Below are 57,671 nucleotides of genomic sequence, written 5' to 3' on the forward strand. Positions count from 1 at the left end.
CTGCACTCGGTAGGGTGTGGGAGAGTAAGTCACCGCCGGAATACACGTCAGAAAAGAGGGTCGAGGCCCCACACCAGTAATGGTGTGGGGCCTCCCCACATTTAACAGCAGGGTTCTTGGTCGACGCGGGGGCCCGGCCCACCCAGGCACACCCCCCCCAGCCCAGCCCGACCCAGCCGGCCCAGCCCGGCCCGACCGGGCACTGCCGGCCGGACGGGGCACTGCCGGCCCGGCCGCGGCCCCGGGTGTTCTCCCTGCGGGGCGGTTCAACCCCTGCGGGCGAGCAGGCCCCGCATCGGCACGGTCCACACGTCCTCACCCGCGACACCCCACCGGGACAACAACGCGTTGCCCGCCAAGAACCCCGTCGTCGTCGCACGTTCCATCAAGGCCACCGGGTAGTCGCACCGTACCCAGTCGCCGGCCAGCACGAGACGGTCCATGGGCGTCTCCACGCCCGGACGCCCGGCCCAGTTCTCCGGCGTGATCAGGGCGCAGTCCTCCCGGAGGAGGAACTCCCGGTGGTGCACGCCGAGATCGGCGCACTCCGGGAAGACGCGGTGCAGCTCCTCCTCGAGGCGCCTCTCGAGTTCTGCGGCCTCGGGGGTGCCGGGCTGCACCCCGTCCTCACAGGCATAGGCGTGCACCTCCACCACGGACCCGTGGTGCTTGGCGGACCACTCTGCGGCCCCGGACTCGAAGCGTTCCAGGACGGAGACGTTGTCCACGGGGCCGAATCCGCTGGTTCCCACGAAGGCGGGCCGTTCGGCATCCACGAGGCCGTCGTACCAGAGCCGGAGCACGGCGAACGGGGGAGCGTTGCGGGTCTCGCCCACGGCGTCGCGCCACCGCGCGACGTCCGGTGACTGGGTGTGCGCCTGCAGACCGCCGATGAGCTCTCGTGCGGACCGGGGATCCGTGGCCAGGACCACGGCGTCGGAGGTGAGCGCGTCCTGCCCCACCTGGACGGTGGCGTGGTCGTCTGCGACCTCCACTGCCTCCACCGTGGCACCGCACCGGACGGTGACTCCCAGGTCCGCGAGGTGTCGTGCGAGGGGAGCCCAGATGGCGGCGTCGTAGTCGTCGGTGGGGACGTCGAAGATGAGGCCCTCCGCGGAGCCGATGAAGTAGGCGTGGAACATGGCCACGAGTTCCCCGGCCGCGAAGTCGTGGGGGGACGCAAAGAACGAGCGGGCGAAGACCTCGAGCGCGAGGTCCCGAGCGCCCTCGGGGAAGCGCAGCCGGTCGAGGAACATGGCCGCGGACTCCCCGTCGTAGGCGGAGAAGGTCTCGGGGAAGCGCACCTGCATCATCTCCAGGGCGGCCCTGGCGTTGACCTTGGCCAGGGTGCGGGGCGTGAACGCCGGGCTGCGCAGCACGAAGCCCAGGACGTTCCACGGCGGGGTTCTGGGGATGTGCGCGAAGGAGTCCCCGTGCCGGCCCTGGCGCAGCAGCGGGTAGTCGGTCACGGGGGTCAGCCGTTCCAGCGTGGGATCCGTGCGGCGCAGGAGCGAGCGCAGGTTGTAGTACTGCCGGAAGAACGCGTGGAAGCCGCGGCTCATGGTGCGGCCGTCGTCCAGCGGCCACGCGGCCACCCGGCCACCCAAGCGGTCCGTGGACTCCAGCAGGGTCACGCGCACGCCGCGTTCGGCCAGCACCGTGGCGGCCGCGATGCCAGCGATCCCGCCTCCGACCACGACGACGCTGCGCTCACCCTGGATCCGCTCCGCGCCGGTGGGCCCCGGGTGCCGCACGGCGCGGCGGTCTCGTCCGGGGTGGTTCTGTTCAGAAGTGCTCATCAGGGTGCGGCTTTCTCGTGGTGGGCGGGGACGGTGCGGGGGTGGGCGCGTCGTCGGCGGCGCTGCCGGTGCGGGTCCCCAGGCGGGGCTGGAGCGCGGCGGCGTCGTCGGGGGTGCGGGCGCGTGTCGTGCGTCCCGCTCGCCGGGCGGCCCGCGGAGCTCACTCCGCTGCTTCTGGGGATTCGCGGCGCTCCGCCCGGTGCCAGAGCATCATGGTCAGGGTCACCATGGCGAACCCGAAGCCGAAGTCCTCGATCGGGATGTCCCACGGGAAGCGGATGCCCGAGGAGGCCTCGGGGTTGTAGAGCACGATGGGGTCGGACAGCTTGGTGAGCCAGCCGTCCACGGGGATCTGGAAGGACTCGACGATCAGCATGGCCAGCCAGTAGGTGGCGGTGCGGAAGATCCCGGTGCGGGCCCACAGCAGCTCCAGGAGCACCACGGCGATGACGCCGAGGATGGTGAGAAGTGTGTACTCAGGCATCGGCGCGGCTCGCCTCCTGCGACTCACGGACCAGGCCGTCCGGCCACCGGAACCGCAGGGGCCCGGTCCCCCGCACGAGCCGGAGGATCTTGCCGACGGCCTCGTGGGTGAGCAGACCGCAGATGGGGATCACGATGAAGAACACGAGCTCCTCGAGCGGCAGGGCGCCCAGGTGGATGCCGGTGATGAACTCCGGGTTGTAGGTCCAGTGGTCACGGTAGATGCCCCACAGGTCCCGCGCCACGAACAGGACGACCACCGGCAGCATGACCTTGAGCAGACGCCGGGGGCGGCGGTAGACGCGGACCCCCACGATGAACTCGAGTGGCAGGGTGATCGCCACGCACAGCCCCATCAGCACGAGGTACTGGCCGTGATCCATTGCTGTCCTTCCCGTGCCGGGGCGCTCCGACTGCCCCCACCCTACCCGAGCACCTGCCACGCGGACTGGCCCCGGCTGGCTCCCGGACGGGCCCTGAAGCGGCCCGCGGACCGGGCCCCGCGGCGTCGTCCAGCGGGGCCGTAGACTGCCGTGCAGCGCAGGAGAGGGAGGCACAACGTGGTCGACGAGTCGGATGTCCGCCGGTCCCGAAAGGCCGGGGAGGCCGAGAACCCCCGGGTGGAGCACACGGGGTCCGTGTGGCGGATCCGGGGTCTCACGGCGGCTCGGCAGGTGCTGCAGGCGCGCCACGCGACCACCCAGGCCGGCTTCACCGCGGAGGCGATCCCCCAGGGGTTCTTCCGCCACCACCCCATCCTGGTCTCGGACGGCCCGCTGCACGACGAGCAGCGCAAGGAGGTCGCCCGGTTCTTCGCCCCCGCCGTGGTGGCGCGCCGCCACCTGCCGGACATCGAGTCCCGCGCCGCGGCCTTCGCCGCCGACGCCGCCCGCGCGGGTGGGACGTGCCTGCTGGACGAGCTGGCCCTGCGCTTCACCGTGGAGGTGACGCGGGGGATCGTGGGCATCGACAACTCCTCGCTGGACGGGATGTGCCGCCGCCTGGTGAGCTTCTTCAACCAGCCCCCGCTGGACGTGACCAAGCCGGACTACGGGCGCACCCGCGCGCAGTGGGCCCGTGCGGCGTTCAACGCCCTGGTGCCCATTGCCCGCTTCTACCTGGCGGACGTGCGCCCCGCCATCCGGGCCCGGCGCAGGAACCCGGGGGACGACGTGGTCAGCCACCTCCTGGCAGAGGGATACTCCACGGCGGACATCCTGGTGGAGTGCGTCACCTACGGCACCGCGGGGATGGTGACCACCCGCGAGTTCATCGTGATGGCCGCGTGGCACCTGCTGGAGAACGACGAGCTGCGCGCCCGCTACCTCGTGGCCGGTGAGAAGGAGCGCTTCGCCATCCTGCACGAGCTGCTGCGGCTGGAGCCGGTGGTGGGCCACCTCTACCGCCGCGTGCAGGAACCCGTGGAGATCACGGACGGTGGCAGCAGCTGGACCGTGCCGGCGGGGGACCTCGTGGACATCTGCGTGCGCCAGACCAACACCGATCCGCAGGCCGTGGGGGAGCACCCGGCCGAGGTGTGTCCCGGGCGGACGATGCCGCCCGGCGCGGACGCCACGGGCATGGCCTTCAGCGACGGGGCCCACAAGTGCCCGGGCCGGCCGCTGGCCATCACGGAGACGGACCGCTTCCTGCTGCGTCTGCTGGGCCACGGGCCCGTGCTGGTGCAGGCGCCCACGCTGGAGTGGGACAACCTCATCGAGGGGTACATCCTGCGTGGGATGCGCCTCCGGTTCCCGGCGGCGGGCGCGGCTGACACGGAGAACACGGAGGACTCGTGCCCGAGGTGACCGGGCGCGCACCCCGGCGGCGCGCGGGGCAGTCGCGGTGAGACGCCGTGCGCCCCTCGACGGCCCGGAGCCGGAGGCGGCGTGGGACGGCGCCCGGCTCGGGGCGCTGCTCGTGGTGGCGGCGGTCCTGGTGGTCGCCCTCACCGCCGTGCTGACGCTGTCCACGCCGGGCACCGCCTACGTCTGGTACGAGAACATGATCAGCGACCTCGGGGACGGCGAGTGCCGGGTGCGCGGGGGCCGGTGGATCTGCTCCCCCGGCCACCGGGTGTTCAACACCGGGATCGCGCTCGCCGGGGTGCTGCTCCTGGCAGCGGGTGCCTGTCTGTGGGGCCGGTGGGGCAGGGTGCTGGCGGGCGGCGTCGTCGTCATGGGCGCGGGTCTGGTGGCCACCGGCGTCTTTCCCGCGGGGAACAGGGCGGGCCTGCACCTCGCGGCCGTGGTGCTGGCGCTCGTGGTCCCGGCCCTGGGGTTCCTGGCCTCGGGGATCCGCCCGGGCACCCCGTGGCTGCGCCGCCGCCGGGGTGCCCGCGTGGTGCTGGCCAGCACCGCCCTGCTGTTCGCCGCCGTGAGCCGGCTGCCGGGCGGTGTGGTGCCGGCCGGTGCCGGAGAGCTCGTGATCGTGGGCGCCATGCTGCTTGCGCTGCTCCTCGAGGCGGGGTGCCTGCTCCTCCGGGAGCCCCGCGCGCAGGAGGTCAGCCGCTGAGCCGACGGAACCGGGGCCACAGTGTCTGCCAGTCCGCCTCGGGCCCCTCGCAGTGCAGCACGGGAACGTCCACGAGATCCGGGTGCACCACGGGCCCGGTGCGCGGCGAGGGCCCCGGTGTGCAGGTGGCGAAGGCGTCGCGCTGCGCGGTGGCGTGATCCCCCACCAGCACCACCCGCTGGGAGCGCGGCGGGCCGAGCTCCCACAGGCCGTTGTGCCCGGAGTGCAGTGCCTCCCGGTCCGCGGCGCTCCCGTACCGGTCCACGGCACCGGCCAGCGCGTAGCTGTCGACGACGACGTCCTCCCCGGCTCCCCGGGCGCGGCTCACCTCGCCCGCCAGCGCCGGCCACCCGAGCTGGTCCCGCGCGGTGGGGTTCACGGTGGCCTGCACGCCCACCCAGGGCTGGGTGGCGGGCAGGACCGGGAGGCAGATGAGACAGGCCACGGCGGCGTTGGCCGCGACCACGGTGCACCTCCTGGGCCGGCTCCACCGTCGCCGCACCCGCGGGCTCGTCCACCCCAGGGAGAGGGCAGGCAGCAGCGCACCCGCGGGGTAGTGCGGCTGGGAGGGGGAGACGAGCGTGAAGGCCACCACGAGCAGGACGGTGGGCAGCAGGAAGCGCGCGGCACGCTCACCGCCCCGCCAGGGGTCCAGCAGGCCGTCCAGCGCCACGCGCACGAAGGGCGGTCCCACGAACAGCACGAGCGCGGGCAGGAGCAGCAGCCGCACGGTGGTGCCGTGCTGCTCCACCAGCCCGGCGGAGACCTGGGACATGGGCATCCCGTGGCTCAGCTGCGCCCACAGTTGGGGTGCCGCGATCACCAGGAACAGGCCCGCACCGATCCAGGTCTCGGCCCGGGCCAGCAGCCACCGGCACGTCATGCACAGGGAGACGAACACCGCGGCGAGCAGCACCACGACGAGCAGCTTGTTCCAGCAGGCCGCACCCGCCACCACGCCCGCCCATATCAGCAGTCGCGGTCTGCCCTGCGCGGCGCGCAGCACCAGCAGGAGGGTGAGCTCCCACGCGAGCAGGTCGATGGCGCTGGTGGTGAAGATGTGGCCCATCAGCAGGGGGTAGACGGTGAACGCGTGGGCCCAGGCCGCGAGGCGCTGCGTCCACGGGCCGGCGCCGAGGGCACGGGGGAAGAGACTCGCCACGAGGGCACCCGCCGCGGCCGCGGCGATCGCGGGCAGCCGCTGCACCCAGAGGTCGTCGCTGACCCGCGCCGCGAGCCACGTGAGCCACACCGTGAGCGGCGGCTGGTCCACGTACCACCAGTCCAGCGGCAGGGCCCGGAAGTACAGCTCGTCCCAGTGCGGTCCGTAGCGCCCCGCGGTGAGGAGCAGCACCACCGCGACGGCGAGCATGGGGACCGCCGCGATCCGCAGGGGGGACAGGGCCGTGGGCACCGCGGTGGAGCCCGCTCCCCGAACGGCGTGCGCCACGCTCACCGGGCCGCCGCCGGGCTCAGCCAGTCCTCGATCTGCTGCACCGCCCGGCCGCAGCCGTCCTCCCCGCGCACCCGTTCGGCGAGCAGCTCGGCGCGCGCGGCGGTGACCGGGTCCAGCGCCTCCTCCAGGGCCCGGGCGAGGCCGGGCCCGGTGAGCGTGCGCCGCGGCAGCGGGCGGGGAGCCACGCCCAGGGCGTGCAGCCGGCTGCCCCAGTAGAACTGGTCCGCCACGTGGGGAACCACCACGGACGGCGTTCCCGCGCGCACCGCTGCGGCAGTGGTGCCCGCGCCCCCGTGGTGGACCACCGCGCGCACGCGGCGGAACAGGGCCTCGTGGGGCTGCTCTCCCACGCAGACCACGTTCGGGTGCACCTGCCCGCGCAGCTTCCCGAGCTGGGCGACGGCGCGGACGCCTGCGCGCTCGCAGGCATCCCCCACGTGCTCCAGCACGGCAGAGGGGTCCCCGCGCTGGTTGGAACCGAACCCGACGTAGACCCAGTCCCCGCGGGACAGCAGCTCCGCCACGGGACGGGACAGGGCGGCGTCGTCGGAGGCGGACCACCAGCCGGTGACCACTCCCCGCGGCGGGAGGGCGGGCAGCAGCTGGGGGCTGAAGGCGTAGAGCGTTCCGGCGGTGGCCGTGGTGAGGCCCACCGGGTGGCGCGCCGAGAGGTGGAGGCGGCCCCGGCGCCAGGTCCCGGCCACGCCGCCCAGGTACGGTTCGGCGCGGCGCAGGGCGCGCCGGGCCGCACGTCGTGCGGGGGCGGGGGCACGCCACGAGTAGGGCAGCAGGGGCATGGGCCCGGCGAGCCCCGGGTACTCGGGCCACATGTGGGCGCGCACCACCGGGACGTGACGCTGCAGGGCGGCGTGGACCGCGGCAATCGAGAACGTGGAGGCCACGAGCACATCCGCGTGCCGCAGCGCCTCCCGTGCGGGCGCGTAGCCGGAGTGCAGGAAGTCCGCGAACAGATCCCGTGAGCGGTTCAGGTCCCGGGGGTTCCAGCGCAGGGCGGCGCGTCCGGCGGGACCGGCCATCAGCGCTCGCGGGTCGCTCGGGACGGGGAGCACGCGCAGATCGGGAGGCAGGGAGTCCACGGCGGAGTCGTGGGTCACGAGGGTGACGCGGTGGCCCGCCGCGCTGAGCCGGGAGGCGAGGTGGGCGAACGGGACGACGTCCCCGCGGCTGCCGATCGCGGATACAGCGACCTCCACCCGATGCGCTCCTCGTCCGTCCCACTCCGTGCCCCGGGCGGCCGGCCCCATCCGGTGAGGATCTGGGGGAACGGCGGTCCGGTGGCTTGTGCCCCCATGGTAGTGGGTGGCGGGGGTGGCTGTTCGGACGCCGCCGCCGGGTGGTGCGGGCGGCGCGCGTGACGTTCGGACGACGCCGCCAGGTTGCGGGGCTGGCTGGGTGGTCGCTCGGACGACGACGCCGCCGCCGGGTCCGGTGGGCTCCTGAGGTCCGGCGGGTGCACGGCCCGTTTTCCGGCGCTCCCGTCCTCCGGCGCCCCACACTCCCACCCGCTCACGCGGCGCGTGCCACGCTGCTGGTGTCCCTGCTACCCCTGCTGTCCCCGCTGGCCGCCCCAGCGGCGGCGTCCAGCGCCTGCTCCAGGTCCGCCAGGTGGTCCGCGAGGTCCTCGATCCCCACGGACAGCCGCACCAGGTCCTCCGGCACCTCGTACGGGGTGCCCACCCGGGAGGCGTGGGTCATGCTTTGCGGCACGCACGCCAGGGACTCCACACCGCCCAGGCTCACCGACAGGCTGTAGAGCCGGGACGCGCGCACGAACTCGTGGGCCGCGGCCACACCTCCGGCCGGGCGGAACGAGACGATGCCCCCGAAACCGCCGTTGAGGGTCCGTGAGGCCAGCTCGTGCTGCGGGTGCTCCTCCAGGCCGGGGTAGTTCACCTCGGCCACGTCCTCCCGGGACCGCAGGAACCGGGCGACCTCCAGCGCGTTGACGCAGTGCCGCTCCACGCGCAGCGGCAGGGTCTTGAGACCGCGCGCGGCCAGGAACGCGTCGAACGGGCCGGCCACCGCACCGCACGCGAACTGCTGGAACGCCATCAGTTCGGCGAGTGGCTCACCCCGCCACGGGGCGTCGCCCACCACCACCGCACCGCCGAGGACGTCCGAGTGGCCCCCGATGTACTTGGTGGTGGAGTGCACCACCGCGTGGGCCCCCAGGGTCAGGGGATTCTGGAGGGCGGGTGTGGCGAAGGTGTTGTCCACGACGAGCAGGGCACCGGCGTCGCGGGCCACCACCGCCCACGCGGCAACGTCCGCCACTCTGAGCAGCGGGTTGGAGGGCGTCTCCAGCCACAGCACCCGGGTGACGCCCGGGCGGACGGTGGCCGCGGCGTCGTCGGCGGAGGCGGAGGGGACGACACTGTGCTCGATGCCCCACGAGGAGAGGACCTGGTCCACCAGGCGGAACGTGCCGCCGTAGACGTCCGACGCGAGCACCACGTGGTCCCCGGGAGCGAGGACCGCGCGGAGCAGGGCGTCCTCCGCGGCCATCCCGGAGGCGAACGCGAAGGCGCGCGTGCCGCGCTCCAGGGACGCGAGCTGCTCCTCGAAGCCGTTGCGCGTGGGGTTGGAACCCCGGCTGTACTCGTGGCCGCCGGTGCGGAACTCGTTGACCCCGTCCTGCACGAACGTGGAGGTCTGGTAGATGGGCGGGACCACGGCGCCGGTCACGGGGTCCGGCTGCTGGCCGTCGTGGACGGCGCGGGTGGCAAGTCCCGGCAGGGCGTCGGTGGGGCGGGTCATGGTGGGGCTCCTCGTCTGAACGGTGGTGGGCACTGCGGGCGGTGCTGCGTTCCGGCGGCGGACAGTGCGGGCCGCGGGGCACACCCGATGGTGGGTGCGCAGGAGACGCAGCTCTGAGGACGGCGTTCTGCGGGTCGCGCTCAGCGGCCGGCACTCAGCCGGCCGCGGCGGTCACAGGTTCTCGTGGGCGTGCGGGGGCTTGCGTGGCCGGGGCCTCAGCGGAGGGAACCGCCGCGGCGGGGGCGAGCCGCGCGAGCGCCCGCAGCAGGTCCGCCGTGAGCTCCGCCGGGTCCTCGAGCCCCACGGAGAGCCGCAGGGTCCGTTCGGTGATCCCGCTCGCCCGGAACTGCTCGGGGGTGAGCCGGCAGTGGGTCATGCCGGCCGGGTGGGCCACCAGAGTGCGGACGTCCCCGATGTTGGCCGCGAGCCGGATGAGCTGCAGCCCGTTCACCACGGTCTCCGCGTCCGCCGCGGTGCCGCGGACCTCGAAGGACAGCAGCCCGCCGCCCCCGCGGTAGCCGCCCTCCGCGTACAGCTCGTGCTGTCGCCCCTCGGCGAGGGACGGGTGGTGCACACGCTCCACCGCGGGGTGGTCCACAAGAACGGCCGCGAGTGCTGCGGCGGTGGCGGACTGGCGCAGCACCCGCACGTCCAGGGTGGCCGTGCCCTGCAGGATCTCGTGGGCGGCGGTGGCTCCCAGGCACGGGCCCAGGTCGTTGAGGTACTTGCAGCGGGCCACGCCCAGCACGGCCTTCTGCGCGCCGAAGACCTCCACCGGGGACCGCCCGCCCCAGCGGTGGTGGGCCTCGGTGAGCCAGGGCCAGCGGGCGGCGTCGTCCGCGGGGTCGAAACGGCCCGTGGCCACGAGCAGCCCGCCCAGGGGGCCGCCGTGCCCGGCGAGGTACTTGGTGGCCGAGTGCACCACGAAGTCCGCGCCGTGCTCCCCGGGCGTGCACAGCTGCGGGGTGGCCACGGTGTTGTCCACGAGCACCACCGCACCGTGGCGGTGGGCGATCCGCGCAATGGCCTCCAGCTCGGGCAGCTCGGTGAGTGGGTTCGCGATCGTCTCCAGGAAGAACACGCGGGTGCCGTCCCGCACCGCGTCCTCCCACTGCTGGGGAACGCGCGGGTCCGCGAACGTCACCTCCAGACCCGTGTCCGCGAGGCTGTCCGTGAGCAGGTCCACGGTCCCGCCGTAGATCCGCGAGGACACCACGGCGTGCGCGTCCCGCGCCGGTCCCGTGAGCGTCAGTAGCGCGAGCGCCACGGCCGCCTGGCCCGACGACGCCGCCACGGCACCCACCCCGCGCTCCCGCCGGGCGATCTCCGCCTCCAGCGCCGCCACGTTCGGGTTGCCCGTCCGTGCGTACGTGAACCCGCCGGCCCGCTGGGCGAACACCGCGCGGGCGTCCGCGAGGGTCTCGAACGCGTACGCCGCGCTGTGGTGGATGGGCTGGACGATCGGTGTCCCCAGCGGTGGGGGAGCCGTGGTGGTGCTCATGAGATTCTCCGTTCCTCGGTGGCCGTGCCGCCCGGTGGAGGCAGCGGCACGGCCACGCCGTGTGCTCTGGATCGCGGCCCGCTCGGGCCGTGCGGGCCGTCGGTGCCGTGGGGGTGCAACGCCGTGGGGTGCGGTGCTCAGCGCTCCGCGGCGAGGGCGGGCCGGGCGTCACGGGGCTGCGCGGCGGCGTCGTCCCGCGCGAGCTCCGCGCGCACCGTGACGGCCGCGGCGACCAGCCGGTCGAGGGCGGCCTCCGTCTCGGGCCACGCGCGGGTCTTGAGCCCGCAGTCCGGGTTGACCCACACGCGCCCCGCGCCGATGGCGTGCGCCGCGTGCCGCACGCGCTGGGCGACCTCCTCGAAGGTGGGAACGCGCGGGGAGTGGATGTCCCACACGCCGGGGCCCACGTCCCGCGGGAAGTCCGCGGCCGCGAGACCGGCCACGATGCCCGAGCCCGAGCGGGAGGCCTCCAGGGTGGTGACGTCCGCGTCCAGGCCCTCGATGGCGTCCAGCACGGTCTCGAACTCCGAGTAGCACAGGTGCGTGTGGATCTGGGTGGCGGTCCCGGCGGCGCCCGTGGCGAGCCGGAAGGAGCCCACGGACCAGTCCAGGTACGCGGGGCGGTCCGCCTCGCGCAGCGGCAGCAGCTCGCGCAGGGCGGGCTCGTCCACCTGGATCACGGCGGTCCCGGCGGCCTCCAGGTCCGCGATCTCGTCCCGCAGGGCCAGCGCCACCTGGTCCGCGACCTCGGCCGCGGGGACGTCGTCCCGCACGAAGGACCACGCGAGGATCGTGACCGGACCCGTGAGCATGCCTTTGACGGGCCGTTCCGTGAGCGACGCCGCATACCGCGTCCAGTCCACCGTGATGGATGCCGGCCGGGAGACGTCCCCGAACAGGATGGACGGGCGCGTGCACCGCGAACCGTAGGACTGCACCCAGCCGTGCTGCGTGGTGGCGAAGCCGTCCAGGGCCTCCGCGAAGTACTGCACCATGTCGTTGCGCTCGGGCTCACCGTGCACGAGCACGTCCAGGCCCAGCTCCTCCTGGGCGCGCACGGTCCGGGCGATCTCCTCGCGGATCGCCTCCGTGTAGGCGCCCTCGTCCAGGCGCCCCGCTCGGTGGGCGGCGCGGGTTGCGCGGATCTCGGCCGTCTGTGGGAAGGAGCCGATGGTCGTGGTGGGCAGCGGGGGCAGGTCCAGCCGCGCGTGCTGGGCCGCCCGGCGCTCCTCCGACGCCGCCCGCACCCGGTCCTCGGGCCGCACCGCAGCCGTGCGCTCGCGGACCTCCGCCCGGTGGGTGGCCGGGTGCGCGGCACGGGCGGCGCGGATCTCGGCGTCCTCGGCCAGGGGCTCCGCGATCGCGTCCCACCCGTGGGCCACGCCGCGGGCCAGGTCCGCCACCTCGGTGACCTTCTGGTCCGCGAACGCCACCCAGCGGCGCACCTCGGGGTCCAGCCCGGTCTCGCGGGCGGCGTCGTGCGGGACGTGCAGCAGCGGCGTCGCCGTGCCCACAGCCACCGGCCCGTGCGCCGCGGCGCGCAACCGGTCCAGGGTGTCCACGGCGCGGGCCAGGTCCGTGCGCCACACGGTGCGCCCGCCCACGACGCCGCCCACCACCGCACGTCCGCCCCACGCCTCGAGCGCGGCGGCCGAGGGCACGTCCCCGCGGTCGAGGTCCACGGCCAGGGCGTCCGCGTCCGTCCGGGCGAGGGCGAGCAGCGCGTCCTCCCCGGCCTCCCCGTAGCCCACGGTCACGAGCACCGCGGGCCGGTGCACGGGGTGGGTGAGCCGGGCGTAGGCGGCTTCAAGGGCCGTGACGATCTCCGCGCGGTCCACGGCCCAGCCGTCCGCGGCGAGCGCGGGCTCGTCCAGCTGCACCCACTGCACGCCAGCAGCCGCGAGCTCCGAGAGGATCGTGAGGTAGTGGCCCACCACGTCGTCGAGCCGGGCCAGCGGGTCGGCCGGGGCGTCGTCGGTGGTCTCGGGGCGGGACAGCAGCAGCAGCGTCACCGGGCCCACGAGCACGGGGCGGGTCCTGGTCCCGGTACGGCGCAGGGTGTCCCGGTAGCGGGACACGAGGCTCTCGGGGTGCGCGCTGAGGGGTGTGTCCGGCCCGATCTCGGGAACGTAGTAGTGGTAGTTCGTGTCGAACCACTTGGTCATCTCCAGCGGCTCCAGGTGGTCCGTGCCCCGGGACAGGGTGGTCACCAGCTCGATGCCGCGCGCGGTGTCCGGGGCGGCGGCACGGAAGCCGTCCGCGGCGAAGCGGGCCGGCACCGCACCCAGGGCGAGGGCGGTGTCCAGCACGTGGTCCACGGCGAAGCCCTCGCCGGGCACGGCGGCGTCGTCGGTCAGACCGAGCTGGGTGAGCCGCGTCGTCGTGCGCTCCCGCAGCTGCGCGAGGGTGTCCAGGACGGTGCTCGCGGGGTGCTCCCGCGGGTCCTTCCAGTAGGCCTCCAGGGCCCGTTTGAGATCGCGGTCCGGGCCGATCCGGGGATAGCCCAGGACGGTGGCGGTGGGGAACGCGGGGGTGTGCTGGGTGGTCATGGGAACTCCTTCGTCAGGGGTGTCAGGGGTTGTCTGGGGTGGAAGAGGGTGTGCGGAACCGCGCTCGCGGGCGGGTGCGCTCGCGAAACGGGTGGTGGGGTGTCTGAATGTCCGAGTGCCTGGGGGCCTGGGGGCCTGGGGGCGCGGCGCGCGGGTCCCCGGTTGGCTGCCGCCGGGGCTACGCCGCGGGCTACACCGCGGGACTGCGGCCGCGGTACTCCCGGGCGGCGTCCCGGACGCGCAGGTGCTCCAGGATGGTGAGTGCTGCCTCGGGCCGGTTGAACGTGTAGAGGTGGAACCCGGCGCAGCCCAGGTCCAGGAGGTCGTCGATGAGCGAGAGCGTGGCCGCGATGCCGCGGTGGCGCATGTCCTCGGGGGAGTCCGCGGCGAGGAAGTCCGTGAGGCGCCGCGGCACGGAGACGCCGGTGATCTCGGTCATCCGCCGCAGCCGCCGGGGGTCCGTGAGGGGCATCAGCCCGGCCACCACGGGGATGTGGATGCCCTCGGAGCGGGCCCGCTCCAGGAACCGGGCGTAGTCCTCGGGCTCGTAGAGCACCTGGGTGATCCCGTAGTCCGCGCCGGCCTCCTGCTTGTCCCACAGGGACGCGAGGTCCGCCTCGAAGTCACGCCCCCGCGCGGGTGAGGGGTAGCAGGCCACGGACACGGACAGCGGCCGGGTCCCGGGGCGGAACCCGTCCCCGAAACGACGCCGCTCCACGTCCCGCACGAGCCGCACGAGGTCCGAGGCGCGGTTCAATCCGCCCGGAGGGGTCACCCACTCGGCGCCGCCCAGCGGCGGGTCCCCGCGCAGGGCGAGGAGGTCGCGGACGCCGTCGTCCAGCAGCTGCTCCACGGCGCTCTCCAGGCCCGCGCGATCGGTGCCGCCGCACGTGAAGTGGGCCATGACCGGGGTGTTCGTGGTGCGGCGCAGGTGCCGCAGCGCCTCACGGGTGACGCCGGGGGCACCCGAGTGGCCGTGCGTGACGGAGAAGAAGTCCGGGCCGGCCTGGGCCATGGCGTCGATGCTGCGCCACACGGTGTTCGGGTCCGCGGTGGGACGTGGCGGGAACACCTCGAACGAGACGAGCGTGGAGCGGCGGGGCCGGCGCACGAGCCAGGACGTGCCCGTGGGAGGCTCCACCGGGTGGACGGGGGCGGTGCGGGCTGCTGCCAACGGTGCGGGCATACGAGAAAACCTCCGGCGGTAGGACGCCGGAGGTGTGAGATCCGAGCGCCGTACTTGCCGATCACGCGGTTGCGCGACGGCCGGATCGTCATCTGGGGCACCCCACTACAGCAGGAGGGTTGCCGTCCGGCCAGCCAGAGCTTTGCGCCGGAACTCATGATCCTTGATGTGCGAGCGACGGTAGCACGGGCCGCTGGTCTGTCAAAAGTCCGGGCGGCGGAGCGCCTTCGGCCTCAGCGGGGCGGATGCGCCGCCGAGCTGCCGCTGCGCGGGGCGTCCTCGGCGGCTGGTGCGGCCGAGGGGGCCTCCGGATCGAGCGGGTCCTCCGGGTAGCGGTCCTGGTGGAAGAGCCGCACCAGGGACAGCGTCACGGCGGTCAGGGTGAGGGAACCCGCCAGCAGCACCAGGAAGAAGGGCAGGACCGGGTACCTCACGGCCCAGTCGCTGGAGAAGTAGGAGCCGGCGTAGCCCACCGCGCCCAGGACACCGAGAACGGCGGCCAGGGCGTAGAGGAAGGTTTCGGGGCGGTGACGGTGCAGGAAGGGGGCCATGATGTCCTCGCAGCGGGTCAGCGCGGAACGGGTGTCACGAACGTGCGCCGACGCGTCCGGGTGCGCGGGCGCCGTCGTGCAATGGCGTGGGGCAGTGATGACGACATGCTAGCAACGCGGCGCATCGTGCCTGGTGAGGCGGGGGTCACGACGCGGCGGTGCGGCACCGTTGTCCATGCACACGCATGCCGTTGACGGGGGGCGGGACGCTGCGACGCGCCCCACCGCGACGGCTCTCCGAGACCTCCGCCGGCCCGTGCGCCTGTCGGAGCGCGGTGCTAGACAGGAGTCATGTCACACCTGGACCAGCTCCCCCGGGAGCTCGTGAGCGATCTTCACGTCCGCGCCGCCCACCCGCTCAGCGGCGGGGACAGTGCCAACGCCTTCCGCCTGGAGACCCCGGCGGGTCCTCTGTTCGCCAAGACCATGCCGCACGCCGCCGAGGGGGTCCTGCCGGTCGAGGCCGCGGGGCTGGAGGCGCTGCGCGCGGTGTGCCCCGAGGAGGTGCGGGTCCCGCGCGTGCGCCACGTGAGCGAGGACGCGCTCGTGCTGGAGTGGATCGACGAGGCCTCGGGCGGCCGTGACGCCGCCACGGAACGCAGCTTCGGCACCGGGCTGGCCCTGATCCACCGGGCCCGCGCGCCGCACGTGGGGTGGCTCTCCCCGGACCTCCCCGAGCGCATTGGATCGGCGCCCGTGGACCTCACCCCCACCGACGACTGGGCGGACTTCCTGCTGCGGCGCCGCATCGAGCCGCTGCTGCGCGAGGCGGTCGATGCCGGGAACCTGGACCCCGCGGCGTCGGGCCTGCTGGCGAGCCTCGCTCCGCGGGCCGCCGAGCTCGCGGGGCCGCCCGAGCCCCCGAGCCTGGTGCACGGAGACCTCTGGGCCGGGAACCGGGTGGTGGACCGCGCGGGCGCGAACTGGCTCATCGACCCCTCGGCGTTCTACGGCCACCGGGAGTACGACCTCGCCATGATGCAGCTCTTCGGCGGCTTCGGGCGGGACTGCTTTGCCGCCTACGACGAGACCTACCCCCTCGCCGACGGCTGGCACCAGCGTGTGCCGTGGTACCAGCTGCCGCCGCTGCTGATCCACGCCATCCGCTTCGGCGGGGGCTACGGCGGCTCCGTGATGAGGGCGCTGCGCCGGCTGGGCTGAGCGGCGGCGACGGCGCAGGCGCCCCGGCCGTCAGGTGCCGGACGTGCCGTGGAAACCGGTGGGGCCACCCTCCGGACATGCGCGGGTGCGCCGCCGGAGGTGGCACGCCGGACTGGGTGCACGGGGTTGGACAGCGTTCGCCCGTGTACCGCATGATGCTTACTAGATGATCTAACCATCGTGGACTCGAGGTGCGGCATGGACAGCAGCGGCGCGGAGCTCGTCAACGCCGGGCCCCACTCGCGTGCGCTGCGGCGGGTGATCACCCTGAACCAGGAGATCGGTTTCCAGGTGCGCCGCACCATGGGGCTGCGGGACACCGACTACACGGCCATGGCCCTGCTGCTGCGCCGCCCCATGGGCCCCACGGAGCTGGCCCGCGCGCTGCACATCACCACGGCCTCCGCCACTGCCATGGTGGACCGGCTGGTCCGCGCCGGGCACGTGGTCCGCGAGCCGCACGAGGAGGACCGCCGCCGCATGACGGTGCGTGCCGTGGACCGTTCCAGGGCGGAGGTGGCCGCCCACGTGGCCCCCATGGTGGCGATGGTCGAGGAGCAGCTCGCAGCCCTGGACGAGTCCGGCAGGCAGGCCGTCCTGCAGTTCCTCACGGGGACCGCGGCGCGCATGGAGGCCCACCTGGACGAGCTGCGGGAGCGCCCGGCGGAGAAGCCCGCTGAGACCCCCGCAGCTGGGCCCGCCGGTGCCATGGACACGGCGGCGCCCAGGCCGGGCGGGCGGCTCGGTGGCACCGGGGGGAGCCCGTGAGCGCGCCCGGACCGGACCCCTCCGCGATCCTCGCCGCTCCCCGCCCGTCCCGGGTGCGGGACACGTCCCCCGCGGCCTCCCTGCCGGTGGACGACGCCGCCTGGGTCCGGTTCCGCACCGCCGTCCAGCACGAGCTGGACGAGTTCTTCGCCGCCCCGGGCAACCGTGTTCCCGCCAGCCCGGGGTTCCCCGTGCTGTGGGAACGGGTGCGCGGGCAGCTGGCCGGCGGCAAGCTCATCCGGCCCCGCCTCACGCACATTGCCTGGTCCGCGTTCGCCGCCGCCGGTTCCGCCGGAGCAGCCGCACCTGGCCGCGCCGGCACACCGGCGCCCGGCCCGTCCGGAGCACCCGCCTCCGTTCCCGCGGGAGCACCCGCCTCTGTTCCTCCGGGGGCACCAGCGGCCGGCCCCGAAGGGTCCCCCGCGCACGAGCTGCCGGACCCGCAGTGCGTGCGGCTGGCGGCGTCGTTCGAGATGCTGCACGCCGCCCTGCTGGTGCACGACGACGTGGTGGACCGCGACTGGCGGCGACGCGGCCGGCCCACGGTGGGGGAGCTGTTCCGCCGGGACGCCGCCGCAGCGGGGGCACCTGAGCACGAGGCCGAGCACGCGGGGGAGTCCGCGGCGATCCTCGCCGGGGACCTGCTGCTCGCGGGCGCGCTGCGGCTGGCGACCACGTGCACCACCCACCCGGAGCGTTCGCGTGCCGTGGCGGACGTGGTCTTCGAGGCGGTGTCCGCGTCCGCAGCCGGGGAGCTGGACGACCTGCTGCTGTCCCTGCACCGGTTCGGGGCGGAGCACCCCGGGGTGCAGGACATCCTGGACATGGAGCGGCTGAAGACCGCCACGTATTCGTTCGAGGCGCCGCTGCGCGCGGGTGCGCTGCTCGCCGGGGCGCCCGCGGAGCAGGCCGAGCGCCTGGCCCGCGCGGGAGCGCTGCTCGGGGTGGGCTACCAGGTGGTGGACGACGTCCTGGGAACCTTCGGGGACCCCGAGGTGACGGGCAAGTCCGTGGACGCGGACCTCCGCTCGGGCAAGGCCACCGTGCTGACCGCCCACGGGATGCAGACCCCTGACGTCCGCCGGGTGCTCGAGGACCTCGCGGCGGGAACCACCACGGTGGCGGCCGCGCGGGCGGCCCTGACGGCGTCGGGCGCGCGGGAGGCGGGGGTGGCGCTCGCCACCGATCTCGTGGACCGGGCCCGCGGCATCCTGGACGGGCTCCCGCTGCCGCCGACCCAGCGCGAGCAGCTGCACGAGCTGTGCCACCACGTCCTGAACAGACACTCGTAGTGAGGACTTCCATGACCCACCCGGACGCGCCGCCCACCGCGTCGCTGCGCCTGTACACGGCCACCGCGCTGGCCGCCTCCGGGCGTGTGATCGGCGAGTACTCCACGTCCTTCTCCCTCGCGTGCCGCACCCTGCCCGCGGACGTGCGTCGGGACATCGCCGGGATCTACGCGCTCGTGCGGGTCGCGGACGAGGTGGTGGACGGCACGGCCGGGGCCGCAGGGCTGGACCCCGGGCAGGTGCGTGCCGCGCTGGACGGGTACGAGGCCGCGGTGGAACAGGCACTGGCCACGGGGTTCTCCACGGACCTCGTGGTCCACGGTTTCGCGGACGTCGCGCGTCGTCACGGCTTCGGTGCGGAGCTGACCGCACCGTTCTTCGATTCCATGCGCGCGGACCTTCAGGTCGCGGAGCACGACGGCGCCTCCCTGGAGTCCTACATCTACGGTTCCGCCGAGGTGGTGGGCCTGATGTGCCTGGAGGTCTTCATGGGCATGCCCGGCACCCGCGCGGGGACCCCGGAGCAGCGGGAGCAGCTGCGGGCCGCCGCGCGCCGGCTGGGGGCGGCCTTCCAGAAGGTCAACTTCCTGCGGGACCTCGGCGCGGACCACGACCAGCTGGGCCGCACCTACTTCCCCGGCGCGGACCCGGAGCACCTCACGGAGGAGCAGAAGCACGCCCTGCTCGCGGACCTCACGGCGGACCTCGACGCCGCCGTCCCCGGCATCCGCGCGCTGGACCGCCGGGCCCGCCGCGCGGTGGCCATTGCGCACGGTCTCTTCCAGGAGCTCGCGCGGCGGATCGCGCAGGTGCCCGCGCAGGAGCTCACCCGGCGGCGCGTGAGCGTGCCCCCCGCGGTGAAGCTGCGCATCGCGGCCCGCTCTCTGAAGGGATCGGTGGTGGCATGACACGCACGGTGGTGATCGGCGGCGGGTTCGCGGGACTGGCCACGGCGGGTCTGCTCGCCCGGGACGGCCACGAGGTGACGCTCCTGGAGCAGCAGGACACGCTCGGAGGGCGCTCCGGGCGGTGGTCCGCGGAGGGCTTCACGTTCGACACCGGCCCCAGCTGGTACCTCATGCCGGAGGTCATCGACCGCTGGTTCCGGCTCATGGGCTCCAGCGCGGACGAGCAGCTGGACCTGCGCCGGCTGAGCCCCGGCTACCGCACGTTCTTCGAGGAGCACCTGTACGAGCCCCCCACGGACGTGGTCAGCGGGGAGGCGGAGGAGCTCTTCGAGCGGCTCGATCCCGGGTCCTCGCACGCGCTGCGGGAGTACCTGGACTCCGGCGCGGAGGTCTACGAGCTCGCCAAGGAGCACTTCCTCTACACGGACTTCGCGCACCCCGCGGACCTGCTCCGCCCCGAGGTCCTCAAGAACCTGCCCCGGTTGGCCGGGCTGCTGAGCACCTCCATGAAGCGCTACGTGGCCTCCCGCTTCCGGGACCCCCGCGAGCGCCAGATCCTGGGCTACCCCGCCGTGTTCCTGGGGGCCTCCCCGGACACCGCGCCCGCGATGTACCACCTGATGTCCCACCTGGACCTCACCGACGGCGTGCAGTACCCCGTGGGCGGGTTCGCCGCACTCGTGGACGCGATGACCGGGCTGGTCCGCGAGGCCGGGGTGCAGGTCGTCACCGGCGCCACGGTCACGGGCCTGCGCGTGGACCCCGCCCCCGCCTCGCTGCGCTCGCGCCTTTCGGCCGCCCGCGCACGACGCCGCTCGGCCGGCTCCGTCACGGGGATCACCTACCGCGCGGCGGGCGCGGGCGTCGTCGGCCCCGGGGGCAAGGGCACCGCGGAGGTGACGGTCCCCGCGGACGTGGTGATCGGCGCGACCGACCTGCACCACCTGCAGACGCAGCTGCTGCCGGACCCGTTCCGCGCGCCGGAGTCCCGCTGGAACCACCGCGACCCCGGGCCCTCCGGGGTGCTCGTGTGCCTGGGTGTGCGCGGGAGGCTGCCGCAGCTGGTGCACCACAACCTGCTGTTCACCGCGGACTGGGACGACAACTTCGGGCGGATCGCGGACGGCTCGCCGCTCGCTCAGGAGACGTCGATCTACGTGTCCAAGACCTCGGCCACCGATCCGGGCACCGCGCCCGCGGGGGACGAGAACCTGTTCATCCTGGTGCCCTCCCCGGCGGTCCCCGAGTGGGGTCGCGGTGGGGTGAGCACGCCAGAGGTGCGCGAGCCGGGATCGCCCCGGGTGGAGCAGGTGGCGGACGCCGCGATCGCCCAGCTCGCACGGTGGGCGCGGATCCCGGACCTCGCCGAGCGGATCGTGGTGCGGCGCACCTACGGTCCCGGGGACTTCGCCGCGGACGTCAACGCGTGGCGCGGATCCATGCTCGGGCCCGGGCACACCCTGCGCCAGTCCGCCGTGTTCCGCCCGGGCGTGAGCGATCCCGGGATCGAGGGGCTGTTCTACGCGGGATCCTCGGTGCGCCCCGGGATCGGCGTGCCCATGTGCCTGATCTCCTCGGAGGTGGTGCGGGATGCCGTCCGCGGGCGTGGCCCGAACTGACGCCCGGGGGGGCTGACGCCGCGGCGTCGGCTCCCCCGGGCCGCGACCGTTGCCGTGCGCTCACGCGGTGTGGGCAGGGGGCGGCGTCGCCGTCACGCCGCTGCGGAACCAGCGCATGCCGGTGGTGGCGGGCGAGGACGACGGCGTGGGTGCCTGCCCGGCGCGCTGTGGGCCGCACCCGCGCCGAGCCGGGGCTCAGGACCAGTGGTTCGCGAGCAGCTCCATGGACTGCAGGACGTCCGGCTGGCGGGTGGACAGCGGCGAGATCATGAGTTCGTCCGCGTCCGCGTGGTCCGCGAACCGGCGCAGGTAGTCCACCACGGTGTCCGGGGTGCCGGCGCCCATGTAGCTGAGCATGTGCAGGATCTGGGACGCGGCGGGGGAGGCCATGACCATGTCCATCTCCTCGTCCGTGAACTCGCGCCCGCGCCCCACCATGGCCTTCACGCGTGCCCGCTGGGTGGCCTCGAGCTGGCGGGCCGCATCCTGCGCGTCCTCGGAGACGATCACGTTCACCGCGGCGATCACGTACGGCTCCGCGAGCTGCTCGGAAGGCTGGAACTGGGAGCGGTACGCGGCCACCGCATCCACCAGGGCGTCCGGGGCGAAGTGCGAGGCGAACGCGTAGGGCAGACCGTAGGCCGCGGCGAGCTGCGCTCCGAAGAGTGACGAGCCGAGGATGGTGAGCGGCACGTTCGTGCCCGCACCCGGCACCGCCCGCACGCCGGGGACGATCGACTGGTCCCGCAGGTAGCCCTGCAGCTCCTTGACGTCCTGCGGGAAGTGCTCCGCGGCCTCGGGGGAGCGGCGCAGCGCCTGCAGGGTGCGCGGGTCCGTTCCGGGGGCGCGGCCCAGCCCCAGGTCGATGCGCCCGGGATGCAGCTCCGCGAGGGTGCCGAACTGCTCCGCCACGGTCAGCGGGGAGTGGTTGGGCAGCATCACGCCACCCGAGCCCAGCCGGATCCGTTCGGTGTGGGCCGCCACGTGCGCGATCAGCACGGCCGGGGCGGAGGACGCGATGGTGGGCATGTTGTGGTGCTCGGCGTACCAGACGCGGGAGTAGCCCAGCTTCTCGGCGTGCTGCGCGAGCGTCACGGAGTCCGCGAAGCTCTCACCCACCGACTGGTTCTCCCGCACGGTGGCGAAGTCGATGACGGACAGGGGCAGGGCCATGACGGAACCTTTCCAGACGAAAACTTGCTGTGGAAATAACGTGGCGGGCGGCCGCGGTATTCCAGGGCCGGGGCCCGCGCGGTGGGGCGGCCCCTTCCGTGCCGATGACGGGTGCGGCAGTGACGGCGTCCGCGGGAGGGGCCCCGTGGGGGACGGCCGCCAGGGTGTCCGGGCCGGGGAGGCGGGGTGCGGCGTCGTCCCCTGGTGTCGGACGGGGACTCTAGGCTCGCCCCATGGCCGAGTACGAGCTCGACGAACTGTTCACCGTGCCGCGCGGGCCCGCCGTGCTCGCGCCCGGGGCCGTGCACGTCCCGGACTGGCTGGACCCTGCCCGCCAGCAGGAGCTGGTCACGCAGTGCCGTGCCTGGGTGCGGGCCGCGCCCATGACGCACCACGTGATGCCCGGCGGTGGGCGGATGTCCGTGCAGTCGGTCATGCTCGGCGCGGGCGGCGTGGACTACCGCTACGGTGCGTCCGCGGGGCGGCGGCTGCTGGAGCTGCCGGACTGGCTCGTGGAGCTCGGCCGCCGGGCGGTCGCGGACGCGTACGGCACGGAGGACGCCCCCGCGGCAGTGGACCCGGGGTTCGACGGTGCTCGCCGGGTGGCGCAGGAGCACCGCCCCGACTCCGCGCTGGTCAACTTCTACGACGACGCGGCGCACATGGGCATGCACCAGGACCGGGACGAGTTCTCCGCCGCGCCCATCGTCTCGCTGTCCCTCGGGGACACGTGCGTGTTCCGCCTGGGCAACACCGAGACCCGCACGGCGCCGTACCAGGACGTGGAGCTGCGCTCGGGGGACCTGTTCGTGTTCGGGGGGCCCTCGCGCTATGCGTTCCACGGCGTACCAAGGGTGCTTCCTGGCACCGGGGGCCGCAGGCTCGGGCTGCGCCAGGGCGGGCGGCTCAACATCACGCTGCGGATGACGGGCGGACGCGGCGCCGGGGCTCGGTGACGGTGTTCGGCGGCGGTGCGTGCCCGGTGGCGGTGCGGGCTCGCTGTCCCCGTGTGCCCACGTGAACTGCAGCGCCGCTGCGCCCGCAGGCGGGGCACACCCCGGGGAACCGCCGGCCCTGCGCACGGGGTGGGTCGGTGGAACACTGGGGCCATGGAGATCGAGCCCGTGGACAGCCATCCCAGCGAGACGCAGGTGGAGCGCTACCGACGCCTGGCCGCCGAGCACGCCTCGGGAGTGGGTGTGGTCTGCTCGCGCTACCGCGGCAAGGACCACGCGATCACCGTGACGGCGTTCGCGGACGTCTCCTACGACCCGCCCACCATGCTCGTGTGCCTGTACGACATGGGGCGGATGTGCGAGGCCGTGGCGGCCTCCGGGTCCTGGACGCTCTCGCTGCTGAGCGCGGGGCAGCGTTCGGTGGCCAACTGGCTCGCGAGTCCCGGCAACCCCGTGGACGGGCTGCTGGACTCCGTGCCGTTCCACCGCACCGAGCGCTCCGGGACGCCGGTGCTCGACGGGTGCCTGAGCTGGTTCGAGCTGGACACCGTGTCCACCCACACGGCCGCCACGCACCTGGTGGTGGTCGGGAGGGTCACCGCCATGGGAAGGGGCGAGGGCACGGCCGCCACCTCTCGTCCGCTCGTCCACTACGCGAGGGAGTACAAGAGCATCGGATGACATGGAATCGACCGAGCCCCGGTGCGGCGCCGGGAGCGGCTGGGTATCCGGTCTGCCGGGTGGTTGTGAGTGGCGCGCGGCTCCCCGCAGCCCCAGTTGCGGGGTATCTGTGGGCTCAACGGTGGAGTTGCAGGTGCGAATCTGTCCCCCACTGTGACGTCCGTTTGCCCCGTGTGGACCAGAATGTGGACCTCGGAACCGTGCCCCGCTCGGGCGATTCCTGGCAGGATCGAAGCGTAGTGGGAGAGCGAGGACCGGGCCGTGGACCCCGGAGCAGCAGCCGTGGGAGAGGACCAGATGATGCCGCACCGTGCCAGTAGCGAGACCCGCCACAACGCCGTGACCGTTGAGCGGGGCGCGCTCGCGGAGGGCGTGCCGGAGACGGGTGGGGAGGCGGAGCGGGTGGCCGCGCAGGCCGTGGACCTGGTGGCCCCCACGGAAGCGCTCCACAGCGACCCCCGGCTCACGGAGGGCTTCAAGTCGGCCTTCGGGCAGCACCCGGCGGGCATCGCCATCATCACCGTGGCCGGCCCGGAGGGGCCGGTGGGGCTCACGGCGTCCTCCGTTTCCTCCATCTCCGCGGATCCGCCCATCCTGGGCTTCTCGCTGCAGGCCAAGCGCGGCTCGGCCGCCGTCGTGGCCACCGCGGACTCCTTCGTGGTGCACTTCCTGGACTCCGACAACGTGGAGCTCGCCCGCTCTTTTGCCATCTCCGGCGCACCCCGCTTCGGCGCGGACATGGACTGGGACACCCTGCCCACGGGTGAACCGCGGCTTCTGGGGGTGCGTCGGGTGCTCCGAGCCGTTCCCCTCGCACGCATCAAGGCCGGACCCGCGCTGGTGTTCAACGCCGCTGTGGTGGACGTCCTGGGGGAGGGGGGCTCCGGCAGTCCTCTGGTCTACCACCAGCGCCAGTTCCACGGTCTGAGCCACAACTCGGTGCTGGACCTCCCGCTCTGAGTAACGGCTGAGCTCTCGGGGGAGCGGGCCTGGAGCTGGGGTCGGGAGCGGCGGGGACACGGTTGCGGGCCGGTCTCCACGTCGAGGGGGAGCAGGCGGCCCGGGTAGGCAGTAAAAGTTTCCGAAGAACATGTTGACGCGTCACGCTAATGGCCGTATATTAGTTTCCGAAGCAAGCACCTGGGCGGTGCGGAGCCGCCCCCCACCACCAAGCTGAGGAGCAGATCATGAGCACTCTCGACGGAATGACCACCGGCACCTGGACCCTGGATCCCGCCCACACCGAGGTCGGGTTCTCCGTCCGCCACGCCGGCATCTCCAAGGTGCGCGGGGTGTTCGGCACCGTGTCCGGTGAGCTCACGGTGACCGAGGACGCCTCCCGCTCCACGGGTCTGGTGAGCATCGACGTGGCCTCCGTGGACACCAAGAACGAGGGCCGTGACAACCACGTGCGCTCCGCGGAGTTCTTCGACGTGGAGAACCACCCCGAGATGACCTACCAGATCACGGGCCTGGACCTCACGGACGGGGAGGGCACGGTGTCCGGCACGCTCACCCTGCGCGGGGTCTCCCGCGAGGTCACGCTGGACACCGAGTTCAACGGGGTGGCCGTGGACGCCTTCGGCACCACCCGTGCCGGGTTCACCGCCGCCACCACCATCTCCCGCAAGGAGTTCGGCATCACCTGGAACGCCGCGCTCGCGGCCGGCGGCGTGATGGTCTCGGACAAGGTGCGCATCGACCTGGACGTGGAGTTCACCGCTCCCGGTTCCCAGCACTGAGCCCCTGCCGCGCACACGAAGGCCCCCGCCGCACGGCGGGGGCCTCCGTGTGCGTCAGCGCAGCGACTGGGCGATGAAGTAGACCACCGGCACCAGCACGAGCCCCAGCAGGGCGAGCCTTCGCACGCGCACCTCCAGGCGCGCGGGATTGATGTGGTGCTTCCCGTCCGGGGTGTCCGCCGCGGGGCGGCGTGCGGCGTCGTCCGCCACGGGGCCCGGTGCGGACGGGGCGGTCGCGCACGAGCCGTCGGCACCCAGAGGACGGTCCGCGCCCTCGGAGCGGTCCGTTCGGCGCGCAACGCCGCGGGCGGCGTCGTCCGCTGCCGCGGAACCGGGTGGGGTGGACGGGTCCGGGCGCGGTTCGCCCTGCGGAGTGCTCACGGGGTCTCCTGACGGGAGCGGGCGGGGCCGGGAAGGAGGCTCAACGCCATCGCGTGGTCATGATGAGCCCGGCGAGCATGAAGCCCAGCCCGATGAACAGGTTCCACTGGCCGATCCCCGGGATGGGGACCACGCCCTGGAACAGGTAGAACGTGATGATCCACAGCAGGCCCACGATCATGAGCCCGATCATCACGATCTTGTACCACAGCGGGGTGGGCTGGTAGTCCGTGGCGCGGCGCTCGCGCTCCTCCGCCTTGGCGGCCCGCTCGGCCCTGCGCCGCGCCTGGCGTTCGCGCTTGCGCTGCTGCTTGAGCTCCATGGGGGTCGGCTCGGACTCCGGGCTGTCCGACGCCGTGGTGTCCCCGGCGTGCGCCGCGCTGCGAGCGGTGCCCGCCGTGGTCCCTGTCGTCGACGACGCCGCAGCGGCTCCTGCTCCCGCGGCTCCTCGCGGGGCGCGGCCCTTGGCGCGGCGGCCGACGGCCTGGTGCGTGCCGCTGGCCGCGGTGGTGGCGCCCTCCGTGGTGTCCTCGACCGTGGCGTCCTCGACGCGGGAGCCATGGGCCCCTGTGGCGGTGGCAGAATCACCGCCGACGAGCTCGGTGTCGGTCACGGCATCGCGGGCGGCCACGGAGGAGGACCCCGCGTTGCGCGCCGCGGCGCGCTCGAAAGAGGCGGCCGCGCTGTTGCGGGGGAGGATCTCTGCGGCCAGTGCCGCGAGTTCGCGGTCCCGCTCCGTGAGGGTGAACTGCTGAGCGTCCTCCTGCGCGTCACGGGGCCTGCCGAAGCGCTTCCTGGGCTGAGACACTGCTGACCATTCCTCCTGCTGCGTGGGCGCGGGACCCGGTGCGCACCGGGTCCGTCCGGGCGGGGGCGGGGTGGCCCACCGGGTGGTCCGGGGCCGTTCCGGGTGCGAGATCGGCGTTCAGTCTATCGCCCGCGCGGGCGTAGACTTGCGCGAGTTCTTTCAACCGGTGAACGCGCAGGAGTTCTTGAGTGTCTGTGAAGATTCTCGTCGTGGACAACTACGACAGCTTTGTCTACACGCTGGTGGGCTATCTCCAGCAGCTGGGTGCCCAGACCACCGTGGTCCGCAACGACGACCTCGACGTCCCTGCCGCCACCGCCCTGGCAGGTGAGCACCAGGGCGTCCTGCTCTCCCCGGGGCCGGGCGCACCCGCGGACGCCGGGGTCTGCGCGGACCTGATCCGCTGGGCGGAACGGACCCGCACCCCGCTGCTCGGCGTGTGCCTGGGCCACCAGGCCCTCGGTGAGGTCTACGGAGCCCGCGTGGGCCACGCGCAGCAGCTCATGCACGGGAAGACGTCCCGGCTGGTGCACCAGGGGGAGAGCGTCTTCGCCTCCGTGCCCTCGCCGTTCACCGCCACCCGCTACCACTCCCTGGCCGTGGCCGCGGACACCGTCCCGGACTGCCTGGAGGTCACCGCCACCACCGACGACGGCCAGGTGGTCATGGGGCTCAGGCACCGCACCGCGCCCCTGCACGGGGTGCAGTTCCACCCGGAGTCCGTGCTCACCGAGGGCGGTTACCTCATGCTGGGCAACTGGCTGGAGGAAGTGGGCCAGCACGGTGCGGCCGCGGCTGCCGCGGGGCTCTCACCGCTCATGACCGCCTGAGGCGGACCCGACCGGTTCCAGGCGACGACCCGCGGCCCCTCACGAGGGACCGCGGGTCGTCGTGTTCCTGCTCAGCGCTCCGTCGCGCGCGTGGCGCTGGGAGCGGAGGTGGGCCTGCTCGGAGGAGCCGTGGACCGGGTCGGTGCCTGCGTGGGCTCGGCCGTCTCCTCCGGTGTCTCGCTCGCGGACGGCGTGGGGGTGGGGGTTGTCCTGCGTGCCACCGTGAGAGTGATGGTGGAGCCCTGACTCACGGAGGAGCCAGCGGGGGCGGACTGCTCCAGTACCGTGCCGGTCTCGGCGTCCTCCGTCTCGCGGATCTCCACGTTCGCGTTCAGCCGGACGTCGTCCGCCTGCAGCATCTTCTCCGCCTCGGCGCGGCTGCGGCCCACCACGTCAGGGACCGTGACCTTTCCCGAGGACACCTGCAGCTTGACCGCGCTGTCCTTGGCCACGGAGCTGCCCGGCGCGGGGTCCGAGGAGATCACCGCGTTCGCGGGCACCGTGGCGCTGTTGACCGTGCTCACCGGGCCCACGGTGAGCCCCGCGTGCTGGATGGACTCGCGGGCGTACTCCAGGGACTGTCCCACGATGTCCTCGGGGACCTTCACGCTCTCGGGTCCCTCGGACACCCGCACGGTGACCTTGGAGCCGCTGTCCACCTCGGTTCCGGCGGCCGGGTTCACGTCGATCACGTGCTTGTCCGCCACGGTGTCGTTGTGCTCGCGGGTGAACGTGGGGTCGAGTCCCGCGTCCCGCAGCGTGTTCTCCGCGGTGGTGCTGTCCATGCCGGCGACCTGCGGAACGCTCACGCGGGCCACCTGCTCCACCTGCTGGCCCTGCCACCACTGCACTCCCAGGACCGTGCCCGCGCCGAGCAGCGCGAGGACGAGGAGGATGACGAGCGCCACGACCCATCCGCGCCGTGGCTTACGGGTCCCCGGCTGAGGGCGCGCGGCCGCGGCGGGTGCCTCGGCGTCGTCGGCGTCGGGATCGAAGGGGTGGGCGTGGGCCTGCGTGGGGGCGTCGTCGACGCGGGAGGGCTCGGTGTCCTCGCTGCGCCCGGCGGCCACCACTGCGGCGGCGGGCGCGCCCGCGCCCACGGCGGGCAGGGTCTTGGTGTGGCCGTCGCCGGTCTCCGCGGTGGCCGCCATGGGCTGGGTGGCGCCCAGGTCGCCGGGCAGGTGCCCCGCGAGCTCGCGCAGCGCGCGGCGCATCTCGCCCGCGTCCGCGAAACGGTCCTGGGGGCTCTTGGCCAGGGCGCGCTCCATGAAACGGTCCACCGCCGGGGGCAACCGGGGATTCAGGGCCGACGGCGCCGGGGGCGCGTCCCGCACGTGCTGCGCCGCGATCGCCACGGAGGACTCCCCCACGAAGGGTGCCCGGCCCGTGAGCATCTCGAAGAGCACGCATGCCGCCGAGTAGAGGTCGGAGCGCGGGTCCACGGCGATGCCGCGAGCCTGCTCGGGGGAGAGGTACTGCGCGGTGCCGAGCACCGCCTGGGACTGCGTGAGTGCCGCCTGGGTGTCCTCCACGGCGCGCGCGATCCCGAAGTCCATGACCTTCACGCCGCCGTCCGGGGTGACCTTCACGTTCGCGGGCTTGATGTCCCGGTGCACGATCCCCGCACGGTGGCTGAACGACAGCGCGTCCAGGATGCCGAGCATGTACTCCACGGCTTGCTGGGGGGTGACCCCCGGCCCGTGGATGAGTTCCCGCAGCGTCTGCCCGGGGACGTACTCCATGACGATGTACGGGCGCATGACGCCGTCAGGGCCCTGCGGCCGGATTTCCCCCGTGTCGTAGATGGCCACGATGGAGTGGTGGTTCAGGGAGGCCACCGCGTGGGCCTCCCGCTGGAAGCGCTCGTGGAACGTCTCGTCCGCGGCCAGCTCCGGGCGCAGGATCTTGATGGCCACCCGGCGTCCCAGGCGGACGTCCTGGCCCACGTGGACGGTGGCCATGCCACCGCGGCCGATGACCTCACCGACCTCGTAGCGGTCGTTGATCCGATCCGGGATCGACGGCGTCCCCATGTGCGCTACCCGTCCGTGCCGTTGCTCGCACCGCCGGATGCGCCGGGAGCGGCCACGGCGGCGTCCTGGCCCGCCACGGTGCCACCGGTGGCCCCGTCCGCCCGGGCACCCTGGTCACCCGTGTCCTGGGAGGTGTCGCCGCCCCGGCCCGCGCCGTTCGTGGCGCCGTTGCCGTCGCCCTGGTTGCCCCCGTCCGCGCCACCGTTGCCGGCGCCGGTGCTCGGGTTCACCGGTGCCCCCGTGGGCGCCGGAGCAGAGGCGCCGCCCCCGCCCGGCTGCGGGGTGGCACCGGGCTGGCCGGTGGCGCCGCCGGTGCCGGAACCCTGCCCGGAGTCGGCCGGCGGCGTCCAGGCCACGTACACCACCACGGTGGATCCCACCTTCACGGAGGCCCCGGCCCCCGGTTCGGTGGAGACCACGGTGTTCTCGGCCTTGCCGGTGCCCTGCTGCAGCCGCTTGTCCACGTTCACGCCCAGGGCCACGATCTCGTTCGAGACCTGCTCGGCATTGCGGCCCACCATCTGCTGGGGCAGGGTGACGGTGCCGGACTCCGTGGGGGACACGGTGGAGGACGTCACGGTGCCCGGAGAGGGGGAGTCCTCGGAGCCGCGGGTGGAGAAGAACCACACCCCGGCCAGCACGAGCACCAGAAGCAGCGCCAGAAGGGGCAGCAGCCAGGCCCACACGGAACGCCTGGGCTTCTGCTGCGGCGTGGAGCCGGTCCTGCCCTGGTCCACGGCGTCGAACTGTGCCGTGGAGGGGTGCGCGCTGTAGCGGGGATCAGGCCGGTTCGCGGCGGCCGCCGAGCCCGTGCCCACGGGTGCTCCCATGGCGGTTCCCGGCATGGCGCGGGTGGCCGGTCCGGACACCGGGGCCATGGCCTCGGTGGGCTGGTCGTCGTCGGCGACGCCCGTGGAGAGGAACCGGGACATGCCCGGAACCATGGCCACGGCCGAGGCCATGTCACCGCGTCGCAGGGCGTCCACGGCGTTGGCCAGCTTGCCGGCGTTCTCCGGGCGGTCCTCCGGGTCCTTCGCGAGCATCGACATGATGAGTGCCCGCACGGGTTCCGGCACGGAGTCCGGCAGCGGCGGCGGGTTGTCGTTGACCTGTGCCAGGGCGATCGCGATCTGCGACTCCCCGGTGAACGGACGGCGGCCCGCGAGCAGCTCGTAGCCGATGATGCCCAGGGAGTAGATGTCCGAGGCGCCCGTGGCGGTCTGGCCGGTGGCCTGCTCGGGGGCGAGGTACTGGGCGGTGCCCATGACCTGGCCCGTGGCCGTCAGCGGCACCTGGTCCGCGAGGCGGGCGATGCCGAAGTCCGTGACCTTCACCCGGTTGTCCGGGGTGATGATGAGGTTCCCGGGCTTCACGTCCCGGTGCACGAGACCCTGGGCGTGGGCGGCGGCGAGGGCGCGCGCGGTCTGGCCGATGTAGTTGAGCACCGTGTCCGGGTCCAGCGACTTCTGCCGGTCGATGATGTTGGACAGCGGCTCGCCCGGAACCAGCTCCATGACCAGGAACGCGGAGCCCTCGTCCTCGCCGTAGTCGAAGACGTTGGCCACGCCGGGGTGGTTCAGCAGTGCGGTGTGGCGCGCCTCGGCGCGGAAACGCTGCAGGAACGTGGGATCCCCGTTGTACTCGTCCTTGAGGATCTTCACGGCCACGATGCGGCCCAGGACCTGGTCCTTGGCCTTCCACACCTCGCCCATGCCGCCGATGGCAATTCGTTCCGTGAGCGCGTAGCGACCGCCCAGAATGGTGCTCGACGATGGTCTCACTTGTTCAACACCGCCTCGAAGAGTTGCCGTGCGCTGGGGCTGGTCACGGAGGACCCTGTGGTGACGTCCACGTCCTCGACGACCACTGCCACTGCCAACTGGGGGTCATCGGCGGGCGCGAATCCAGTGAACCACGAATCGTTCAATCCGTCCTTGCCGATCTCCGCCGTGCCGGTCTTGCCGGCCACCTTCACGCCGGGGACGGCGGCGCCGCGGGCAATGCCGTTGTCCACCACGGAGGTCATCAGGTCCGTGACCGTGTTCGCGGTCTCCGCGTCCGTGGAGCGGCGCAGCTGCTCCGCCTTGAACTCGTCGATGACCGAGAGGTCCGAGGACCGGACGTTCTTCACCAGGCTGGGCTTCATCATCACGCCGTCGTTGGCCAGCGCCGCGGACGTCATGGCCACCTGCAGCGGGGTGGTGCGGACGTCGTACTGTCCGATCGAGGACAGCGCGAGCTGCGCCTGGTTCATGTCCCTCGGGAACACCGAGGGGGTGACGTCCAGCGGGATGCTGAGGTCCTGGCCGTAGCCGAAGTTCTCGGCGGTCTGCCGGATCTTGTCCTGCCCCAGGTCCATGGCGATCTGCGCGAACGGCGTGTTGCAGGACTGCTCCAGCGCGAACTGCAGGTTCACCTCGGTGCGCGCGGCACAACCTCCCTGCCGGTAGTTCGGCAGGGTCACGGTGGTGTCCGGCAGCGGCAGCTCGGACGGGTTCTGCAGCGTGGAGCCGGTGGTGTACTTCCCGGACTCCAGGGCCGCCACGGTGTCCACGAGCTTGAACGTGGAACCGGGGGAGTAGAGGTCCCCGCCGATCGCCCGGTTCACCAGGGGCTTGTCCGGGTCCGCGTTGAGCTGGTCCGAGGCGGCCACCACCTTGTCGGTGTCGTGCGAGGACATGGCGTTCGCGTCGTAGCTCTTGCGGGAGACCATCGCCTTGATCTCACCGGTCTTCGGGTCCACGGCCACGATCGAGCCGTTGTGTCCCTCCAGGGAGTCGTAGGCCACCTGCTGCAGCTTGGGGTCCAGGGTCAGCTCCACGGAGGCGCCCTTGGGCTGGTCCCCGGAGAACAGGGACATCACGCGGTCGTAGAACTGGTCGTCGGACGCGCCGGAGAGCTCGTCCCCCATGGTGGACTCCAGGCCGGTGGCCCCGTAGACCAGGGAGAAGTAGCCGGTCAGGCCGGAGTACAGCGGCGAGTCCGTGTAGACGCGCTGGTGCTCGAAGTCGTCGTTCGCGGGAACGGACTTGGCGATCTCCTTGCCACCCACCAGGATCGAGCCGCGGTCCTGTCCGAACTGCTCGTAGAGCGTGCGGTTGTTCCAGGGGTTGGCCTGGAGGGCGTTCGCCGCGAAGAACTGCACGTAGGTCAGGGTGAGCAGCAGCACCATCACGATGGCCGCGACCATCAGCCACATCCTGCGGATCGCCTTGTTCACGGAGTCCCTCCTTCCTGCTCGGCTTCGCCCTGGGCGGGCTCGTTCTTCTGCTCGGGGCCCCCGGACGACGCCGCCCGGGTGCCCCCGCGCGCGGCGTCGCCACCCGTGGTGGTGGCGGCAGCGGCGTCGTCCGTGTCACGGGACGCGGCGCGCTCACCGGCGGCGGGCCCGTCCGAGCGGTCCGAGATGCGGGACATCGCCTCGGTGGCGGAACCGGTGTCCGGGGCGTCGAACGAATCGCCGGCGTGGTGCGGGGCCGCGGCGGAGGAGCTCAGAGCCGCTGAGCGCGTGGGCTCGGTGGCGGGCTCGCGGTCCGCGGCGTCGGAACCCTGCGTGCGCTGCTCGGCGCGGGCGCGGCGTCGTGCCTCGATGGTGGCGAGGTCCTCGTCCGAGGCAGGGCCCGTGACCACGGGGCGGCGCGCGCTGTGGGAGATGGCGAGCAGGATGGCCACGATGATCCAGTTGGACAGCAGCGACGAACCGCCCGCGGACATGAACGGCGTGGTCAATCCGGTCAGCGGCAGCAGCCGGGTGACCCCGCCGATCACGATGAACAGCTGGAGGACCATCAGTGCCGAGAGGCCCGCGGCGAGCAGCTTGCCGAACGCGTCCCGGGTGCCGAGCGCCGCACGCAGACCACGCGTGGCGAACAGCAGGAACATGATGAGGATGGCGCCCAGCCCGATCAGCCCGAGCTCCTCGCCGAACGCGGTGATGATCATGTCCGAGTTGGAGTAGGACACCAGGTCCGGGCGGCCCTGGCCGAGGCCCTGTCCGAACAGCCCGCCGGAGGCCAGGCCGAAGAGCCCCTGCACGATCTGCGCGGAGCCGCCGGGGGAGCGGTTGTAGACCTCGGGGTTGAACGCGTCCAGCCAGGCGTCGAGGCGCAGGCTCACGTGGGTGAAGAACCGGCTCGCGGCGAACCCGCCCACGAGCATGAGCACCACGCCCAGCACGATCCAGCCCAGTCGACCGGTGGCCAGGTAGATCATGGCCAGGAACAGGCCGAAGAACATGATGGCCGTGCCCATGTCCTTCTGCAGCACGAGCACGCCGATGGCGATGGCCCAGGCCGCGAGCATGGGGGCGACGTCCCGGAAGCGGGGCAGCCGCACGGGACCGATCTTCCGTCCCGCGAGCAGGATCAGGTCCCGGTTGGTGGAGAGGTAGCCCGCGAAGAAGACGGCGAGGGTGATCTTGGCGATCTCACCGGGCTGGAACGTGCGCCCGGCCACGGAGATCCACAGCCGCGCGCCGTTGATCTCCACGCCGAGCCCCGGGACCATGGGCAGCACCAGGAGCACGGCGGAGAGCAGCAGCATGATGTAGGTGACGTTGCGCAGCCGTCGGTGGTCCTTGAGCAGCCACAGCACCACGCAGCACACCGCCATGGCCACCCCGGTCCACACCACCTGGGTGTTCGCGGCGGTCTGACCGGTGGAGAGGTCGATGCGGTGGATCATGGCCAGCCCCAGGCCGTTCAGCGCCACGGCGAGGGGCAGCAGGTACGGGTCCGCGTACCGCGCGCGGGCCCACAGCACCACGTGCACGAGCAGTGCGCCGAGGCCCAGCACGGAGCCGCTCACCACGATGTGCGAGGCGTCCTTGTCCAGCTGCTCGGGGTCCACCAGGATGTTGGCGCCCACGCCGATGCCCAGGGCGAGCAGCAGGAGCAGCAGCTCGGTGAGGCGGCGCGGCCTGGGGCGCGCGGCGGCGTCGTGAGCCGCGGCGGGTGCGGTGGAGCTCATCTGTTCCCACCTCCCGAACGACTGGGGCTCGCACTCGGGGAGCCGGTGGCACCCGAGGGGTCCGGTGTGGGGGTGGTGACGGTGACCCTGCCGGTGGGGTGCGGGGACGCCCCCGAGGAGGTCTTCAGCTCGGCCACGATCTTCTCCGCCTCGGCGCGGTCGTCCGCGGGGATCGTGGCGCGCACGCGCTCCTGCGCGTACTGCGAGAGCGAGTCCACGGGGATGTCCGTGGTGGAGTCCAGCTCGCTCAGGGAGAGGGGGCCCAGGGACTGCGAGACGCCCTGGTACACGGCCACCTTGCCGTTGTCCTCCCCCACGTAGTACTGGGACGAGGTCCACGCGCGGGCTCCCCAGCCGCCCAGCAGCAGGGCCACGGCGAGCACCGCGATGCCCGTCGCCCACAGGGCACGACGCCGCCTGGTCCCGGGAGCGGGCTCCTCGCCCTTGCGGCGCAGCAGGCTGCGCACTTCCGCGGGGTCCGTGGTGATGTCCAGGGTGGACGTGGAGAGCATGGTGGCGCGGCGCTGCATCGCGGAGTCGGAGACCGTGGGGATGCGCCCCGTCTGCGTGGCGTTCGCGGCGGCACCCACGAGCAGGTGCGGCCGTTCGGAGAGGTCCTGGCGCAGCACGGAGGCCGAGGACCGCTCCGGGGTGGCGGTGTCCTCCTGGCGCCCGGGCTCGCGGTAGTCGTGACCGCCGCCGGCCACGGGGGAGTCCATGGGCCCGTTCCAGTGGTCCTCGAAGGTGTCCGCGCGCAGCTGCTCGTCCGAGGTGCGTGACTCGTCCGGGACGGCGCCCTGGCTCTCACCGGTCATGGGGTGGGCCTCGTCCCCGCGGGGGATCTCGTCCACCTGCACGACCACCACGGTCACGTTGTCCGGGGCGCCGCGGTCCAGGGTGAGCTCCACGAGGGAGTTCACGATCTGGTTGAGGTCACCCGTGGAGCGCATCACGTTCTCGATGGTCTGCGCGTTCACCACGGCGTTGAGCCCGTCGGAGCACAGCAGCCAGCGCTCGCCCACGGCGGGGCGGACGGTGCGGACCTCCAGCTCGGGGGAGGCGTCCACGTCGCCGAGCACGCGCATCAGCACGTTCTTGTGGGGGTGGCTCTCGGCCTCCTCCGGCTGCAGCCGGCCCTCGTCGATCAATCGCTGCACGAACGTGTGGTCGGTGGTGATCTGCTGGAAGCCCTCGGCCTCGGAGAGCCGGTACGCGCGGGAGTCCCCGATGTGCGCCACCGAGATCTCGTCCCCGTCGATCAGCAGGGAGGTCACGGTGGTGCCCATGCCCCCCAGCCGCGGGTTGGACTGGACGAGCTTCGCGAGGTTCTGGTTGGCGTTCTGGATCTCGTCGGCGAGCACGGTCTCGGCGTCGCCGTCGTGGCCCGCGTGGTCCAGGTGGGTGAGGTCGATGACGGCGGAGGCGGAGGCCACGTCCCCGCCCACGTGCCCGCCCATGCCGTCGGCCACCACGGCCAGGTAGCGCCCGGCGTACGCGGAGTCGTCGTTCTTGGAGCGCACGCGGCCCACGTCGGACCGCGCGGCGTAGCGGAAGGCTATGGGCATGCGCTTACTGCCTCAGTTCCATCACGGTGCGGCCCACACGGAAGCGGACGCCCGGTTCCACCGCGGCGGCGCGTGAGAGCTTCTGACCCTCCACGAACGTGCCGTTGGTGGAGCCGAGATCCTCCAGGAACCAGCGGGAGCCCTGCGGGAACAGGCGGGCGTGGCGGCCCGAGGCGTAGTCGTCCTTGAGCGGCACGGTGGCCTCGGTGGAGCGGCCCAGCATCACGGGAGCCGCGCCCAGCTGGTAGCTGCTGCCGGCCAGCGGGCCCTCCAGGACCACGAGCTGCTGCGGTCGGTGGCGCGCTCCCCCGGTCGTGGGTGCGGCCTGCCGGGGCTGCGGCGTGGGCGCGGGACGACGCCGCTCGGGCTCGTCCGCGGCCACCGCCGCCCGGGTGCGTTCCCGGGACGCGGAGCGGGCCCTGCCGCTCACGGTCAGGTCACGCGCCTGGGAGACCACCACGGCGGCGATGAAGATCCACAGCAGCGCCAGGAAGCCGAAGCGCAGCAGGGTCACGGTCAGTTCGGACACGTCAGCGTCTCTCCTTCGGGACCAGCAGCCGGAAGACCAGCCGGGTGCGCCCCATGGTGATCACGGAGCCGTCCACGAGCTGGGCCCGCCCCTGGACCTTCTGGCCGTCCACGTAGGAGCCGTTGGTGGAGCCCAGGTCCACGGCCAGGAAGTTCTGTCCCTGGCGGCGGATCTCCAGGTGCTTGCGGGAGACCCCGGTGTCCTCCACGGTGATGTCCGCCTCCGCGGAGCGGCCCACGCTCACGCTCGGGGCGTTGAGGGAGAAGCGCTCGGACCCCACCTCGATCACGGGCACCCGCTGGGGGGATGCGGAGGCGACGGGTTCGTGGGCGACGGTGGGGGCGTCGTCGTAGGAGGGGTTCACGCCGCGGGATCCCCGGGGCTGCGCGTGCGGCGCGGGGGCCGGGGGCTGGGGCGCGCGGGCGGAGGTGCCGGCGTCCGCGGGGGCCTGGGGGGTGCTGGTGCGCTCGAACGAGGACACGATCTCGAACTCGCCGACCTCCAGCTCGGACTCGCGCGTGAAGCTCACACGCACCGCGCCCTGCAACGTGTAGGCCTGGGAGCGCGCGTGGCGGATGACCACGTCGCACAGCTCCTCCGCGAGCTGGACGCCCCACTCCTGGGCCCGTGGGAAGTCGTCGTCCGAGAACTGGACCGTGAAGACGTTGGGGGCCATGGTGCGCCCGCCCGAGACGGTGAAGGACTCCTGGTCCAGCTCGCGGCGCAGGGCGCTCGCGATCTCCACGGCCTCCACGCGCCTGCGCGAGCCCGCGGTGAAGGCGGTGCGGACCGCCTTCTCGATCCCGTTCTCCAGTCCGGTCCAGAAACCCATCCCGCCTCCTTTCTCGGCCAGCCAGTGGCGGTGCGTCCCGTGCGACCGCCGGGGGCGGAGGGGGCACACGGTCGTGGACAGTTCCCAGAATAGTATCCGGCCGGGCTGGGTGAGTGGTGACAGCTCGGCCCCGCGCGGGCCCCGCGCCCCGCCGTGGCGCGCTCCTCCGCGGTCGTGCCACGGCGGACGTGGCACGGAGCACCGGCGCGTCGGAGGGGTGGCACCCGCCCTGCACCCGACGCCACCGGGTGCGGGCTCAGGGCAGGGACGCGGCGAGCTCCACGGCCTCCTTGATGGCCCGCTTCGCGTCCAGCTCCGCGGCCACGTGCGCACCGCCCACCACGTGCACGGGGCGCTGCGCGCCCAGCTCGGGCACGAGGTCCGCCCGGGACTCCTGCCCCGCGCACAGCACCACGGTGTCGGCCGGGACCAGCAGCTCCTGGAGCGCGGGCGCCTCGGCCACGGCGGCGGCCCGCGACCCGCCCGCGGGGGCGTCCTGGGCGCCGGGACCGCCGGTGGGGCGCGGCGTCGTGGCGGCCGCGGGCCCGGGGGCCCGCCCCGCGGCGTCGTCCTTCTGGGGCACCAGCACGTGCACGCCCTGCTCGTCGATGCGCTGGTACTGCACGCCCGTGACGAACTGCACGTCCGCCATGCGCAGCTCCGCGCGGTGGATCCAGCCCGTGGTGGTGCCCAGGCGCGCACCGGGCTTGCCGGGCGTGCGCTGCAGGACCGTCACACGACGCCGCGGGGGAGCGGGATGAGGGCGCAGCAGGCCGCCGCGGGCCTGCAGGGAGCGGTCCACGCCCCACTCGCGGTAGAAGTCCGCCGCGGGGTCGTGGGTGAGGAAGTGGGCGACGTCGAAGCCGATGCCGCCGCCGCCGATGACCGCCACGCGCTCGCCCACGGGGGCTCCCGCGAGCACCTCCTTGTAGCCGAGCACGGTGGGCCCGTCCTCGCCGGGGATCCCGGGCACGCGGGGGGTGACGCCCGTGGCCACGACCACCCGGTCCGCGAACTCCAGGTCCGCGGCGGTGGCGGTGCGTCCGGTGCGCACGGAGACGCCCAGCTCGGCCAGGCGGGTGCGGAAGTAGCGGATGGTGTGGGCGTAGTCCTCCTTGCCCGGGATGCGCCGCGCCAGCTGGAACTGCCCGCCGATCTCGTGGTGCTCCTCGAACAGGGTGACCCGGTGGCCGCGCTGCGCGGCGGCCTCCGCGAACGCCAGACCCGCGGGGCCCGCGCCCACCACGGCGATCCGCTCCGCTGTGCGGGTGGGGCCCAGCACCAGCTCGTCCTCGCGCATGGCACGCGGGTTGACCAGGCAGGACATCCGCTTGCCGGAGAACGTGTGGTCCAGGCACGCCTGGTTGCACGCGATGCAGGTGTTGATCTGGGCGGAGCGCCCCTCGCGGGCCTTCGCCACGAACTCGGGGTCCGCGAGGAACGGGCGGGCGAGGCACACGAGGTCCGCGTCCCCGCGCTCGATCACGGCCTCGCCGATCTCCGGGGTGTTCATGCGGTTCACCGCCGCGACGGGAACGCTCAGCTGCTCCCGCAGGGCGCGGCTCACCCACGTGAACGCGGCGGGCGGGACACTCGTGGCGATCGTGGGGATCCGCGCCTCGTGCCAGCCGATGCCCGTGTTGATGAGCGAGGCGCCCGCCGCCTCGACCTCGCGGCCGAGGGCGAGCACCTGCTCGAACTCCTGCGCGTCCGGCACCAGGTCCAGCGCGGACAGGCGGTACATGATGAGGAAGTCCGGGCCCGTGGCCTCCCGCACGCGCTGGACGATCTCCACGGGAAAGCGGCGGCGCGCGGCGTCCGAGCCGCCGTAGCGGTCCGTGCGCCGGTTGGTGTGCTCCACCAGGAACTCGTTGATGAGGTAGCCCTCGGAGCCCATGATCTCCACGCCGTCGTAGCCGGCCTGCTGGGCGAGCTGCGCGGCCCGTGCGAAGTCCTCCACGGTGCGCCGCACGTCCTCCGTGCTCAGCTCGCGCGGGGTGACCTTGTTGATGGGCGCGCGAATGGGGGAGGGCGCCACGGCATCCGCGTGCATGGCGTACCGGCCGCTGTGCATCAGCTGCAGGGCGATCAGCCCGCCCTCCGCGTGCACGGCGTCCGTGACCGTGCGGTGCGGGGGAAGCTGCGCCGGATCGCTCAGGTGCGCGCCGTCCTGCCGGGCCGCGCCCTCCCGGTTGGGGGAGATCCCGCCCGTGACGATCAGCCCCGCGCCGCCGCGCACCCGCTCCACGTAGAACCGGGCGAGCTCGTGCTCGCCGCCCGGGGTCTCCTCCAGACCGGTGTGCATGGACCCCATGATCACGCGGTGCGGCAGGGTGGTGGACCCCACGCGCAGCGGGGACAGAAGGTGGGGATAGGCGCTCATCCGATACTCCAGGTCTCAGGTATTTCTCCCCACACTAGGGCCCGTGAGGTGGATCACCAATCCGGTGGTCCCGGTGGTCCCGGAGCTCCTGGCCCGCCCGGTGCTGCCGGTGCCGCGGACCCTGGCGCGCCGCTGTCCGCCGCACTATTGTGAATACATCACAATAAGTGGGTTCAGTGGGGTCCCGACCCGGGGTCCCGGGCCCTCTCAGGAGGTTCTCATGGCCAAGAAGTCCACGCGGAACGCCGCGTTCACCGTCCCCGGTCTCACCACCGAGCAGGGCCACGCGGTGGCAGACATCCTGCAGCAGCGCCTGCACGCGCTCAACGACCTGCAGCTGACCCTCAAGCACGCCCACTGGAACGTGGTGGGCCCCAACTTCATCGCGGTGCACGAGATGCTGGACCCGCAGATCGACGAGGTCCGCGGCTACGTGGACGAGCTCGCCGAGCGCATGGCCACCATGGGTGTCTCCCCGAGCGGGTTGCCCGGCGCCATCGTGGCCGAGCGCACGTGGGACGACTACAGCGTGCACCGCGCCCCCGGTGTGGAGCACCTGGCGGCACTGGACCTCGTCTACGACGGCGTGATCAGCGACCACCGCGAGGCCCTGGCCCGTGTGAGCGACGTGGACCCCATCACCGAGGACATGCTGATCGGGCAGGTCCGCGGTCTCGAGCTGTTCCAGTGGTTCATGCGCTCGCACATCGAGTCCGGCAGCGGTGTCCTGGAGCACGCGGGGGCGCGCACGGAGAAGGGCGCCGCCAAAGCCGTGAAGTCCTCCCCGAAGGCGACGAAGTCCTCCGGGAGGACGGCCACGTCCCCCGCGAAGGCGAGCAGGAAGAAGTAGCGGCCACCCCGCGCAGTGCACGAGCCCCGGGACCGTGGCGGGCGGCGTCGTCCGCCACGGTCCCGGGGCTCGTGTGCGCAGGGACTCCGGCACACCAAGGATGCCGTGCACCGGGGACTCCGGCTCGGGCGCCCCGGCAGCCAGGTGCCGGGACGCCGGCGCCGGGTCAGGAGAGGGTGGCCACCCGGATGGTCTCCGGCAGGGCCTTGATGGCCGCGACGACGTCCTCGGTGACCCCGTTTCCGCAGTCCGTGACCAGGTAGCCCATCTGGGCCTTGGTCACGAGCTGCTGGCGGTCCACGTTGATCCCGTGCTCGCCCAGCACCGAATTGACACGCGCCAGCACGCCCGGGACGTTGCTGTGGATGTGCAGCAGGCGGGTGCCGTGGATCGAGGGGTCCAGCTGCACCTCGGGGAAGTTCACCGAGAGGCTCGTGGTGCCGTAGCGGCAGTAGTCGACCAGCTTGCCGGAGACGAAGCCGCCGATGTTCTCCTGCGCCTCCGCGGTGGAGCCCCCCACGTGCGGGGTGAGGATGAGGTTGGGCAGTCCCTGCAGGTCGGAGACGAAGGGCTCCCCGGCGGCCTTGGGCTCGGAGGGGTAGACGTCGAGTCCGGCGCCGGCCAGGTGCCCGGAGACGAGGGCCTCCCGCAGCGCCTCGAGGTCCACCACGTGACCGCGGGAGAGGTTGAGGAAGATGGAGCGCGGGCGCATCTGGCGGAACTGCTCGCGGCCGAACATGTTGGTGTTGGACTCGCGCCCGTCCACGTGCAGGGTGACCGTCTCCACCGTGTTCAGCAGCTGCTCCAGGGAGTCGCACCGGGTGGCGTTGCCCATGGCCAGGCGGTCCACGATGTCGTAGTAGTAGACGTCCATGCCGAAGGCCTCGGCCACCACCGAGAGCTGCTTGCCGATGTTGCCGTAGCCCACGATCCCCAGGGTGCGGCCGCGGACCTCGTGGGAGCCCTCCGCGGACTTGTTCCACACGCCCTGGTGCATTGCGGCGTTCTTGTCCGTGAGGTGACGGGCCAGGGCGATGATCTCCCCGAGTGCCAGTTCCACCACGGAGCGGGTGTTGGAGAAGGGGGCGTTGAAGACGGCCGTGGCGGTGTCCGTGGCCGCGGTGAGGTCGATCTGGTTGGTCCCGATGCAGAACGCGCCCACGGCCATCAGCTGGGGATGGGCCTCGAAGACCTCGCGGGTCACCTGCGTCTTGGAGCGGATCCCCAGCAGGGACACACCCTCCAGGGCATCCACCAGCTCCGCCGGATCCAGGGCCCCCTTGCGGGTCTCCACCTCGAAGCCGCGGCTGCGCAGGGCGTCGACGGCGTCAGCATGAATGTTTTCCAGCAGTAAGGCCTTCACGCGTTCATCCTACGGGGTGGCCTCACGGCCGCGAAAAGCGGGGCGGGGAGGCGGCACCGGTCCCCGGGCGTGGAAAGATCCACGGCCCCCACCGTGCGGTGGGGGCCGTGGGCTCCGGGCGCCCGGCGCGTGCCGCCGCCCGGGGGTGCGGGCTGGATCAGCCGGTGACGCCGAAGGCCTTGAGGAAGTCGAGCACGATGCCCGCGATGGTGCCGAGGCTCTGGATGATCGAGGTGAAGATGTCCACGATGAGTGTCCTTTGCTGTTGATCGTTCAGTGAAGGTCACCGGGTCACCCCCGAGCAGATCCTGCGGCGGTCCTGCTCCGACCCGGTGGACACCACGCTACGGAGCCGCCCTGCCCGGGCAACACCGCCCAGCGGCCAGACCTTGCATGGACCACCGGCCAGGGGAGCGCTGGCCGATCGGCCAGCGCGGTGTCCCCGCTCCAGCGCGGGTGAAGTGCGGCGCCCGGAACCGCAGCGGGCTTCAGTCCCGGTACGCGCTCAGCAGCCGCTGCACGACGGCGTCCATGCCGTACTCGCGGGCAATGGTCTCCCGTGCGGCCCGTCCAGCGCGTTCCCGCAGGACAGGGTTCCCCAGCAGCTCGTCGAGCGCGTCCTCGAGGGCCTGCTGGGTGTCGTCCACCACCGCGCCGGACCCAGTGCGGCGCACGGTGTCCGCCAAACCGCACGTGTCCGTGACCACCACGGGCAGTCCGCTGGACATGGCCTCCAGGACGGACATGGGGTACGGCTCGTCCACGGACGGCAGGACGTAGAGCTCCGAGTCCCGCATCCACTGGGCGGCCCCCGCAGAGTCCACGGGACCCGCCCACGTGAGACGGTCCCCGAGGCCGGACTCGGCGACGGCCCGGCGCACGGCGTCCCCCTGGCCCTCGTCCGGGCCCACCAGGGTGAACGTGGCGCTGGGGTACCGGTGCGCGAGGGTGCGGGCCGCGGCGACGAACGCGAGTGGGCGCTTGCGCTCCTGCAGCCGGGCGAGGAACAGCACGCGGCACGCGTCCCCCTCCCGCACGGGGCGGGGCTCGGGGCTGACCGGCATGCCGTTGCGCAGCTCCATGAGGTTCACCGGACCGCGCGCCACCCGGGCCACTTCCTGCTCCTCCCGGGGGGTGAGGTGGAAGACGCGGTGGGCGTCGCGCAGCACCCGGCGGGTCAGGACGGCGTCCAGGGGTCCCGCGAGCGGGTTGTCCGAGGGGTCGATCATCCCGTGGGTCTGCAGCACCGTCCGGGTGCCCGCGCGCTGCGCGAGCCACGCGGCCGGCAGCGTCAGCAGGTCACGGGCGGTGTGGACGTGCACCACGTCCGCGCTCGCCGAGACCCGGCGCACCCACGCGAGCATGGCCGGTGAGGTGAGGCCCGCGAAGCCTGCCCCCGGCAGGACGTAGTGCGGCGGGAACAGGGCCGTGCGCACGCCGTCGCGCTCCGTGGGCAGCGGGGTGCCCAGCTCGGAGCCGGTGGCGGCGAGGACGACGTCGTGACCGGCGTCGGCCAGCGCACGGCACTGGTTGAAGGCGACGGTGGTGGGGCCGCCGTACGCGTTGGTGCCCGAGACGAGGGCGACGACCTGGAGGATCCGCATGCCGCTCACACCCCCGCCGCGGCCGGGGCCAGCACGCGCGCGCCGGCCGGGACGTCCCGGGTGACCAGTGCGGTGGCGCCCACCACCGCACCCTCGCCCACGGTCACGCCGCGCAGGACCGTGGCGCGCAGGGCGATCCACGCGCCGTCGGCCACCGTGACGGGAGCGTTGTCGAACTCGAAGGCGGGGTCGTCAGCGCGGTGGCTGCCCGTGCAGAGCATGGCGCCCTGCGAGATGCACACGTCCGATCCGATCGTGATGGGCTCCAGGTTCAGCAGCCACGCGCCGACGCCGATCCACGAGTTCTCGCCCACGCTCAGCTTCCAGGGCCAGTGGATCCGCACGTCGTGGCGGATCAGTGTGCCCTCGCCGATCTGCGCCCCGAACGCCCGCAGGATGCGCGCGCGCACGCGCGGGGGGCACAGCACGGAGCGCTGCAGCGGCTCCACGACGAGTGCCCAGGCCGCGCACTGCAGGGTGCTGCGGCCCTTGTCGTAGCCGCGCCCCGTGAAGGTGGCGAGGCGGCGTCTCTGGTGTGTCATGTTCTCTCCCCTGTGTTGGTCGAACGGTTGAATGATCGAACGGTCGTGCAGTCGGGTGACGGCCCGGTGGTGGGCCGTCATCGAGGCTCCCGGGGCTACCTGGCGGATGCGGGGTGGTGAACCGGTGGCGAGTAGGCGATCTTCCCCTCGTGGGTCACCAGCCGGGCCACGGTGAATCCGCTCCGAACGGTGGTGACCTGCTGGTCTCCCACGATCTTGGCGGGCGGATTCGTGTACGCCACCTCAGCGGCGTCGAGGGCCAGACCTGCAGGCCAGGTGTTGTGGAGCAGCTCCAGGCAACGGACCGAGTCCTTGCTCTTCACCCTCGTCCCGGAGGGGTTCGGGCCCCCGCCGTGCTGGAGCTCCGCGAGCGCGGCGAAGTCCGCTGCTCCGTGAGAGCTCACGGAGTAGTAGCGACGCCGGTCGGGCGTCGGCACTGCCGGGTCCCCTGCGTCGAGGACGACCACGGGGGCGCTGCGGGTGCTGCTGAGGTGTCTGCCGGACTCGTCCAGCAGCTCCACCACGGCGAAGGCGTGATCTCCTCCCTTCAGCGGGAGCGCTTCTTCCACGGCTGCCGTCGTCACGCTGCCGGGCCCGGCGGGACGAGAGGTGGACTCGGCGAGCACACGTCCTCCCGCGGAGGTGACCCGGAGGTGCACCGTCACGGGTGTGCTCCCGTGGTTGATCGCCAGGCCTTCCGCCAGGAGTTCCTGGCCCGCGACCAGGTACTGCGGCGTGGTCACGTACGCGCGTGAATCGCCGTCCGCCTGGCCAACGCCCCGGAACACCGCGGAGTAGTGGGCCAGCAGGTCTGCTCTGGTGGTGCCCCAGTCGGAGGTCGGCTGCACCGAGGTGTGCTCCACGGCGTCGTTCCACGTGACCGCGGTCAGCCACGTCGGGTTCGCCGCCAGCTGCTTCTCGAGATGAGCGCGCCACAGCTCGGTGCCGCGGGCGTCCACGTAGCCTCCGTGGGACGTCTCCCGGTCGTACCCGGGCAGCGACCCTCCCGCGAAGGGGACCCCTTTGTCAGCGGCCCAGGCGGTGAAGTCCTCCAGGACCTGCGTCTCCTTGTCCTCGAACAGCCACACCGCGTCGAAGCAGCGGGCGTAGGGGTCGACGACGGACGTGTCGAGCCGGTCACCGTGCTGGCTCGCCTGGGTGGTCAGCTCGGCGACCAGGAACACCTCGGTGCCTCCCTCGCGGAGGCCGGTGCGCACCGAGTCCCACTGTTCGGGGGTGAGGGAACGGGCGTTGTAGATCCAGACCACCAGCGCACTGCCGGAGCGGGCTGCAGAGGGGTGCCGGGCGGCGGCCTCCGCGTACTGCTCCACCAGCTCCCTGGCGCTCCTGGGCGAGGAGACGAGGAGGCACGGAGCCACCGAGAACCCCCGAGGCTGCGGGCCCTCCCACGTGCGGTCCGCGGCCGTCATCCAGTCACCCACGAAGTCACCCCCGGAGTTGACCCCCTCCAGCAGGAGGATCTGCATGCCGGTGAGACCGGCCGCACGCGCTTGGTCCACCTGGTCCGCGACGAGGGTGTCGTAAGGGGTGTCCCGAGGGGCGAAGGACAGCGGGCGCTCGCTGCCGTAGGCGACGTCGTCGCCGTCAGCCAGGGGCAGGCCCTGGGGCACCGCGTGGGCCCACACCTCACGGCGTTCGAGCGCACTCGGAGCAGGGATCTTCGGCGCGGGGCCCCCCGCGTCCGAGCAGGACGCGGTAGTGCCCACCACAGCAGCCCCGGCCAGGGTCAGGAAAGCGCGTCTGCTCGTCCTGCCCCTGGCCGCGGAGGAGTGCTCGTCACGCCAGTGCATCGGCAACTGGGCCTCTCGCGGCGGACTCCCCGGTGCGCGCCCTGCGCAACGACCAGCGGCGCAGGAACGCGGCAGTGGCGGGCCGCAGCACGCGTTCGAGCAGGGCGACGGCAATCATCATGGAGATGATGCGGCTCACCGCACGGGTGTTGTACTGGGTGATCATCACCACCGTGAGCATGGCCATCCCCAGCAGGGCGGAGAGGAAGAGCACCATGGTGGGGTGGGGGTTGGAGCCCACGCTGCGGAGGCACCCCCGGACCACCAGCCCCCACACGAGGGTGAACAGCATGAGGGCAAAGCCGCCGAAGCTCGCCCACTCGCCCAGGGCGGAGTAGGGGATGAACTCGTGGACACGCATCGAGAACAGGATGTCGTCCCACCCCACGAGACGGCCCGGCCCCGGGTTGAGAGAGATCAGCATGTCCTGCTGTGTGATGCCGTACTCGTGGCTCGTGAAGACCAGCAGCGGCACGCTGAACCCGAAGCTGCTGGTGGTGGTGAGCAGGGACTCCTTGATGAAGGACGGCTCGAGGATCACCTCGGAGATCGCGCGGGCGTAAGGGATCAGACCGTGCTCGGTCAGGTCGCGGCAGTAGAGCGGGATGGGCAGAAGCACCACCGTGACGAGGACCGTGAACAACCACCCCAGCCACGAGACCCGGCCACCCGCGAGAAACCTGCCCACCATGTAGAGCACGACCACGCCGGCGAACACGCGCGTGGCGCATGCGAAGAGCAGCACGAGCCACAGGACCATGGCGATTCTGCCCAGCAACGGGTGCCGGACGGACAGGAACCCGGCCGCGAGCACCGCCATCGGCTGTGCCACGCTCGAGGCGGAGACGAGAGCCGGCGGGGCCGTGAAGATCAGGTACTGCGGCGCCTCCAGCAGGTACCGTCCCTTCGTCGCCACCAGCGCGGCCATGGCGCCGAACGTGATGAGGATCCACAACCACGAGAGCGGTCGCACCTGTTTGCCGATCGTCGAGATCAGCACCGTCCAGGACGGTGGGCGGCCCGGCAGCGGAACGAGGAGTGCGAGCAGCAGCCCGCAGATCGCCCATGAGACCAGGCGCGCCGCATCGGGGTGGTTGTACGCGGCCCAGACCGGCGTGAACGGACTGGGAACGGTGATCACCGAGTGGTCCAGGAAGTAGACCGTGGAGGCCCAGCTGACCAGCAGGAAAACGATCAGGGTGAGCACCGGGACGCGGTCCATCGTGATCGCATCGCGCCACTTCATGACCACAGTGCGTCGTTCTGTCCAGCGGTGGCCGACGACGTGTGGTGGCGGGGTGCCGCGCGTCGGCGAGTGGCCGCCTGAGCTGCGGCAAGGCCCAGGACGGCACCCAGGGTCCCCCCGATGAGGGCCCACTGGCTCACACTGGGCTTGTCGCTCGTCGTGGCGGAGCTGCCCTTCTGGACGATGGAGACGTCCACCTGGGGTGCTCCGTCGCTCTGGGGTGAGAACTGACGGATGGAGTCACGGAGCCCTGCCGCGAGGTCGTCCGCGATGGCGGCGCTGCGCTCCTTGTCCGCGTCCGTGTAGGCGAGCTTGATGAGGCTCGAGCCGGTGGGGACCTCCACGGTCAGGTCCTTGGAGATCTCGTCCGTGCCCTTGCCGTGGTCCGCAGCCTCCTGCAGAACGCTCGAGGTCATCGCGAGGTTGTTGTAGGTGGGCATGTTGCTGAGGATGTACTGCGAGACGGTCTCCGTCTGGGTGCTCGGCAGACTCTTCGTCGGTGTCACCATCACCGTGGTGGTGGACGTGTAGCTCTCGGGCCGAAGGGCGGCCACGCCCGCTCCAAGTGCCGCTCCCAGGACGGTGGCGCCCAGGACGATCCCCAGGAATCTGACAATGACGTTCTTGACACGTGGTGACACGTGATCCCCCCAATTTTCTCCTGTGTTCCCGTCAGCCCGACGGGAAACCCCAATGTTCGCGTAGCTGTAAATGGGGACAAACTTCTTTACCATTACCCCCTATTGGGGGACAGGGCCATATTTCTGACGACGGCACCCCGGGTATTCCGTGCGCCCCCGCGCCGTCCTGGCGGCTGTGCAACGGTTTGGCCGCTCAGCCCCGAGATTCCGGGGAATAGCCGCTGCCGCCATGATCGGCACCCCTGTCCCGCTTTCCCCATGATAACCTGAATATCGTTCTGCGTTTCTATGACAAAGAATTTGTCCGCAGATGTTCACCCCGGGGAGCCGACGACGGTGGGGTGATTCGTGGTTATCAGGGGAGAGTGCCACCATGCCGAAACTGACCGTCATCATGCCCGCCTACCGCGCGGGCGCCACCGTGGAGACCGCGGTGCGCTCCACGCTGCTGGCCATGCCGCGCGACGCCGAGCTCGTGGTGTCCGTGGACGGGCCGGACGCCGAGACGGAGGCCGCCGCGCGCCGCGTCACCGACCCGCGCGTCGTCGTGCGCGCGAACAGCCGCAACCTGGGGACGGTGGCGTGCATGCGCGCCGCGCTCGACACCACGGACAGCGAGCTGGTGGCGCGCACCGACGCCGACGACATCTCGCTGCCCTGGCGCTTCCGCGTGACCCTGCCGGCACTGCGGGAGGCGGAGGTCGTGTGCGCCGGGGGGATCCGCTTCGGGCAGGGGAGGCTGCCGCGTCCGTCCTACCCCCGAGGTCTCACGAGCACGGAGCTCGGCCTCCTGCTGCCGTTCGTCAACCCGCTGTTCCACTCGAGCATGGTGGCCACGAGGGCGTCCCTCGAGGCCGCCGACGCCTACGCGGTCCCCAACGCCGCGGAGGACTACGTGCTGTGGCTCGACGCGCTGCGCACGGGCTCGCGCATCGTGAAGCTGGCGACGCCGGTGATCGGCTACCGGCTCAGCGCCACCCAGCTCTCTGGGGCACCGGACTACCACGACCGGATCGCCGCGGATCCCGAGGTCAACAGGGCCTGGCGCGAGTGGGCCCTGGCCGGAGGTCTGCCGTGGCTCGTGGACAACGGCGGGCGGCCGGGGTCGCCCCAGGGCACCCCCGGGCAGCTCGACGCGGTCGTGGCAGGGGTGCGCCCCGGGACCCGCCGGTACGCGCGGCGCAACATTGCGGCTGCCGCGGGCGTGATGGCGGCGCCGGCGTGCTGAACCAGATCAAGTCGCTCATCGAGCGTGCCCTGCCGCGGGTGTCCTCGGCCCTGGTGATCCTCACGCTCGCCGCGTTCACCAACCCGCACTACGTGGGCATCTACAACGTGGTGACGCTGCTCTACACGGCCATCCAGGTCACGATCGACTCTGGTGCCCGGTTCGCCGTCATGCGCGTGCTCACGGAGCCCGGCGGTATGAAGATCATGAACCGGTACCGGGCCATCATGCCGCTGCTGGCGTTCGTGCTGCTCGTGGGACTCATGCTGATCATGAGGTGGCGGGGCACCCTGGAGAACTGGCACGAGTTCTTCCAGGTGCTGCCTGTGGCCTTCGCGCCCGGGTTCGGTGCACTGGGACTGCTCTACGTGGGCACCCTGCAGGCAACCAGTCAGTGGGGTCTGCTGGCGCGCCTCCAGCTGCGCGCCTCCCTCGCAGGCCTGCTGGTGGGCGGCACCGTCCTGGTCCTCACCCACTCGCTGCTCGGCCCGTCCCTGCAGCTGGCTGTCACGGAGGGTGTCTTCGCTCTGCTGTGCTGGTGGCGGGCCCGCCGCAACACGCATCCCATCCCCCACGCGGAGCCGGGGGAGCAGTCCATCCTCTCGGACATGGGCGCCATGTCCGGGTACGCGCTCATGGCCTGGTTCCAGGGTCAGGCGGAGCGGCTGTTCATGACCTTCTTCGCGGGCACCGCCGTGCTGGGGACGTACACGGCGGGCAGCGCTGTGGGCCGCGCTCCGGGGGACGCCCTGGCGGCGTCGACCGCCAACATGGTGCGCGTGGGCATCGCCGACAAACAGACGGCGCGCGAGATCCGCGAGACCAGCGAGCGCTACCTCTTCGGGGCCCTGCTGATCGCTGTGGTCGGCGTGGTGGTGGCGCAGGTGGCCTCGATCGTTCTGGTTCCGCTGCTGGGAGAGAAGTGGACGCTGGCCATGTCCATGGTGCCGTTCATCGCCATGGTCTCCTTCCCCGGCGTGCTGTCCTGGGCTGCGTCGGTGCTGCTCGTGCGCACCGGGTCCGCGTGGAAGACGTTCGTGGGCCCGGTGATCGGCATTGCCTTCGGTGCCGTGATCGCCTGGGTTGCCTCCTTCGACCTCCACCTCGCGGCCACCGTCCTGGTGCTGCGCGAGTTCACCGTGGTACTGGTGGCGTACCTGTTCATCGGCAGGGCGGCGCCCTGGCGCTCCTTCTGGCTGGCGTCCGGGCTCTCCGCCGTGGGCCTCGCGGCGTGCTGGCTCGTGGTTCTCTGACGGGGATTCGGAGGAGGGGGGTCACCTCGATCACGGCATCCGCCGCAGTCGTCCATGTCTTCGTTGTCCGCCCGAACGGACGGAGGAGTGCTGTGCGGCCAGCCACGTCCCGCGGCCCCCGCCTCCGACGGCTCACGGTCCTCGCCCCGGCGGGAACGGCACGACGACGGCGGGTGACCTCGTTTCGAGGCCACCCGCCGTCGTCGTGCGTGGGTGCGTCCGCCACAGGCGTCCGGAGGGTCAACCCCGCGCGGACTCGCGGTGCGCGCGGTACCAGGCCACGGCGTCGTCGAGACCCGTGGGGAGGTCGATGGACGCGGACCACCCGAGAGAGCTCAGGTGGGAGACGTCCATGAGTTTGCGCGGGGTGCCGTCAGGCTTGGAGGCGTCCCACCGGGTGACCCCCTGGTACCCGGTGGCCGTGGCCACGAGATCGGCGAGTTCCCTGATGGTCAGGTCCTCTCCCGTGCCCACGTTCACCTGCTGCGGCCCGTCGTAGTGCTCCATGAGGAACAGGCAGGCTGCCGCGAGGTCGTCCACGTGCAGGAACTCGCGGCGCGGTGAGCCGGAGCCCCAGTTCACGATCTCCTCGTCACCGTTGCGCACGGCCTCGTCGTAGCGGCGGATCATGGCCGGCAGCACGTGCGAGCCGGTGGGGGAGAAGTTGTCCCCGGGGCCGTACAGGTTGGTGGGCATGGCCGAGATCCAGGGCAGCCCGTACTGGCGGCGCACCGACTGGACGTGCAGGATGCCGGCGATCTTGGCGATCGCGTACGCGTCGTTCGTGGGCTCCAGATAGCCGGTGAGCAGGGCGTCCTCCCGCAGCGGCTGCTCCGCGAGCTTGGGGTAGATGCAGGACGAGCCCAGGAACAGGGAACGTTCCACCTCCACCGCGCGGGCGGCGTCCAGGAGGTTGAGCTGGATGCGCAGGTTGTCCGAGAGGAAGTCCACCGGGCGGGTGCTGTTGGCCCCGATGCCTCCGACCTTCGCCGCAGCGAGCACCATGTAGCGGGGCCGGTGCTCGGCCATGAAGGCCTCCACGGCCTCGCGGTCCCGCAGGTCCAGCTCCTTGGACGTGGCCCCGACCAGGTTCTCGAACCCCTGGGACTCCAGGTGCCGCCAGACGGCGGAGCCCACGAGCCCGCGGTGCCCTGCCACGTAGAACGGGGCGGCGCGGTCCAGCTCCGCGGGCGAGTAGACCACCCCGTCCGTGGTGCGAGCGTCGGCCGGGTCGCTCACGGTGCGCGGCCACCGGGCGTTGGGAGCAGGGGCGCCCAGGTGCTCGTCGGTGTGCATCTCGCTCCTCATGCGGCGTGCTCCGGGGCCCAGATGTGCTGGGAGACGGTGTCGATCCACGGGGTGCCGGCGCACTCGAGCGCGGCGCGGTCCGCGTCCACCATGATGCGCGCGAGCTCGGGTGCGTGCACGGTGGCCTTCCAGCCGAGCTTCTCCTCGGCCTTGGAGGGATCGCCGATCAGGGCGTCCACCTCGGTGGGGCGCAGGTAGCGCTCGTCGAAGCGCACGTGCTTCTCCCAGTCCAGCCCGGCGTGCTCGAAGGCGGTCTCGAGGAACTCCCGCACGGTGCTGGGGCACCCGGTGGCGAGCACGAAGTCCTCCGGCTCGTCCACCTGCAGCATGCGCCACATGCCCTCCACGTACTCCGCGGCGTAGCCCCAGTCGCGGATCGCGTCCAGGTTGCCCATGTACAGGTGCTCCTGCTTGCCCGCCGCGATCGCCGCGACGGCGCGGGTGATCTTGCGGGTCACGAACGTCTCGCCGCGGCGCGGGGACTCGTGGTTGAAGAGGATGCCGTTCACCGCGAACATGTCGTAGGCCTCGCGGTAGTTCTTGGTGATCCAGTAGGAGTAGATCTTGGCCGCGCCGTACGGGGACCGCGGGTAGAACGGGGTGTCCTCGTTCTGCGGCGGCGGAGTGGCACCGAACAGCTCGGACGTGGAGGCCTGGTAGAAGCGGCACTTCACGCCCGCGCGGCGCACGGCCTCCAGCAGACGCACCGTGCCCAGCCCGGTGGTGTTGCCGGTGTGCTCGGGCTCGTCGAAGGACACGCGCACGTGGGACTGCGCCGCCAGGTTGTAGACCTCGTCCGGGTCGATCTCACCCAGCAGCGTGACCAGACGCGCGGCGTCCGAGAGGTCCCCGTAGTGCAGGAACATCTGTGCGTCCGGATTGTGCGGGTCCTGGTAGAGGTGGTCGATCCGCGTGGTGTTGAACGTGGACGCACGGCGGATCAGACCGTGGACCTCGTAGCCCTTGGACAGCAGCAGCTCCGCGAGATAGGAGCCGTCCTGGCCGGTGATGCCCGTGATGAGTGCCTTCTTGGTCATGGTGTTCTCTCCCCTGGTGAATCGGTGTGTCAGGAATGGGCGGCCGCGGGTTCGCGCCGTTCGGCGGCGACGGGCCGCAGCTTGTGCAGCGCGGAGACGAACGAGCGCACGGCTGCGCCACGGCTGAGCACCTCCCGCACGTAGCGACGACCGCCGCGGTGAGTGGCTCCCCCAGTGGTGATCCACTCCTCGTGGAGGGACACGGCCCCGGCCACCAGGGCCTCGGGGTCCCCCGGTTCCACGCGGATCCCGGCGTCCGCGGCCGTGAGCTCCGCCGCGGAGGGGCTCTGCGCCTCCACGGCCGCCAGGACCGGGCGGTCCGCCGTGAAGTAGCTGGTGAGTTTGCTGGGCACGCACATCTCGGTCAGACCGGGACGCTCGTTGACCAGCAGGATGTCCGCGGCGCGCAGCAGGCCCGCGTAGGTGTCGTCGTCCACGCTGGGCAGCACCTCGAACCGCGGGGTGCGGGAGGCGAGCTCCTGGAGCTGGGGGCGCTGGTGCCCGCCGCCCACGAGCACGAAGCGCAGCGGGGCGCCGTCGCGCTCGGCCACCCGCGCGGCGGCGGCGACGTTCGCGAGGTCCTGCTTGGCCCCCATGTTGCCGGTGTGCAGCACCACCACGTCCTCGGGAGCCCACCCGAAGCGGCGGCGCAGCGCGTCCGTGTCCACAGCGGGCGACTCGGCGATGTGGGTCCAGTTGCGCACCGTGGTGATGCGCTCGCCCGCCACGCCCATGTGACGGCGCAGGTAGTCGGAGAACCGGTCGTGGATCACGACGACGCCTTCGCAGGAGCGCAGGAAGGTCCCCTCCACGGCGCGCATCACGCGGGTCACGGGGCCCTTGGCCGCGCCCGTCTCGGACAGGCCCGCGGTGTAGATGTCGTGGACCCACGCGATCACGGGGGTGCGTGTCAGTGCCGCCCGCACCCTGACGATGGCAGAGGCGAAGAGGGCCGGCGTGATGACCACCACGACGTCGGGCTTGCCCCACGGTGCGGTGACCGTGCGCAGCCCGAAGACGATCTCCATGCCCAGCCGACGGATCTGCCCGGCATCGTGCGGCACGGGGTGGCCGACGCGCAGGACGGGAACGCCGTCGATCGCCTCCCGGCGGCCGCCACTGTGCTCGTAGCCCTCGCGCACCTGCCACTGCGGATAGTGCGGCAGGCCCGTGATGACCTCCGTGTCCCAGCCGACCTCGCGCAGCGCGCGTGCCATGCCGGCCGTGTACGGGGCGATGCCCGTGTGCTCCGGCGAGTAGTTGAGCCCGACGATCAGGATGCGTGGTGCCACGCTGTCTCCTCCCCCATGAAAGCGGGGCTGTGCCCCGGCTTCCCCCAGTTGCCACGGGCCTCCCCAGACCCGCGGTCATTCCCCGTGATTCATCGGGAATGCAGAACGTGCCGCCGACTTCTCTCCCGCGCCGTGCGACGTTTGCCATCATAATCACGCCGCATCCGGTGTGTCGCAAGAATGATGACAAATCTGTGTGGGCCCATATAGGTACAAGCAGGCGAAAGCGCACGTCGGAGCCGGAAAAACAGTCGCACAAATGTAAAACCACACATTGGGGGACGTGCGGCACGGGTGACTTTTCGATGCGTCGGGCTATGATTTGTGAGTGCAAAGCCGCACGACTTCCGCGGGGGAACGCGGGGTCTGGAGGCACGTCGCCGTGGGCGGTGACGAGCAACGTGCACGCGGGGGAGAGCTCGCCGAGAGGTGGGAACGAGGCGATGGGGCACGGCTGAGGTGCCCCCTGAGTGGGACTGGGGAGAATTCATGCGTAGTGCCGGGCAGGCAAGTTTTCTGACGGGGGACGACCACACCATTCATGCGTGGCTCCACGGTCCCCCGGACAATCGAGTTCGTGGTGCGGTGGTCATTGCCCCCGCACTGGCGCGCGAGGAGGTGGTGAGCCACCGCAGCATGCGGCTCGTGGCCGCGCGTGCTGCCGAACGGGGGTGGCTGGTGATCCGGCTCGCCTGGAGCGGGACGTCCGAGTCCGGTGAACGGCCCGCCGGCAGCGACCCCGTGGCCGTGTGGCACCGGGACCTCGCCCTGGCACACCGCACGGCGCGGGACCTGGTGGGCCCCGAGCTCCCCGTTCACGGGATCGGGCTGCGGATCGGTGCGGCTGTGCTGGCCACCTCGGAGCTACGGTTCGACCGGCGGGTGCTGTGGGAGCCGGTCTCCGGCGCCGTCTACATGCGCCAGTACACGGGGCTGCGCCGCGCGAGCGGCCTGGACCTGCCTCCCGTGGCGGAGGACGGCGTGGAGATCGGCGGGGCACACTTCTCGGATGCCGAGGCGGCCGCCATCCGCGCGCTTCCGGATCCCCGCAAGCTCACGACGCCGGGACTGGTGCCGGTCCGCGAGGAGGACCGTTCCGTGGCGAAGAAGCTCTACGGTGTGGCCGCCATCTACGCCAAGGCCTCGCCGCCCGCCATAGCCGCGCTCGTCGGACGGCTCGAGAACAGCGCACCCACCACGGCCCAGCGTGGCGAGTGGGTGGACGTCAGCAGCTGGGAGCCCGTCACCTCGGCCCGCTTCCACGTGGCCGAGTTCGGCGTGGACGTGGAGGAGGAGCTGCTGGAGCTGGGCCCGGACCGCATGCCCGCGTCCTACACCCACCCCGTGGGGCGTCACGGCACGGGCGCGGGAGCTGCTCTGCTCGCCCCGCCCTCGGCTGATCCGAAGGACGGTCCCACCGGCCTGTGGGCGGTCCAGGCCCGCCGGCTCGCCGCCCGAGGCGTCCCCGCGATGCGCATCGAGCGCCACCACTGCGGTGACGGGGCCGGACTGGACGAGGTCAAGGACATCAACCCCTACACCGGCGTGGGCGTGGCGGACCTGGACCTCGGGGCCACCTGGCTCCGTGAGCGCACGGGGGAGAACGTCACGGGCGCGGGACTCTGCGTGGGGGGCTGGCTCGTGGCCATGGCTCCGCCCACGAGCGCCATGACCAGCCGGGTGGTGCTCAACAACGTGGCCTGGCGCGCGGGCGAGGGGTACTACGACAAGCTCTACCGCAACTGGGACGTGGACGCCGTGCTGGAGCAGCTGCGGACCATGAGCGACGTGGAGGTCAACGCAGGCTGGCGCACCCGCGCGAAGGACAAGGTGCGCCGCCGCATGCCGTACCTCCTGTGGCTCGTCCTCGGCCGGCGGAACATCCCCAACGTGCCCGAGGTGGTCATGGAGTACGCCTCTCGGGGTGCCGAGGTGGCCTTCTACTTCGGCCCGGAGGACGGGCTGCTCTTCCAGCAGGAGCGCGGGGATGAGGGTCTCGCCCGGCTGTGGCGGCAGGGGCGCCGCATCAAGGTGGCCCACGTCCCGGCCCTGGACCACTCCCTGCAGGCATACGCCTCGCGGCTGACCGCGCTGCAGATCGTCGACGCCGCGCTCGGACTGAGCCAGTACCCGGCAGAGGAGGTGGCGCAGTGCGCCGCATGAGAGAGTATGCCGGCGGGTCCGCGGGGCCCCGGGCTGCGACCCTGCGCGGGCTCGCCACGGGGCTCCTGGTCGTGAGCCTGGTCACCGGGTGCGGCATGGGGGGCGGTTCGAACGGGGGCGGCTCCGGATCCGGAGCGACGTTCGACAGCCAGGCAGTGAAGAACGCCGGATTCGCGGACCCGGAGGCCTTGCGCCAGGAGGACCACGGCATCACCGTGACCGGCGCGTGGAGCCTGTCCGAGCGGGCCGTGGACCTGACGGTCGAGACGGACGCCGTGTCCCCGGATGCACTGGGTGGCCGCAAGTCCGTGGTCGTCATCGCTCCCGAGAACTTCGATCCGTCGAAGAAGTACCCGGTGGTCTACATGCTGCCCGGAAGCAGCTCGCCGGATGCCTCGGCGCTGCAGTGGTACGAGACGGGAAAGGCCGAACAGGTGACCCAGGGCCTGCCGGTGATCACGGTGATCATGAGCGGCGGGCAGCAGGGCTGGTACACGGACTGGGCCACGCAGGATGCAGTGACCCAGAATTGGGAGTCGTTCCACGTGAAGGAGATGCTGCCGTGGGTCGACTCGCACCTGCCCACCGCCGCGGACAGGGACCACCGGGTGATCCTGGGCAATTCGATGGGCGGCTACGGGGCGATCCGCTATGCCGAGGAGCGTCCTGACCTCTTCGGGGAGGCCATCAGCCTCTCCGGCCTCCTGGACCTCTCCTCGGACGCGGCGAAGAACAACCTGGTGGAGGCCTCACGGCAGGCCACGGGCGAGCCGGACGCGGTGTTCGGGGACGGTCGGACCACCACCCAGGAGCAGTGGCAGGCGCACGACCCTCTCACGCAGAGTCCCAGGCTCAAGGACGTCCACGTGCAGTTGTTCGCGGGCCGGGGCAACGGCCAGGAGGGAGACATCGAACCCGCGCTGCGCGACACGACGGCCACGTTCGCCCGAGAACTCGACTCGCAGGGGATCCCCCGCCAGTACACGGAATACGGCAGGGTGGGTGACTGCGACGGCGGCCACATCTTCGAGTGCTGGAGCCCGGCCGCCGTCGTGGCCCTCGGCCGCTGGGCCCAGCGGACGGGCATCAAGCCCACGTCCGCCCGCCCCTCCGTGGCCCCGGAGTTCAAGGATGTGACGTCCGGGTCCTCGTCATGACGGCCCGGGTGGGGTGCGACCTGCAGGCCGTGGCACCCGTGGCACAGGCCCTCGCGCACCGGGGGCGGCGGTACCTCCGGGCGGTCTGTGCACCTGAGGAGGTCCAGGACCTCACCGGCGGGGGCGCCGGGATGCCGGCCCCGGAGTCCGTGGCGGGCAGGTTCGCGGCCAAGGAGGCCGTCCTGAAGGTCCTCCGTCCGGAGCCGGACGACGCCGTGCCGTGGCCCCACATCCTGATCCGCTCGGGACCGGGGGGCGAACCCAGGGTGCAGCTGCGGGGAACCGCGCAGCGGCTGGCCCGGCAGGCGGGGCTCGAGGGGTGGAGCGTGAGCATCTCGCACGACGGCCCCTTCGCCATGGCAGTGGCCGTGGCCACCGAGTCCCCCGGCGACGACACGGATGCCGGGGCGTCGACCGACACCGAGCTCTCGTGCGGGGCGGGAGCGGCGGGCAACCCCTAGACCTGCTGGACAGGCCACCGGCGTGCTCCACCCGAGAAAACACACGACACCAGAAGACCACCAGATCAACCGAAAGAGGTTCACACCATGGATTCCACCGCTGTCGAGACCACCGTCCGTTCCGTTCTGGCGGACCAGGGGAAGCTCTCCGACGACGCCCACAGCATTGCCGTGGACGCGGACCTGTACCGCGCGGGCATGACCTCCCACGCGTCCGTGAACGTGATGCTCGGCCTCGAGGACGAGTTCGACATCGAGTTCCCCGAGGA

General features: G+C 72.4%; 49 protein-coding genes and 1 riboswitch (1 of these 50 running past the window's edge). Of the genes, 19 read left to right on the top strand and 30 right to left on the bottom strand.

Features of this window, described 5'->3' with window-relative positions:
- Positions 1-266: 266 nt before the first annotated feature.
- The 3 genes from EAE32_RS09865 to EAE32_RS09875 form a co-directional block, all read right to left on the bottom strand.
- Positions 267-1,799 (bottom strand): FAD-dependent oxidoreductase, encoded by a 1,533-nt coding sequence (locus EAE32_RS09865; RefSeq protein ID WP_121865045.1) that lies wholly within the window; start codon positions 1,797-1,799, stop codon positions 267-269.
- 160 nt (positions 1,800-1,959) lie between these two features.
- Complete coding sequence (locus tag EAE32_RS09870) at positions 1,960-2,283, bottom strand: lycopene cyclase domain-containing protein (RefSeq protein WP_121846675.1); 324 nt, start codon at positions 2,281-2,283, stop codon at positions 1,960-1,962.
- The gene (locus EAE32_RS09875; RefSeq protein ID WP_121846674.1) at positions 2,276-2,665 is read right to left on the bottom strand and encodes a lycopene cyclase domain-containing protein; all 390 of its coding nucleotides are present in this window, start codon (positions 2,663-2,665) and stop codon (positions 2,276-2,278) included. Before EAE32_RS09875 ends, EAE32_RS09870 begins: the two co-directional genes overlap by 8 nt.
- 177 nt (positions 2,666-2,842) lie before the next feature.
- On the opposite strand from EAE32_RS09875, the gene EAE32_RS09880 reads away from it, so the two are divergent.
- The gene (locus EAE32_RS09880; protein ID WP_240625218.1) at positions 2,843-4,090 is read left to right on the top strand and encodes a cytochrome P450; all 1,248 of its coding nucleotides are present in this window, start codon (positions 2,843-2,845) and stop codon (positions 4,088-4,090) included.
- Positions 4,091-4,127: 37 nt separating this feature from the next.
- A complete protein-coding gene (locus EAE32_RS09885) occupies positions 4,128-4,796 on the top strand; it encodes a DUF998 domain-containing protein (RefSeq protein WP_165860403.1) in 669 nt (222 codons plus the stop codon).
- Here EAE32_RS09885 and EAE32_RS09890 read toward each other — a convergent pair.
- The 7 genes from EAE32_RS09890 to EAE32_RS09920 all read right to left on the bottom strand — a co-directional run bounded on the left by EAE32_RS09890 (position 4,786) and on the right by EAE32_RS09920 (position 14,817).
- On the bottom strand, positions 4,786-6,246 hold the full coding sequence (locus EAE32_RS09890) for a glycosyltransferase family 39 protein (RefSeq protein WP_124035173.1): 1,461 nt from the start codon (positions 6,244-6,246) through the stop codon (positions 4,786-4,788). The two genes, EAE32_RS09885 and EAE32_RS09890, sit on opposite strands and share 11 nt — an antisense overlap.
- A 2-nt stretch (positions 6,247-6,248) precedes the next feature.
- On the bottom strand, positions 6,249-7,466 hold the full coding sequence (locus EAE32_RS09895) for a glycosyltransferase (protein ID WP_165860499.1): 1,218 nt from the start codon (positions 7,464-7,466) through the stop codon (positions 6,249-6,251).
- A 313-nt stretch (positions 7,467-7,779) separates the two neighbouring features.
- A complete protein-coding gene (locus tag EAE32_RS09900) occupies positions 7,780-9,030 on the bottom strand; it encodes a cystathionine gamma-synthase (protein WP_121865049.1) in 1,251 nt (416 codons plus the stop codon).
- A gap of 154 nt (positions 9,031-9,184) precedes the next feature.
- The gene (locus EAE32_RS09905) at positions 9,185-10,531 is read right to left on the bottom strand and encodes an aminotransferase class V-fold PLP-dependent enzyme (RefSeq protein WP_121865050.1); all 1,347 of its coding nucleotides are present in this window, start codon (positions 10,529-10,531) and stop codon (positions 9,185-9,187) included.
- Between the two features lie 137 nt (positions 10,532-10,668).
- Entirely contained in the window at positions 10,669-13,080 is a 2,412-nt protein-coding gene (gene metE / locus EAE32_RS09910) for a 5-methyltetrahydropteroyltriglutamate--homocysteine S-methyltransferase (protein ID WP_121865051.1), read from the bottom strand.
- Positions 13,081-13,270: 190 nt separating this feature from the next.
- Complete coding sequence (locus EAE32_RS09915; RefSeq protein WP_121865052.1) at positions 13,271-14,266, bottom strand: methylenetetrahydrofolate reductase; 996 nt, start codon at positions 14,264-14,266, stop codon at positions 13,271-13,273.
- A 45-nt stretch (positions 14,267-14,311) separates the two neighbouring features.
- Positions 14,312-14,428: riboswitch (SAM riboswitch) on the bottom strand.
- 71 nt (positions 14,429-14,499) lie between these two features.
- On the bottom strand, positions 14,500-14,817 hold the full coding sequence (locus EAE32_RS09920) for a hypothetical protein (RefSeq protein ID WP_121865053.1): 318 nt from the start codon (positions 14,815-14,817) through the stop codon (positions 14,500-14,502).
- A 291-nt stretch (positions 14,818-15,108) separates the two neighbouring features.
- On the opposite strand from EAE32_RS09920, the gene EAE32_RS09925 reads away from it, so the two are divergent.
- The 5 genes from EAE32_RS09925 (at position 15,109) to crtI (ending at position 20,565) form a co-directional block, all read left to right on the top strand.
- Positions 15,109-15,978 carry a fructosamine kinase family protein gene (locus EAE32_RS09925; RefSeq protein ID WP_121865054.1) on the top strand — a complete coding sequence of 290 codons (870 nt, stop codon included), beginning with the start codon at positions 15,109-15,111 and terminating at the stop codon, positions 15,976-15,978.
- Positions 15,979-16,176: 198 nt separating this feature from the next.
- Complete coding sequence (locus EAE32_RS09930; RefSeq protein WP_121865055.1) at positions 16,177-16,746, top strand: MarR family winged helix-turn-helix transcriptional regulator; 570 nt, start codon at positions 16,177-16,179, stop codon at positions 16,744-16,746.
- Positions 16,743-18,038 (top strand): polyprenyl synthetase family protein, encoded by a 1,296-nt coding sequence (locus tag EAE32_RS09935; RefSeq protein ID WP_243635673.1) that lies wholly within the window; start codon positions 16,743-16,745, stop codon positions 18,036-18,038. Before EAE32_RS09930 ends, EAE32_RS09935 begins: the two co-directional genes overlap by 4 nt.
- 11 nt (positions 18,039-18,049) lie before the next feature.
- The gene (locus tag EAE32_RS09940) at positions 18,050-18,946 is read left to right on the top strand and encodes a phytoene/squalene synthase family protein (protein ID WP_121865056.1); all 897 of its coding nucleotides are present in this window, start codon (positions 18,050-18,052) and stop codon (positions 18,944-18,946) included.
- A complete protein-coding gene (gene crtI, locus EAE32_RS09945; RefSeq protein WP_121865057.1) occupies positions 18,943-20,565 on the top strand; it encodes a phytoene desaturase family protein in 1,623 nt (540 codons plus the stop codon). The genes EAE32_RS09940 and crtI overlap by 4 nt, the downstream gene beginning before the upstream one ends.
- A gap of 195 nt (positions 20,566-20,760) precedes the next feature.
- Here crtI and EAE32_RS09950 read toward each other — a convergent pair whose 3' ends face one another.
- A complete protein-coding gene (locus tag EAE32_RS09950; protein WP_121846258.1) occupies positions 20,761-21,738 on the bottom strand; it encodes an LLM class flavin-dependent oxidoreductase in 978 nt (325 codons plus the stop codon).
- Positions 21,739-21,971: 233 nt separating this feature from the next.
- Here EAE32_RS09950 and EAE32_RS09955 point away from each other — a divergent pair, with 233 nt between their 5' ends.
- The 4 genes from EAE32_RS09955 (at position 21,972) to EAE32_RS09970 (ending at position 25,117) form a co-directional block, all read left to right on the top strand.
- Positions 21,972-22,694, top strand: coding sequence for an alpha-ketoglutarate-dependent dioxygenase AlkB family protein (locus tag EAE32_RS09955; RefSeq protein ID WP_121846259.1), 723 nt, complete (start codon positions 21,972-21,974; stop codon positions 22,692-22,694).
- A 153-nt stretch (positions 22,695-22,847) separates the two neighbouring features.
- A complete protein-coding gene (locus EAE32_RS09960) occupies positions 22,848-23,375 on the top strand; it encodes a flavin reductase family protein (RefSeq protein WP_121846260.1) in 528 nt (175 codons plus the stop codon).
- 261 nt (positions 23,376-23,636) lie between these two features.
- The gene (locus EAE32_RS09965; protein ID WP_338067537.1) at positions 23,637-24,335 is read left to right on the top strand and encodes a flavin reductase family protein; all 699 of its coding nucleotides are present in this window, start codon (positions 23,637-23,639) and stop codon (positions 24,333-24,335) included.
- Positions 24,336-24,562: 227 nt separating this feature from the next.
- Entirely contained in the window at positions 24,563-25,117 is a 555-nt protein-coding gene (locus EAE32_RS09970; RefSeq protein ID WP_121846261.1) for a YceI family protein, read from the top strand.
- Positions 25,118-25,171: 54 nt separating this feature from the next.
- On the opposite strand, the gene EAE32_RS09975 is transcribed toward EAE32_RS09970, so the two are convergent.
- Positions 25,172-25,498: a hypothetical protein gene (locus tag EAE32_RS09975; protein ID WP_121846262.1), complete on the bottom strand. Its 327-nt coding sequence runs from the start codon at positions 25,496-25,498 to the stop codon at positions 25,172-25,174.
- A 40-nt stretch (positions 25,499-25,538) separates the two neighbouring features.
- Positions 25,539-26,306 (bottom strand): cell division protein CrgA, encoded by a 768-nt coding sequence (locus EAE32_RS11825; protein ID WP_165860500.1) that lies wholly within the window; start codon positions 26,304-26,306, stop codon positions 25,539-25,541.
- Between the two features lie 188 nt (positions 26,307-26,494).
- On the opposite strand from EAE32_RS11825, the gene EAE32_RS09985 reads away from it, so the two are divergent.
- Entirely contained in the window at positions 26,495-27,136 is a 642-nt protein-coding gene (locus EAE32_RS09985; RefSeq protein WP_121846887.1) for an anthranilate synthase component II, read from the top strand.
- Between the two features lie 71 nt (positions 27,137-27,207).
- Here EAE32_RS09985 and pknB read toward each other — a convergent pair whose 3' ends face one another.
- From pknB to EAE32_RS10025, 8 genes are all read right to left on the bottom strand, one after another.
- Positions 27,208-29,169 (bottom strand): Stk1 family PASTA domain-containing Ser/Thr kinase, encoded by a 1,962-nt coding sequence (gene pknB / locus EAE32_RS09990; RefSeq protein WP_121865058.1) that lies wholly within the window; start codon positions 29,167-29,169, stop codon positions 27,208-27,210.
- Positions 29,170-29,174: 5 nt separating this feature from the next.
- On the bottom strand, positions 29,175-30,950 hold the full coding sequence (locus EAE32_RS09995) for a protein kinase domain-containing protein (RefSeq protein WP_121865059.1): 1,776 nt from the start codon (positions 30,948-30,950) through the stop codon (positions 29,175-29,177).
- Positions 30,947-32,389, bottom strand: coding sequence for a peptidoglycan D,D-transpeptidase FtsI family protein (locus EAE32_RS10000; RefSeq protein WP_121865060.1), 1,443 nt, complete (start codon positions 32,387-32,389; stop codon positions 30,947-30,949). Before EAE32_RS10000 ends, EAE32_RS09995 begins: the two co-directional genes overlap by 4 nt.
- A complete protein-coding gene (locus tag EAE32_RS10005) occupies positions 32,386-34,137 on the bottom strand; it encodes an FtsW/RodA/SpoVE family cell cycle protein (protein WP_121865061.1) in 1,752 nt (583 codons plus the stop codon). Before EAE32_RS10005 ends, EAE32_RS10000 begins: the two co-directional genes overlap by 4 nt.
- Positions 34,134-35,702, bottom strand: a complete 1,569-nt coding sequence (locus EAE32_RS10010) for a PP2C family protein-serine/threonine phosphatase (protein WP_121865062.1) — start codon at positions 35,700-35,702, stop codon at positions 34,134-34,136. The genes EAE32_RS10005 and EAE32_RS10010 overlap by 4 nt, the downstream gene beginning before the upstream one ends.
- A gap of 4 nt (positions 35,703-35,706) precedes the next feature.
- Positions 35,707-36,231: an FHA domain-containing protein FhaB/FipA gene (locus EAE32_RS10015; RefSeq protein WP_121865063.1), complete on the bottom strand. Its 525-nt coding sequence runs from the start codon at positions 36,229-36,231 to the stop codon at positions 35,707-35,709.
- A gap of 1 nt (position 36,232) precedes the next feature.
- On the bottom strand, positions 36,233-37,063 hold the full coding sequence (locus EAE32_RS10020; RefSeq protein ID WP_121865064.1) for an FhaA domain-containing protein: 831 nt from the start codon (positions 37,061-37,063) through the stop codon (positions 36,233-36,235).
- Between the two features lie 256 nt (positions 37,064-37,319).
- Complete coding sequence (locus EAE32_RS10025) at positions 37,320-39,446, bottom strand: NADPH-dependent 2,4-dienoyl-CoA reductase (RefSeq protein WP_121865065.1); 2,127 nt, start codon at positions 39,444-39,446, stop codon at positions 37,320-37,322.
- Positions 39,447-39,666: 220 nt separating this feature from the next.
- On the opposite strand from EAE32_RS10025, the gene EAE32_RS10030 reads away from it, so the two are divergent.
- Positions 39,667-40,296 (top strand): Dps family protein, encoded by a 630-nt coding sequence (locus tag EAE32_RS10030; RefSeq protein ID WP_121845569.1) that lies wholly within the window; start codon positions 39,667-39,669, stop codon positions 40,294-40,296.
- A 166-nt stretch (positions 40,297-40,462) separates the two neighbouring features.
- On the opposite strand, the gene serA is transcribed toward EAE32_RS10030, so the two are convergent.
- From serA to EAE32_RS10060, 6 genes are all read right to left on the bottom strand, one after another.
- Entirely contained in the window at positions 40,463-41,659 is a 1,197-nt protein-coding gene (gene serA / locus EAE32_RS10035) for a phosphoglycerate dehydrogenase (RefSeq protein ID WP_121845570.1), read from the bottom strand.
- Between the two features lie 488 nt (positions 41,660-42,147).
- Positions 42,148-43,263, bottom strand: coding sequence for a glycosyltransferase (locus EAE32_RS12120; protein WP_121865066.1), 1,116 nt, complete (start codon positions 43,261-43,263; stop codon positions 42,148-42,150).
- A gap of 5 nt (positions 43,264-43,268) precedes the next feature.
- Positions 43,269-43,805, bottom strand: coding sequence for an LbetaH domain-containing protein (locus EAE32_RS10045; RefSeq protein WP_121845572.1), 537 nt, complete (start codon positions 43,803-43,805; stop codon positions 43,269-43,271).
- Between the two features lie 95 nt (positions 43,806-43,900).
- Entirely contained in the window at positions 43,901-45,535 is a 1,635-nt protein-coding gene (locus tag EAE32_RS10050) for a glycoside hydrolase family 71/99 protein (RefSeq protein ID WP_124035174.1), read from the bottom strand.
- 67 nt (positions 45,536-45,602) lie between these two features.
- Positions 45,603-46,862 carry a hypothetical protein gene (locus EAE32_RS10055; protein WP_124035175.1) on the bottom strand — a complete coding sequence of 420 codons (1,260 nt, stop codon included), beginning with the start codon at positions 46,860-46,862 and terminating at the stop codon, positions 45,603-45,605.
- The gene (locus EAE32_RS10060) at positions 46,859-47,503 is read right to left on the bottom strand and encodes a YveK family protein (protein ID WP_165860501.1); all 645 of its coding nucleotides are present in this window, start codon (positions 47,501-47,503) and stop codon (positions 46,859-46,861) included. Before EAE32_RS10060 ends, EAE32_RS10055 begins: the two co-directional genes overlap by 4 nt.
- A 373-nt stretch (positions 47,504-47,876) precedes the next feature.
- Between EAE32_RS10060 and EAE32_RS10065 the strand changes: the two genes are divergently transcribed.
- On the top strand, positions 47,877-48,731 hold the full coding sequence (locus EAE32_RS10065) for a glycosyltransferase family 2 protein (protein ID WP_121845576.1): 855 nt from the start codon (positions 47,877-47,879) through the stop codon (positions 48,729-48,731).
- Positions 48,725-49,984, top strand: coding sequence for a polysaccharide biosynthesis protein (locus EAE32_RS10070; protein ID WP_121845577.1), 1,260 nt, complete (start codon positions 48,725-48,727; stop codon positions 49,982-49,984). Before EAE32_RS10065 ends, EAE32_RS10070 begins: the two co-directional genes overlap by 7 nt.
- Before the next feature lie 240 nt (positions 49,985-50,224).
- On the opposite strand, the gene EAE32_RS10075 is transcribed toward EAE32_RS10070, so the two are convergent.
- From EAE32_RS10075 to EAE32_RS10085, 3 genes are read right to left on the bottom strand one after another with little or no spacing between them, the layout of a single operon-like run.
- The gene (locus tag EAE32_RS10075; protein WP_206059852.1) at positions 50,225-51,280 is read right to left on the bottom strand and encodes a GDP-L-fucose synthase family protein; all 1,056 of its coding nucleotides are present in this window, start codon (positions 51,278-51,280) and stop codon (positions 50,225-50,227) included.
- Positions 51,281-51,288: 8 nt separating this feature from the next.
- Positions 51,289-52,329, bottom strand: a complete 1,041-nt coding sequence (gmd, locus tag EAE32_RS10080) for a GDP-mannose 4,6-dehydratase (RefSeq protein ID WP_121845579.1) — start codon at positions 52,327-52,329, stop codon at positions 51,289-51,291.
- 29 nt (positions 52,330-52,358) lie between these two features.
- A complete protein-coding gene (locus EAE32_RS10085) occupies positions 52,359-53,621 on the bottom strand; it encodes a glycosyltransferase family 4 protein (protein WP_121845580.1) in 1,263 nt (420 codons plus the stop codon).
- 621 nt (positions 53,622-54,242) lie between these two features.
- On the opposite strand from EAE32_RS10085, the gene EAE32_RS10090 reads away from it, so the two are divergent.
- The 4 genes from EAE32_RS10090 to EAE32_RS10105 all read left to right on the top strand — a co-directional run.
- On the top strand, positions 54,243-55,784 hold the full coding sequence (locus tag EAE32_RS10090; RefSeq protein WP_243635674.1) for an alpha/beta hydrolase family protein: 1,542 nt from the start codon (positions 54,243-54,245) through the stop codon (positions 55,782-55,784).
- Complete coding sequence (locus tag EAE32_RS10095; protein ID WP_121865196.1) at positions 55,781-56,941, top strand: alpha/beta hydrolase; 1,161 nt, start codon at positions 55,781-55,783, stop codon at positions 56,939-56,941. Before EAE32_RS10090 ends, EAE32_RS10095 begins: the two co-directional genes overlap by 4 nt.
- Positions 56,938-57,402 (top strand): holo-ACP synthase, encoded by a 465-nt coding sequence (locus tag EAE32_RS10100; protein WP_121845582.1) that lies wholly within the window; start codon positions 56,938-56,940, stop codon positions 57,400-57,402. The genes EAE32_RS10095 and EAE32_RS10100 overlap by 4 nt, the downstream gene beginning before the upstream one ends.
- An 87-nt stretch (positions 57,403-57,489) precedes the next feature.
- On the top strand, positions 57,490-57,671 hold the 5' portion of the coding sequence (locus EAE32_RS10105; RefSeq protein ID WP_121865070.1) for an acyl carrier protein. 73 nt of this gene lie beyond the right edge of the window; only the first 182 of its 255 coding nucleotides appear in the window; it begins with the start codon at positions 57,490-57,492; the stop codon falls past the right edge of the window.

It is taken from the genome of Kocuria tytonicola (assembly GCF_003687175.1).
Lineage (GTDB): Bacteria > Actinomycetota > Actinomycetes > Actinomycetales > Micrococcaceae > Kocuria > Kocuria tytonicola.

Coding starts and splice junctions, on each gene's coding strand:
- EAE32_RS09865 (WP_121865045.1), bottom strand. CDS start 1,799: ATGAGCACTTCTGAACAGAACCACCCCGGACGAGACCGCCGCGCCGTG.
- EAE32_RS09915 (WP_121865052.1), bottom strand. CDS start 14,266: ATGCCCGCACCGTTGGCAGCAGCCCGCACCGCCCCCGTCCACCCGGTG.
- EAE32_RS09875 (WP_121846674.1), bottom strand. CDS start 2,665: ATGGATCACGGCCAGTACCTCGTGCTGATGGGGCTGTGCGTGGCGATC.
- EAE32_RS09940 (WP_121865056.1), top strand. CDS start 18,050: ATGACCCACCCGGACGCGCCGCCCACCGCGTCGCTGCGCCTGTACACG.
- EAE32_RS09970 (WP_121846261.1), top strand. CDS start 24,563: ATGAGCACTCTCGACGGAATGACCACCGGCACCTGGACCCTGGATCCC.
- EAE32_RS10045 (WP_121845572.1), bottom strand. CDS start 43,805: ATGACACACCAGAGACGCCGCCTCGCCACCTTCACGGGGCGCGGCTAC.
- EAE32_RS09930 (WP_121865055.1), top strand. CDS start 16,177: ATGGACAGCAGCGGCGCGGAGCTCGTCAACGCCGGGCCCCACTCGCGT.
- EAE32_RS09905 (WP_121865050.1), bottom strand. CDS start 10,531: ATGAGCACCACCACGGCTCCCCCACCGCTGGGGACACCGATCGTCCAG.
- crtI (WP_121865057.1), top strand. CDS start 18,943: ATGACACGCACGGTGGTGATCGGCGGCGGGTTCGCGGGACTGGCCACG.
- EAE32_RS10030 (WP_121845569.1), top strand. CDS start 39,667: ATGGCCAAGAAGTCCACGCGGAACGCCGCGTTCACCGTCCCCGGTCTC.
- EAE32_RS12120 (WP_121865066.1), bottom strand. CDS start 43,263: ATGCGGATCCTCCAGGTCGTCGCCCTCGTCTCGGGCACCAACGCGTAC.
- EAE32_RS10010 (WP_121865062.1), bottom strand. CDS start 35,702: ATGCCCATAGCCTTCCGCTACGCCGCGCGGTCCGACGTGGGCCGCGTG.
- EAE32_RS10095 (WP_121865196.1), top strand. CDS start 55,781: ATGAGAGAGTATGCCGGCGGGTCCGCGGGGCCCCGGGCTGCGACCCTG.
- EAE32_RS10020 (WP_121865064.1), bottom strand. CDS start 37,063: ATGGGTTTCTGGACCGGACTGGAGAACGGGATCGAGAAGGCGGTCCGC.
- EAE32_RS09900 (WP_121865049.1), bottom strand. CDS start 9,030: ATGACCCGCCCCACCGACGCCCTGCCGGGACTTGCCACCCGCGCCGTC.
- EAE32_RS09870 (WP_121846675.1), bottom strand. CDS start 2,283: ATGCCTGAGTACACACTTCTCACCATCCTCGGCGTCATCGCCGTGGTG.
- EAE32_RS10075 (WP_206059852.1), bottom strand. CDS start 51,280: ATGCACACCGACGAGCACCTGGGCGCCCCTGCTCCCAACGCCCGGTGG.
- EAE32_RS10065 (WP_121845576.1), top strand. CDS start 47,877: ATGCCGAAACTGACCGTCATCATGCCCGCCTACCGCGCGGGCGCCACC.
- EAE32_RS09955 (WP_121846259.1), top strand. CDS start 21,972: ATGGCCGAGTACGAGCTCGACGAACTGTTCACCGTGCCGCGCGGGCCC.
- metE (WP_121865051.1), bottom strand. CDS start 13,080: ATGACCACCCAGCACACCCCCGCGTTCCCCACCGCCACCGTCCTGGGC.
- EAE32_RS09925 (WP_121865054.1), top strand. CDS start 15,109: ATGTCACACCTGGACCAGCTCCCCCGGGAGCTCGTGAGCGATCTTCAC.
- gmd (WP_121845579.1), bottom strand. CDS start 52,329: ATGACCAAGAAGGCACTCATCACGGGCATCACCGGCCAGGACGGCTCC.
- EAE32_RS10100 (WP_121845582.1), top strand. CDS start 56,938: ATGACGGCCCGGGTGGGGTGCGACCTGCAGGCCGTGGCACCCGTGGCA.
- EAE32_RS10005 (WP_121865061.1), bottom strand. CDS start 34,137: ATGAGCTCCACCGCACCCGCCGCGGCTCACGACGCCGCCGCGCGCCCC.
- EAE32_RS10055 (WP_124035175.1), bottom strand. CDS start 46,862: ATGAAGTGGCGCGATGCGATCACGATGGACCGCGTCCCGGTGCTCACC.
- pknB (WP_121865058.1), bottom strand. CDS start 29,169: ATGGGGACGCCGTCGATCCCGGATCGGATCAACGACCGCTACGAGGTC.
- EAE32_RS10025 (WP_121865065.1), bottom strand. CDS start 39,446: ATGAGCGCCTATCCCCACCTTCTGTCCCCGCTGCGCGTGGGGTCCACC.
- EAE32_RS09950 (WP_121846258.1), bottom strand. CDS start 21,738: ATGGCCCTGCCCCTGTCCGTCATCGACTTCGCCACCGTGCGGGAGAAC.
- EAE32_RS09960 (WP_121846260.1), top strand. CDS start 22,848: ATGGAGATCGAGCCCGTGGACAGCCATCCCAGCGAGACGCAGGTGGAG.
- EAE32_RS09920 (WP_121865053.1), bottom strand. CDS start 14,817: ATGGCCCCCTTCCTGCACCGTCACCGCCCCGAAACCTTCCTCTACGCC.